The 57,671-nt window shown below is 62.5% G+C and carries 52 protein-coding genes and 1 tRNA gene (2 of these 53 cut by a window edge); 29 read left to right on the top strand and 24 right to left on the bottom strand.

The window, feature by feature from the left end; genetic code table 11:
* The 5 genes in view from urtA to urtE are tightly spaced (at most 32 nt apart) and all read left to right on the top strand, a layout consistent with a single transcriptional unit that may run on beyond the window.
* Positions 1–1,128 carry the 3' portion of an urea ABC transporter substrate-binding protein gene (gene urtA / locus BW11_RS10250; protein WP_140445626.1) on the top strand. The gene continues 189 nt to the left of window position 1, outside the view, so only the last 1,128 of its 1,317 coding nucleotides appear in the window; its start codon lies off the left edge, out of view; its stop codon occupies positions 1,126–1,128.
* Between the two features lie 22 nt (positions 1,129–1,150).
* Complete coding sequence (gene urtB, locus BW11_RS10245; protein WP_043165994.1) at positions 1,151–2,035, top strand: urea ABC transporter permease subunit UrtB; 885 nt, start codon at positions 1,151–1,153, stop codon at positions 2,033–2,035.
* Positions 2,036–2,067: 32 nt separating this feature from the next.
* Positions 2,068–3,210, top strand: coding sequence for an urea ABC transporter permease subunit UrtC (gene urtC, locus BW11_RS10240; protein WP_140445625.1), 1,143 nt, complete (start codon positions 2,068–2,070; stop codon positions 3,208–3,210).
* Between the two features lie 14 nt (positions 3,211–3,224).
* Positions 3,225–4,145, top strand: coding sequence for an urea ABC transporter ATP-binding protein UrtD (gene urtD, locus BW11_RS10235; protein WP_258184664.1), 921 nt, complete (start codon positions 3,225–3,227; stop codon positions 4,143–4,145).
* Positions 4,145–4,846 carry an urea ABC transporter ATP-binding subunit UrtE gene (gene urtE / locus BW11_RS10230; RefSeq protein ID WP_258184663.1) on the top strand — a complete coding sequence of 234 codons (702 nt, stop codon included), beginning with the start codon at positions 4,145–4,147 and terminating at the stop codon, positions 4,844–4,846. The genes urtD and urtE overlap by 1 nt, the downstream gene beginning before the upstream one ends.
* Here urtE and BW11_RS10225 read toward each other — a convergent pair.
* The 4 genes from BW11_RS10225 to BW11_RS11915 all read right to left on the bottom strand — a co-directional run bounded on the left by BW11_RS10225 (position 4,810) and on the right by BW11_RS11915 (position 7,556).
* A complete protein-coding gene (locus BW11_RS10225; RefSeq protein WP_052119152.1) occupies positions 4,810–5,649 on the bottom strand; it encodes a YoaK family protein in 840 nt (279 codons plus the stop codon). The genes urtE and BW11_RS10225 overlap by 37 nt on opposite strands.
* Before the next feature lie 320 nt (positions 5,650–5,969).
* Entirely contained in the window at positions 5,970–6,413 is a 444-nt protein-coding gene (locus BW11_RS10220) for a cupin domain-containing protein (protein ID WP_258184662.1), read from the bottom strand.
* A gap of 41 nt (positions 6,414–6,454) precedes the next feature.
* Positions 6,455–7,282 (bottom strand): class I SAM-dependent methyltransferase, encoded by an 828-nt coding sequence (locus tag BW11_RS10215; RefSeq protein WP_140445624.1) that lies wholly within the window; start codon positions 7,280–7,282, stop codon positions 6,455–6,457.
* 130 nt (positions 7,283–7,412) lie between these two features.
* Complete coding sequence (locus BW11_RS11915; protein ID WP_258184661.1) at positions 7,413–7,556, bottom strand: hypothetical protein; 144 nt, start codon at positions 7,554–7,556, stop codon at positions 7,413–7,415.
* Positions 7,557–7,580: 24 nt separating this feature from the next.
* Between BW11_RS11915 and BW11_RS10210 the strand changes: the two genes are divergently transcribed.
* From BW11_RS10210 to BW11_RS10190, 4 genes are all read left to right on the top strand, one after another.
* The gene (locus tag BW11_RS10210) at positions 7,581–7,970 is read left to right on the top strand and encodes an NAD(P)-dependent oxidoreductase (RefSeq protein ID WP_258184660.1); all 390 of its coding nucleotides are present in this window, start codon (positions 7,581–7,583) and stop codon (positions 7,968–7,970) included.
* 256 nt (positions 7,971–8,226) lie between these two features.
* A complete protein-coding gene (locus BW11_RS10205) occupies positions 8,227–8,676 on the top strand; it encodes a MarR family winged helix-turn-helix transcriptional regulator (RefSeq protein WP_140445623.1) in 450 nt (149 codons plus the stop codon).
* A gap of 32 nt (positions 8,677–8,708) precedes the next feature.
* Positions 8,709–9,359: a hypothetical protein gene (locus BW11_RS10200; protein WP_219846758.1), complete on the top strand. Its 651-nt coding sequence runs from the start codon at positions 8,709–8,711 to the stop codon at positions 9,357–9,359.
* Between the two features lie 484 nt (positions 9,360–9,843).
* Positions 9,844–11,493 (top strand): RNA-binding domain-containing protein, encoded by a 1,650-nt coding sequence (locus BW11_RS10190; RefSeq protein WP_140445621.1) that lies wholly within the window; start codon positions 9,844–9,846, stop codon positions 11,491–11,493.
* Positions 11,494–12,191: 698 nt separating this feature from the next.
* Here the strand turns inward: BW11_RS10190 and BW11_RS10185 are convergent.
* Complete coding sequence (locus tag BW11_RS10185; protein ID WP_140445620.1) at positions 12,192–12,464, bottom strand: hypothetical protein; 273 nt, start codon at positions 12,462–12,464, stop codon at positions 12,192–12,194.
* 42 nt (positions 12,465–12,506) lie between these two features.
* Between BW11_RS10185 and BW11_RS10180 the strand changes: the two genes are divergently transcribed.
* From BW11_RS10180 to BW11_RS10170, 3 genes are all read left to right on the top strand, one after another.
* Positions 12,507–13,910, top strand: a complete 1,404-nt coding sequence (locus BW11_RS10180; protein WP_140445619.1) for an Eco57I restriction-modification methylase domain-containing protein — start codon at positions 12,507–12,509, stop codon at positions 13,908–13,910.
* Entirely contained in the window at positions 13,892–14,839 is a 948-nt protein-coding gene (locus BW11_RS10175) for a BsuBI/PstI family type II restriction endonuclease (RefSeq protein WP_140445618.1), read from the top strand. Before BW11_RS10180 ends, BW11_RS10175 begins: the two co-directional genes overlap by 19 nt.
* Before the next feature lie 120 nt (positions 14,840–14,959).
* The gene (locus BW11_RS10170; RefSeq protein ID WP_219846757.1) at positions 14,960–16,216 is read left to right on the top strand and encodes an ISL3 family transposase; all 1,257 of its coding nucleotides are present in this window, start codon (positions 14,960–14,962) and stop codon (positions 16,214–16,216) included.
* A 202-nt stretch (positions 16,217–16,418) separates the two neighbouring features.
* Here BW11_RS10170 and BW11_RS10165 read toward each other — a convergent pair whose 3' ends face one another.
* The 4 genes from BW11_RS10165 to BW11_RS10150 form a co-directional block, all read right to left on the bottom strand.
* Entirely contained in the window at positions 16,419–16,928 is a 510-nt protein-coding gene (locus BW11_RS10165; RefSeq protein WP_140445617.1) for a GNAT family N-acetyltransferase, read from the bottom strand.
* 566 nt (positions 16,929–17,494) lie between these two features.
* Positions 17,495–17,875, bottom strand: coding sequence for a hypothetical protein (locus BW11_RS10160; protein ID WP_140445616.1), 381 nt, complete (start codon positions 17,873–17,875; stop codon positions 17,495–17,497).
* A gap of 3 nt (positions 17,876–17,878) precedes the next feature.
* On the bottom strand, positions 17,879–18,193 hold the full coding sequence (locus BW11_RS10155) for a type II toxin-antitoxin system RelB/DinJ family antitoxin (RefSeq protein ID WP_140445615.1): 315 nt from the start codon (positions 18,191–18,193) through the stop codon (positions 17,879–17,881).
* Positions 18,194–18,561: 368 nt separating this feature from the next.
* Positions 18,562–18,649: transfer RNA gene (locus BW11_RS10150), tRNA-Ser, on the bottom strand.
* Between the two features lie 181 nt (positions 18,650–18,830).
* Here BW11_RS10150 and BW11_RS10145 point away from each other — a divergent pair.
* From BW11_RS10145 to ureC, 5 genes are all read left to right on the top strand, one after another.
* The gene (locus BW11_RS10145) at positions 18,831–19,868 is read left to right on the top strand and encodes a glycosyltransferase family 2 protein (RefSeq protein WP_107044388.1); all 1,038 of its coding nucleotides are present in this window, start codon (positions 18,831–18,833) and stop codon (positions 19,866–19,868) included.
* Between the two features lie 27 nt (positions 19,869–19,895).
* Positions 19,896–21,803, top strand: a complete 1,908-nt coding sequence (locus BW11_RS10140; RefSeq protein WP_258184659.1) for a DUF6541 family protein — start codon at positions 19,896–19,898, stop codon at positions 21,801–21,803.
* A 14-nt stretch (positions 21,804–21,817) separates the two neighbouring features.
* The gene (locus tag BW11_RS10135; protein ID WP_140445614.1) at positions 21,818–22,747 is read left to right on the top strand and encodes an AEC family transporter; all 930 of its coding nucleotides are present in this window, start codon (positions 21,818–21,820) and stop codon (positions 22,745–22,747) included.
* 120 nt (positions 22,748–22,867) lie between these two features.
* Entirely contained in the window at positions 22,868–23,548 is a 681-nt protein-coding gene (gene ureA / locus BW11_RS10130; RefSeq protein WP_140445613.1) for an urease subunit gamma, read from the top strand.
* Between the two features lie 47 nt (positions 23,549–23,595).
* Complete coding sequence (ureC, locus tag BW11_RS10125; RefSeq protein WP_140445612.1) at positions 23,596–25,320, top strand: urease subunit alpha; 1,725 nt, start codon at positions 23,596–23,598, stop codon at positions 25,318–25,320.
* Between the two features lie 15 nt (positions 25,321–25,335).
* Here ureC and BW11_RS10120 read toward each other — a convergent pair whose 3' ends face one another.
* From BW11_RS10120 to BW11_RS10090, 7 genes are all read right to left on the bottom strand, one after another.
* Positions 25,336–26,730 (bottom strand): hypothetical protein, encoded by a 1,395-nt coding sequence (locus BW11_RS10120; protein ID WP_140445611.1) that lies wholly within the window; start codon positions 26,728–26,730, stop codon positions 25,336–25,338.
* The gene (locus BW11_RS10115) at positions 26,727–27,647 is read right to left on the bottom strand and encodes an FAD:protein FMN transferase (RefSeq protein ID WP_140445610.1); all 921 of its coding nucleotides are present in this window, start codon (positions 27,645–27,647) and stop codon (positions 26,727–26,729) included. Before BW11_RS10115 ends, BW11_RS10120 begins: the two co-directional genes overlap by 4 nt.
* 63 nt (positions 27,648–27,710) lie before the next feature.
* The gene (locus BW11_RS10110) at positions 27,711–28,223 is read right to left on the bottom strand and encodes an FMN-binding protein (protein WP_140445609.1); all 513 of its coding nucleotides are present in this window, start codon (positions 28,221–28,223) and stop codon (positions 27,711–27,713) included.
* Positions 28,224–28,452: 229 nt separating this feature from the next.
* Positions 28,453–29,256, bottom strand: coding sequence for an urease accessory protein UreD (locus tag BW11_RS10105; RefSeq protein WP_258184658.1), 804 nt, complete (start codon positions 29,254–29,256; stop codon positions 28,453–28,455).
* Positions 29,257–29,290: 34 nt separating this feature from the next.
* Complete coding sequence (ureG, locus tag BW11_RS10100; protein ID WP_107042125.1) at positions 29,291–29,899, bottom strand: urease accessory protein UreG; 609 nt, start codon at positions 29,897–29,899, stop codon at positions 29,291–29,293.
* A 20-nt stretch (positions 29,900–29,919) separates the two neighbouring features.
* Positions 29,920–30,762, bottom strand: coding sequence for an urease accessory protein UreF (locus BW11_RS10095; RefSeq protein WP_258184657.1), 843 nt, complete (start codon positions 30,760–30,762; stop codon positions 29,920–29,922).
* A gap of 49 nt (positions 30,763–30,811) precedes the next feature.
* The gene (locus tag BW11_RS10090; protein ID WP_140445607.1) at positions 30,812–31,408 is read right to left on the bottom strand and encodes an urease accessory protein UreE; all 597 of its coding nucleotides are present in this window, start codon (positions 31,406–31,408) and stop codon (positions 30,812–30,814) included.
* 393 nt (positions 31,409–31,801) lie between these two features.
* Here BW11_RS10090 and cbiM point away from each other — a divergent pair, with 393 nt between their 5' ends.
* The 3 genes from cbiM to BW11_RS10075 all read left to right on the top strand — a co-directional run bounded on the left by cbiM (position 31,802) and on the right by BW11_RS10075 (position 34,501).
* The gene (cbiM, locus tag BW11_RS10085) at positions 31,802–32,866 is read left to right on the top strand and encodes a cobalt transporter CbiM (protein ID WP_219846756.1); all 1,065 of its coding nucleotides are present in this window, start codon (positions 31,802–31,804) and stop codon (positions 32,864–32,866) included.
* Positions 32,867–32,873: 7 nt separating this feature from the next.
* Positions 32,874–33,686, top strand: a complete 813-nt coding sequence (locus BW11_RS10080) for an energy-coupling factor transporter transmembrane component T (protein ID WP_140445606.1) — start codon at positions 32,874–32,876, stop codon at positions 33,684–33,686.
* Between the two features lie 113 nt (positions 33,687–33,799).
* Positions 33,800–34,501: an energy-coupling factor ABC transporter ATP-binding protein gene (locus tag BW11_RS10075; RefSeq protein WP_219846755.1), complete on the top strand. Its 702-nt coding sequence runs from the start codon at positions 33,800–33,802 to the stop codon at positions 34,499–34,501.
* Between the two features lie 57 nt (positions 34,502–34,558).
* Here BW11_RS10075 and BW11_RS10070 read toward each other — a convergent pair whose 3' ends face one another.
* The gene (locus BW11_RS10070) at positions 34,559–35,035 is read right to left on the bottom strand and encodes a hypothetical protein (RefSeq protein ID WP_140445605.1); all 477 of its coding nucleotides are present in this window, start codon (positions 35,033–35,035) and stop codon (positions 34,559–34,561) included.
* Between the two features lie 1,637 nt (positions 35,036–36,672).
* Here BW11_RS10070 and BW11_RS10065 point away from each other — a divergent pair.
* Positions 36,673–36,864: an ABC transporter ATP-binding protein gene (locus BW11_RS10065; RefSeq protein WP_043166029.1), complete on the top strand. Its 192-nt coding sequence runs from the start codon at positions 36,673–36,675 to the stop codon at positions 36,862–36,864.
* A 43-nt stretch (positions 36,865–36,907) separates the two neighbouring features.
* Here BW11_RS10065 and BW11_RS10060 read toward each other — a convergent pair whose 3' ends face one another.
* The 3 genes from BW11_RS10060 to BW11_RS10050 are packed head-to-tail and all read right to left on the bottom strand — an operon-like array spanning position 36,908 to position 39,708.
* Complete coding sequence (locus tag BW11_RS10060) at positions 36,908–37,606, bottom strand: sirohydrochlorin chelatase (RefSeq protein WP_140445604.1); 699 nt, start codon at positions 37,604–37,606, stop codon at positions 36,908–36,910.
* Between the two features lie 39 nt (positions 37,607–37,645).
* Positions 37,646–38,086, bottom strand: coding sequence for a flavodoxin domain-containing protein (locus BW11_RS10055; RefSeq protein ID WP_043166032.1), 441 nt, complete (start codon positions 38,084–38,086; stop codon positions 37,646–37,648).
* Positions 38,083–39,708 (bottom strand): nitrite/sulfite reductase, encoded by a 1,626-nt coding sequence (locus tag BW11_RS10050; RefSeq protein WP_140445603.1) that lies wholly within the window; start codon positions 39,706–39,708, stop codon positions 38,083–38,085. The genes BW11_RS10055 and BW11_RS10050 overlap by 4 nt, the downstream gene beginning before the upstream one ends.
* Before the next feature lie 448 nt (positions 39,709–40,156).
* Here BW11_RS10050 and BW11_RS10045 point away from each other — a divergent pair, with 448 nt between their 5' ends.
* The 4 genes from BW11_RS10045 to BW11_RS10030 all read left to right on the top strand — a co-directional run bounded on the left by BW11_RS10045 (position 40,157) and on the right by BW11_RS10030 (position 46,119).
* Complete coding sequence (locus BW11_RS10045) at positions 40,157–41,185, top strand: NAD(P)/FAD-dependent oxidoreductase (protein WP_052119156.1); 1,029 nt, start codon at positions 40,157–40,159, stop codon at positions 41,183–41,185.
* Between the two features lie 196 nt (positions 41,186–41,381).
* Positions 41,382–43,544, top strand: coding sequence for an ABC transporter permease subunit (locus BW11_RS10040; protein WP_181166142.1), 2,163 nt, complete (start codon positions 41,382–41,384; stop codon positions 43,542–43,544).
* Positions 43,541–44,305: an ABC transporter ATP-binding protein gene (locus tag BW11_RS10035; RefSeq protein ID WP_107044373.1), complete on the top strand. Its 765-nt coding sequence runs from the start codon at positions 43,541–43,543 to the stop codon at positions 44,303–44,305. The genes BW11_RS10040 and BW11_RS10035 overlap by 4 nt, the downstream gene beginning before the upstream one ends.
* Before the next feature lie 152 nt (positions 44,306–44,457).
* Positions 44,458–46,119 carry an aryl-sulfate sulfotransferase gene (locus BW11_RS10030; protein ID WP_219846754.1) on the top strand — a complete coding sequence of 554 codons (1,662 nt, stop codon included), beginning with the start codon at positions 44,458–44,460 and terminating at the stop codon, positions 46,117–46,119.
* 314 nt (positions 46,120–46,433) lie between these two features.
* Here BW11_RS10030 and BW11_RS10025 read toward each other — a convergent pair whose 3' ends face one another.
* Positions 46,434–47,795 carry an aminotransferase class III-fold pyridoxal phosphate-dependent enzyme gene (locus tag BW11_RS10025; RefSeq protein WP_043166038.1) on the bottom strand — a complete coding sequence of 454 codons (1,362 nt, stop codon included), beginning with the start codon at positions 47,793–47,795 and terminating at the stop codon, positions 46,434–46,436.
* A gap of 458 nt (positions 47,796–48,253) precedes the next feature.
* Here BW11_RS10025 and BW11_RS10020 point away from each other — a divergent pair, with 458 nt between their 5' ends.
* From BW11_RS10020 to BW11_RS10010, 3 genes are all read left to right on the top strand, one after another.
* A complete protein-coding gene (locus BW11_RS10020) occupies positions 48,254–49,159 on the top strand; it encodes an ABC transporter permease (protein ID WP_140445601.1) in 906 nt (301 codons plus the stop codon).
* Positions 49,160–49,272: 113 nt separating this feature from the next.
* A complete protein-coding gene (locus tag BW11_RS10015; protein ID WP_140445600.1) occupies positions 49,273–50,364 on the top strand; it encodes an ABC transporter substrate-binding protein in 1,092 nt (363 codons plus the stop codon).
* Positions 50,365–50,368: 4 nt separating this feature from the next.
* Positions 50,369–51,181 (top strand): ABC transporter ATP-binding protein, encoded by an 813-nt coding sequence (locus BW11_RS10010; protein WP_140445599.1) that lies wholly within the window; start codon positions 50,369–50,371, stop codon positions 51,179–51,181.
* A gap of 322 nt (positions 51,182–51,503) precedes the next feature.
* Here the strand turns inward: BW11_RS10010 and BW11_RS10005 are convergent, their stop codons facing one another.
* The 3 genes from BW11_RS10005 to BW11_RS09995 all read right to left on the bottom strand — a co-directional run bounded on the left by BW11_RS10005 (position 51,504) and on the right by BW11_RS09995 (position 56,627).
* Positions 51,504–52,673, bottom strand: coding sequence for an ATP-binding protein (locus tag BW11_RS10005; RefSeq protein WP_140445598.1), 1,170 nt, complete (start codon positions 52,671–52,673; stop codon positions 51,504–51,506).
* A 256-nt stretch (positions 52,674–52,929) separates the two neighbouring features.
* Complete coding sequence (locus BW11_RS10000) at positions 52,930–53,988, bottom strand: glycyl-radical enzyme activating protein (protein WP_219846753.1); 1,059 nt, start codon at positions 53,986–53,988, stop codon at positions 52,930–52,932.
* Positions 53,989–54,146: 158 nt separating this feature from the next.
* Positions 54,147–56,627: a pyruvate formate lyase family protein gene (locus tag BW11_RS09995; protein ID WP_043166045.1), complete on the bottom strand. Its 2,481-nt coding sequence runs from the start codon at positions 56,625–56,627 to the stop codon at positions 54,147–54,149.
* 313 nt (positions 56,628–56,940) lie between these two features.
* On the opposite strand from BW11_RS09995, the gene BW11_RS09990 reads away from it, so the two are divergent.
* Positions 56,941–57,671: the 5' portion of an LLM class flavin-dependent oxidoreductase gene (locus BW11_RS09990; protein WP_219846752.1), read on the top strand. The gene runs 673 nt beyond the window's last position; only the first 731 of its 1,404 coding nucleotides appear in the window; the start codon lies at positions 56,941–56,943; its stop codon lies off the right edge, out of view.

Below are 57,671 nucleotides of genomic sequence, written 5' to 3'. Positions count from 1 at the left end.
AAGGTAGGATTCGTCAACTCGCTGTCCGGCACGATGGCGATCTCCGAACAGACCGTCTCCGACTCGCTGCACATGGCGGTCGACGAGATCAACGCCAAGGGCGGAGTGCTCGGCAAGAAGATCGAGGTCGTCCAGCAGGACGGCAAGTCGGAGCCGGCCGTGTTCGCCGAGAAGGCGAGGACCCTGATCGAGAAGGAGTGCGTGGCCGCGGTGTTCGGCGGCTGGACCTCCTCCTCGCGTAAGGCCATGCTGCCGGTGTTCGAGGCCGATAACGCGCTCCTGTTCTACCCGCTGCAGTACGAGGGCATGGAGGCGAGCCCGAACATCTTCTACTCCGGAGCCGCTCCGAACCAGCAGATCGTGCCCGCCCTCGACTACCTCAAGGAGAAGGGCTACAAGAAGCTGTTCCTCGTCGGATCCGACTACGTGTTCCCGCAGACCGCGAACCGCGTGGTCAAGGCGTACGCGGAGGGCAACGGCATGCAGGTCGTCGGCGAGGAGTACACCCCGATGGGCTCCACCGACTTCACCACCATCGTCAACAAGCTCAAGTTCTCCGGTGCGGACGCGGTCGTGAACACTTTGAACGGCGACTCCAACGTCGCGTTCTTCAAGGAGTACAAGGCGTCCGGCCTCAAGGCGGACACCGTACCGGTCATCTCGATGTCCATCGCCGAGGAGGAGGTCTCCGCCATCGGCGTCGACAACGTCAAGGACCAGCTGACCGCCTGGAACTACTACCAGACGCTCGACAACGCGCAGAACAAGACGTTCGTGAAGAACTTCAAGGCCAGGTACGGGCAGAACCGCCCGACCTCCGACCCGATGGAATCCGCATACACCTCCGTCTACCTGTGGAAGGGCATGGTCGAGAAGGCCAAGTCGTTCGATGTGGACAAGGTCAAGGCGGCTGCCGACGGCGTCACCTTCAACGCGCCGGAGGGCAAGGTCAAGGTCGACGGCGAGAACCACCACATCTACAAGACCTCGTACATCGGCAAGATCGGCACCGACAAGCTCATCCACACCGTGTGGAAGTCCGACGGCCCGATCCAGCCGGATCCGTATCTGAAGACCTACGACTGGGCGAAGAGTCTGAGCGTCGAAGACTCCGGTACGAGCAACTGACGAGAGAGAAGGACACGAAACAATGGATATGCTATTTCCTCAGATCGTAGCGGGTCTGTCCAACGGATCGATCCTGCTGCTCGCCGCACTCGGCCTGTCGCTGACCTTCGGCCAGATGGGCGTCATCAACAACGCCCACGGCGAGTTCATGATGGCCGGCGCGTACACCGCGTACGTGATGAGCACGGTCATCGGCAACAAGACCGTTTCGTTGGGCGTCGCCCTCGTCGTCGGATTCGTCGTTGCCGGCCTGCTGGGCCTGCTGCTCGACGTGCTGCTGCTCGAACGCATGCGCAATCGCCCGCTCGACACGCTGCTCGTCACCTTCGGCGTATCGCTGGTACTCCAGCAGCTGGCGCGTGACATCTTCGGCGCGACCCCGGTCTACGCCTCCGCGCCCGACGCGCTGACCAACCCGGTCACGGTGTTCGGCTACAGCTTCTCCGCCGGCCGACTGTTCATCTTCATCCTGTCGATCGTGTGCGTGGCCGCGCTGTACGCGGTCCTGAAGCTCACACCGCTCGGCCGCCAGATCCGCGCGACCTCCGAGAACCGCGATCTCGCCGAGGTGTCCGGCATCTCCACGAAGACCGTCGACCACGTGACGTTCTTCCTCGGCTCCGGCATCGCCGGCATCGCGGGCGTGGCGCTGAGCCTGCTCAACTCGATCAGCTTCAACTTCGGCACCACGTTCATCGTGCAGGCCTTCCTCGTGGTCGTCGCCGGCGGCGTCGGCCAGCTGAAGGGCGCGGTCATCGCCTCCTTCGTGCTGGGCCTGTGCCAGTCCTCGATCGAGCTGCCGACCTCCGCATCGATCGGACAGGTGGCCGTCTTCCTGATCGTCGTGATCTTCCTGCAGTTCCGTCCGCAGGGACTGGTCGCCATCCGTTCGAGGAACCTCGCGTGAACCGCGTGAACGTCGAAGAGAGGGAATAACAAATGAACGCTACTGGTATTGGTGCTTTCTACCTCAAATACAAGCCGTGGATCGGCGCGGTCATCGCCATCGTGCTGATCTTCCTCGCGCCCGCGGTGCTGAACGTGTACAACCTCGGCCTCCTGTCGAAGTACCTGTGCTACGCGATGGTCGCCATCGGCATCGGACTGGCCTGGGGGCAGGGCGGCATGCTGACGCTCGGCCAGGGACTGTTCTTCGGTCTCGGCGCGTACGTGATGGCCATCCACATGAAGCTCGAGGACATCGGCCCCGGTCAGGTGCCCGATTTCATGGCCCAGTACGGCATCACGCAGGTGCCGGGCTTCTGGGAGCTGTTCCGCAACCCGGTGATCGCCGTGATCGGCGTGGCCGCGGTGCCGGGAGCGATCGCCGCGATTCTGGGCCTTGCGGTGTTCGGCCGCGGCGTCAGGGGCGCGTACTTCGCGATCCTGTCGCAGGCGCTCGTCGCCGCTTTCGCGGTGCTGCTCATCGGCCAGTCCAAGACGACCGGCGGCACCAACGGCCTCAACGACTTCAAGGGCTTCTTCGGCTACGATCTGACCGACCCGGCCAACAAGCGCATGATCTACTACATCTGCGCGTTCCTGACCTTGGCCATGGTGCTCATCGTCTACTGGATCCGCCGCTCGTTCATGGGCAACCTGATCATCGGCGTGCGCGATCAGGAGAACCGCATGAAGTTCCTCGGCTACAACCCCGCATCCATCAAGGTGTTCGCCTTCTCGATGGCGGCCATGTTCGCCGGCATCGGCGGCGCGATGTTCGTGCCGGTCGTCGGCATCATCTCGCCCTCCGACATCAGCGTGACGCCGTCCATCCTGATGCTCGCCGGCGTGGTCATCGGCGGACGCACCACGCTGCTCGGCCCGCTGGTCGGCACGCTGATCATCCGCTTCGCCGAAACGCAGCTGTCCGAGGCGTATCCGTCCGCATGGACGTACCTGGAGGGCCTGATCTTCATCCTGGTCATCGCGTTCGTGCCGATGGGCTTGGGACAGTTCAAGGGCGTATGGCCGTGGATCAAGGACAAGCTGGGACTCGGCGGTGCCGGGGCCATCGGTGCGGCTGCCGGGGCCGCTGATACGACGACCGGCGTTGCGAAGACCGCAACGGTGAACGCATGAGTGAGGAGAGGAACATGAGCTCGAACCCTACGACTCCCGCCTCGAAGGAGGATCTGGAACAGCTGCGCGCCGAAATGGTGCAGATGCGTGACGAAGCCAAGCGCATGCGCGACGAGGCCGCGGCCATGAAGGCCGAGATCGTCGAGGAACGCACCAAGCTGCATGACCAGCTTGCGGTGCTCGACGATCGCGGCGGCCAATGGAACGACTATCTGGAGGTCAAGGGCCTCCACGTCGAATTCGACGGATTCGTCGCGGTGAAGAGCCTCGACCTGACCGTCGAACACGGCGACCTGCGCTTCCTCATCGGCCCGAACGGCGCCGGCAAGACCACGATCATCGATGCGATCACCGGCCTCGTGCCGGCCACCGGATCGGCGAAGTTCCGCGGCGAGGAGCTGCTGGGCAGGAAGCCGAACGACATCGTCAAACTCGGCGTCGGACGCACGTTCCAGACGGCGTCCGTCGTCGAGGAGCTGTCCGTGCTGGAGAACCTCCAGCTCGCCGAGGGATTCCGCAAGAAGGGCCGCGACCTGTTCCGCACGGTCAGCGGCGTCTCGCAGAACATCGAGTACATGCTCGACGTGTGCAACCTGACCGACGACATGAACACGCCCGCCGGCATCCTGCCGCACGGCAAGAAGCAGTGGCTGGAGATCGGCATGCTGCTCGTGCAGGACGCACACCTGCTCCTGCTCGACGAGCCGGTCGCCGGCATGACGCCCGCCGAACGCGTGCAGACCGGCGAACTGCTCAAGCGATGCAGCAAGAACCGCACGGTCATCATCGTCGAACACGATATGGAGTTCATGCGCCAGTTCGCCGACTCCGTCACCGTGCTCAATCAGGGTGAGATCCTCGCCGAAGGCTCGGTCGAGGAGATCCAGAACAACGAGGAAGTCGTGAACATCTACCTCGGAGGAGGCGATCAGTGATGGCAATGCTGGAAGTGAAGGACCTCAACACCGGCTACGGCAAGGTGACGGTCGTCAACGACATCAGCTTCGACGTGGCGGCTGGCCAGTGGGTCAGCATCGTCGGCAACAACGGTGCCGGCAAGACCACGCTGCTCAAGGCGTTGCTGGGATTGCTGCCGGTCACGTCCGGATCGATCACGTTCGACGGCGAAGACATCACCAAGATCGCGCCGAACCAGCGCATCCGACGCGGCATGGCGTTCGTGCCGCAGGGGCAGCAGTCGTTCGGCACGATGACCGTCGACGAGAACCTGCATGTGGTCGCCGACCGGTACGGTGCCGAGGCGAAGGCGCGCTATGACGAGGCCGTGGAGATGTTCCCGATTCTCAAGGAGTTCGCCGGACGCCGGGCCGGACTGCTCTCCGGCGGCCAGCGCCAGCAGCTGTCGATCGCCCGCGCATTGATCACCCGTCCGAAGCTTATGATCCTCGACGAGCCGACCGAAGGCATCCAGCCGAACATCGTCGCGGAGATCCAGAAGGCGATCCGCACGATGGCCGAGCAGAAGGGCATCGGCGTGGTGCTGGTCGAGCAGAAGGTGCAGTTCGCGGTCGAACGCGCGGACCGCTACTACGTGCTCGCCTCCGGGCGATTCATCGCCAGCGGCGAGGGCGGCGCCGATCAGGTCGAGGCCGCAAAGGAGGCCATGCGCGTGTGATGTTGTGAGTGGTGGGTTTGACCGGTGGCCCACGGTGCCGTCGAGGTGAGATGCGGGAACATCATCGCCATGACCGCCAGCAGACAGCCGATCATCACCATCAGAATCACATCCTCATGACCGTGCGTCTGCAGCAGCGCGCCGGTCAGCGCGCCAAGCGCCAACGCGACCATCACCACTGCGCGACGGCCCAGCTTCGACTTTTCGTGGCCGTGCGCGGAGGTGTCCGCGACGACGCCGGTCAGCGTCATCGTCAGAACCGTGGTGGGCAGATCCGGAACCGACAATTTGCGGGCGGTCGAGTTCTGGATGCCCATCGCGGGGGCGAGCAGCACGATCAGCAGGATGATGTGCAGATCGATATGGTTCGCGGTCGGGAAGTTGAGACTCGGGCCGGATGAGGTGGCGGCCGCCGGCATGAACTGGTTGAGCAGACGGATGCCGACCAGCGCGGCGATCACGAACAACGCCTGCACGCCGGTCGAAACCAGCAGATGGCGGGCGCGATGATGGCCGAAATAGTGGATGATGCGCCCGCCGATCAACGCGCCGACCATGAACGCGACCAACGTCAATGCCGACGTCCACCAGACGAACCCCTGCGCATGGGCGATCGAGAAGCCAAGGAAGACGATGTTGCCGGTCACGTTCGCCACGAACACATGTCCCAACGCCAGGTAGCTCAACGCATCCACCAGTCCCGCGACGTACGTCAGGATCACCAGCGCGGGGGAGAGCAGGCCGTACCTGTCATCCTTGCGCGGGATCAGCGTGCGACCGGCTTCGGCGAGATGCGATGTCATGGTTGGGGAGGAATCCTTCGTACGGTATGTGAAAAGGCCACATACAACGTACGCTGAGCCGTGGGCAGGAAGGTGCCGGATGGTGTTCGGTGATCGAGTGGTGTCCGGACGAGAGGCGGCGTACGTTCCCGGGGGTTATCCGGGGAGGAGCCACAGCCAACGTACGCTGAATGGCGATGAGCGTACGAAAACGGGTGATCGAGTGGTTATCCTCCCGACGGACGTACGCTGAGCGGGAGTCAGCGTACGTTCATCGGGATTACGTACGTTCCTTGGGGGATTAGGCCGGCGCGGGACTCATGGTCGGACCCGACTGGTGCTCAGCCCCGGTTGTCGAACATCTGCAGCAGCATCTTGCTGGGTTCAAGTGCGTAGACGGTGTGCGGCAGACGGGCGCTCAGATAGACGATGCCGCCGGGGGTGAGCTCGACCTCGCGCTCGCCACCGCCGATGCGCAGTCGGCCTTCGAGCACCTGGATCGTCACGGGCATGGCCGCGGTGTGCTCGCTCAGCGCCTGATCCTTGTCGAAGGCGAAGAGCACGGCGCGCAGTCCATCCTCCCTCAGCACCGTTCGTGAGACGGTGGCCTCCTCCTGGATGTCGATCAGCGAGGCGAGTTCGGCGACATAACCCAGATGCGGGTCGACGGCGATGGCGTGGCCCTCGGCATCGTGCCTGCACTTGCAGTGATGGCCATGCTGGCCACTGTGCCCGTCGCCCTGCTTGCAGCAACCCTGCTTGATTTGCTGGTTGTCATCGGTCATGATGTGCTCCTTTGTACTTGGTGTGATCTTACGCCACGATGTCATGCCTCGGGCTTGCGTACCACGAATGCGATGCCCGTGAGCTCGTCGCGATACTTGTCGAACGTGGACTTCATATCGAGCACGCGGGCACGAATGTCCTTGTTCCCCAGCACATTGCGCATGATGCGCAGTACGCCGCCGATGCCCTCGTCGGCGATATTGCGCCGCATATCCAGCAGGGCCATCGGCTCCCTGCCGCTCCACAGCACCTCGAATCCCGCGGATTCCAACAGCTCTCGCCATTCGGCCTCGGTGAGCGGTCGCGCGTTCACCTTGATGCTGCGGGCCAGCGCCTTGCGGATCTCGTCCTTGACGGAGTCGTCCAGATCATCCGGCTGCAGTCCGAGCTCGTGGATCGAGTAGGTGCCGCCTGCGCGCAGCAGTCGGAGCGCCTCGTCGATGATCGCCCGCTTGCCGCGATCGCTCTGCATCGTGAGCATCGCCTCGCCGATCACCACGTCGGCACTGTCCGTGTCAAGTCCGGTGTCGGCGGCGTCGCGCAGGACGCAGCTCGCGGGGATGGGACGCTGTCCGGACTGTCCCGCCGTCAGCCGGGTGATGATGTCCACGACCTGCGGATCGCGATCCACGCCGCGATAGCTCTTCGGCCCCTGAGCCAGAATCGCCCTTGTGGTCAGGCCGAGTCCCGGCGCGAACTCGACGACGTCCTTGCCTTCGATTTCGGTGTGGGCGAGCATGCGTTCGGTGAGCTTCTTGCCGCCGGGGCGCAGTACGCGCTTGCCGATGCGGGCCAGCAGCCAGTGCCCCTGCAGGTGCGCGGGGTCGCGATCGGACTGGGGAAGCGGGAGGGCATTGTTGTCGGTCATGAGTCGCGATGCTATCGGTCTCGGCCACGCGGCACAAGAGTTTCGCGGGAAAAGACGATGAAAGATCGCACCAAGCAAAGCGGAAGCGGCGGAGGCAGCGGGTGCCAAGTCGCGCGAGAGGAAGCGGTCGTCAGACCGCGAGTCTGGTTTTGTAGTCCTCAGCGAGAACAGGACCGCCGCCCAGCACGTCCTGTCCAAGGATCTGTTCGACCTGACTGCGGCCGATCTGGCCGGCTTCGACGCGGTCGGCACATGGGCGCCGGACACGCTGCATCAGCATTCCACGTCGCTCCAGCACATGGCTGACATCCTCTCCGGAACCGACACCCGTCTGATCGTGGTCGGCGGCGCCGGCAGCCTGTACCTCGACGCCGCGCATACGCTGCAGCTGAGCCAGTCCGAGGGATTCCCGCCCGAGTTCAAGCCGCTCGCCACCGCGATGGGCGAATCGCTCGCCGAACTGCGCAAGCGTTCCGATGTGAAGTGGACGTACGTCTCGCCGGCCGCCGACTTCCAGGCTGATGGCCCGCGCACCGGCGAATATGTGCTGGCGGGTGAGGAGTTCACTACGAACGCGGACGGCGAAAGAGCGATCAGCTACGCCGACTACGCCATCGCCATCGTCGACGAGCTGTCCAAGACGCCCGCCGACGCGCATGTTGGCGAACGCATCTCCGTGCGCTGGTAGCGCCGTCGCGGAGAGGGGCGTCGCCCGCGGAGGCGCTTCCCCATCCATGTCGTGAGTCGGTGTGTGCTCCTGCGGGTCGGCGTCCGATTGGCGGAAAATGCAGCTGGGTGGCAGGATGCCTTGCTGAGCTGGTGCGGATGCGATTTGGGTGAGTTTGGACGTGGTCTGGCTCGTGCGTGGATGTTGACGCGAGTATGAAATCATACTATTCTATGAGTATGATTTCATACTCGAAATACGAGCGGAAGGCGTGATCATGGAATTCAGGCAGAACGAGACCCTGCGGGAGTTCGATCGGCTGAACCGGCAGATCGAGGGGCTCTACCATGAGATAGCCGTCGCCCGCGGTCTGTCCGACAGCGCATACGGCATCCTGCAGGCGATGCTGGTTCTGGGGGAGGGATGCACCCAGACCGCCGTGTGCCGGTATGCGTGCCTGAACAAGCAGACGGTGAACTCGTCCGTCAGAAGGATGGTGCAGGACGGGCTGATCGAGCTGCGTCAAGGCGAAGGTCGGGAGATGCGCATGCATCTGACCGTGCAGGGGGAGCGTGTGATGCGCGAGCGGGTGCTGCCGGTCGAACGCGCCGAAAGCGAGGTGTTCGACGAGATGCCGGTCGAGGACCAGCAGGCGATACTGCGACTGGTGAACCGCTATCTTGATTCCTTCCGCCGCAAGCTCGACGAGCTGGAGGCCACGCGTTGACTCACCGGATGCTGAATACGATCGGGCTGGGAGTGCTCGGCATCGACCCCATCACCGCGGCGTACATGATGTCGATGAGGCTGCGAGGAGAGAGGAAGTCCCGAATCACATTGTTCTTCCTGTCGTTCGCAATCTCCACGATTCTTGTCGGCACGGTGCTTGCGGCGTCGATGGGAGCCGCGGCGGCCGGTTTCCTGCAAAGCGTCCTGCCTGATGACGGCAGTCGGTTCTGGGCGATCGCGGAACTTGCCGTATCCGTCGTCATCCTGCTTTGGGTGGCGAGACGGGTCTTTGCCGGTCCCAAGCGCGAGAAGAAGCAGCCACATGAAGCCGTCCGCGGCGGTGCGTTGGGACATATAGCCGTGGGCTTCGTGTTCGCGGTCACCTCGTTTACCGATCCCACGTTCTATGCGGTGATGCTCATCGGAGGGGAATCGCATAGTGTCGTCATGGCCGCGCTGCTGCTGGCCCTGTGGTTCGTGGTCAGTCAATGTCTGGCGATGGTCGTGTATGCAGCCATCCGATGCAATCGCCTCGACGCGCTCGCCGCCAGACTGGACGAGTGGAAGGCGCGGAACCTGACGATGTTCAACTGCGTGCTGCATGGCGCGCTGATCGTTGTCGCCATCCTGCTGACTGCCGACGCGACGGCCTATTGGCTTACCGGTGGGTATCTCCTGTAATCGCCGCCGTGCGTCCGACATTGCGTTAGTTCCCGGTTCCGCAATCCTATCCGGGCGATGAAACTCTGAAAATAAAAATGCCGGGGTTCCCGGCTCTTGGAGGTCTCACATTGCTGCGGACCTGTGTATGAGACATGGTCAGGTCTTTACTGTTGATTGGGTTCGCCTGCGTAGTTGATCATTTCCAGTTCCGCCGCGTCGGGCCGGTTGATCGGCGGTCGTGGGGTGTGCAGCAGTTCTGCAAATCCGATTACCTGATTGTCGTCCAACGCCACCCTCGGATTCGTGGGACTCAGGGCCGGAAATCGATTTTGTCGTGTTGAGTCCCACGGAGGATGCGAGACACGTTCGTCATGTCGGCTGTGTCGTCGCAACATTGCTTTTCGCTGAATTCTGCACTGAATACACTGAATTCAGTTATTCTACACTTAATTCAGTGTAGAGTTCAGTGTATCAATAACAATGCGGCGGATTGGAGCGTGCTATGGCGCATGAATACGGCAAAGAAACGCTGTCGCTGGAATTCAAGAGCGATCTGAAGCGATTGCCTGATGATGACCTGCTCGACGCAGTTGTGGCGCTGGCGAACTCGGATGGCGGCACGGTGTACTTGGGCGTCGAGGATGATGGCACTCCGACTGGCCTCGATAAGGTGCATCAGGATGCGGTCGGATTGGCGGCGATGATTGCCAATCGCACAGTTCCGCCGGTCTCCGCACGTACTCAAATCGTCGGGACTCCGGAAGTGCCGGTGATGCAGATCGATGTGCCGAAATCACGTAGTGTGGTCTCCACCAAATCGGGCAAGGTGCTGCGTCGCCGCATGAAGGTGGACGGTACGCCGGAAAGCGTGCCGATGTATCCGTATGAGATCGCCACGCGCTTGTCCGATTTAGGCCGTTTGGATTTCTCGGCGCAACCGGTGCCGGACGCGACCCGTGACGATTTCGATCCTCTCGAGCGTGAACGTTTGCGCCGAATCATCGGTACCTACCAGTCCAGTGACCGCAATCTGCTGGAGCTCACCGACGAGGAGTTGGAGAAATCCCTGCAGTTGACGGTGACCGTCGACGGCAAGGCGATGCCGACGTTGACCGGATTGCTGTTGTTGGGCAAGGTGGAATCGTTGAAACGTTTCGTGCCGACCCATCGGGCTTCCTTCCAGGTCATGTCCGGTACGGACGTCAAGGTCAATCAGGACTATGGTGGGCCGCTGCTGAGAACCATCGAGCAGATCAACGATATGTTCTCCCCTTGGAACCCGAGCGTCGAGATATCCGTCGGCCTGTTCTCTACGATGGTGCCGGAGTTCGACCATAGAGCGTTCCGTGAGGCGTTGGTGAATGCGTTCGGCCATCGTGACTACACCTTGCTCGGGCGTGTGCGTGTGCAATTGGACGATGCCGGATTGACTATCGCCAATCCCGGCGGATTCGTGGAAGGCATCAACATCCACAACCTACTTACCGCTGAACCTCATGGACGTAATCCTTGTCTGATGGATGCGCTTAAGCGTACCGGACTGGCCGAGCGTACGGGACGTGGTATCGACCGTATCTACGAGGGATCGCTGCACTATGGCCGTCCGTTGCCCGATTACACGGCATCGAATGAGCGGAACGTATCCGTGTATCTGCAACGTAGTGCGCCCGACGTCGAATTTGTGCGGATGCTGGCCGAAGAACAGGAGCGCACAGGCAAGACGATGCCGGTCAACGGTTTGCTGATCCTGAACATGCTCAAGAACGAGCGTCGTTGCACCCTCGAGACCATGCACAAGGAGCTCGATATGAGCGAGCAGCGTCTGCGTGTCATGCTCGGGCAGCTTACGGAGTCGGGACTGATTGAGGGTTCCGGCAATGGCTTCAGCCGTGCCTACACCTTGGGTTCCAAGGTGTACAGGCGCACGGGCAAGACCATCGAATACGTGCGTCAGACGGACATCGACCGTGTACGGTGGCCGGAACTCATCATGAAATTGGTTGCGGAGCAGGGTGATGCCACGCGGGCGGATGTCATGGAGCTACTGCATATCGATGCCAATCAGGCGTACTACCAGTTGTCCAAGCTTGTTAAGGGCGGGAGGCTGAAAGTCATCGGCCGTGGCCGGTGGGTACGCTACACAGGCATGTAGCAGTGTGCGACATGGGCTGCAGCGTCGGGCGGTCGCCCACTGGTCAGTCCTTCCGGGACTGCAGGAGCACAGGGGTGCCGTCCTGATCGCGCTTCGGATCGACGACCATGCTGTCGGGGGCATCGATTACCGGATACCCTCTATCGTCCAATCCCCTGTATGTGATTCCGTTGGGTGCGACGTAGCCGGTTTCTGGCAACACCGGTTCCAGACTGGGCTGGAACGGCCAACGGCTTCCGTGCCCGTGCTGTATGTACATATGCGTAATTCTGGGCCCCTAACTTAATGATTTTGTGGAATTCCGCCGTTCGGCAATGAAAAAGCCCTTTTCCTTTGGGTGGGAAAAGGGCGATGGCGGAGGATACGAGATTCACAACTTCAAGCCGAAGAACTGGCGGTATTCCAACGGAAAACGTCGTACCGACCAACTGCCTTACCGCTCAAATTACCGCTCTTCTCGGCGTGTCGCGTGAAAGATTGTGGGCTGGCACTGCCGGTTTCCGGCTCATGTACCCCACAACCCACAGTCGCGTTGATACATGGGTGTGGGTTGTGCCCAGGGGTTATGCGGGAACGGAGGTGTCCGCTCTCTCCGTAATCCACACTGGTTCCTGAAAGCACTCGGCCCGCCTCCAATGCAGGACACGGGCCGGTGAAAGCAACCGATAGGTCAGGCCTATCGAACAGCTCACAGTATATCATTGATTGACATGGGTATGAAGTCGAACGGGGGCGAAAATCAAATACAATTCCGCCGTTTCGGCAATGGAAAAGCCCGTTTCCTTTGGGTGGGAAAGGGCGATGGCGGAGGATGCGAGACCCCAACCTTCATCAGGGATCAGCGTTACTGCCGCTTGGTATTTGCGGACCTTACGCTTTAGCCATAACACCTCCATCACCACGTTCGCGGCGTGTCGCGTGATGGTTGGCAGGCGGCATTGCCGGTAAGACTGACGCTGATAACTATCCATCTTAGCGTTGCGCTTTCGTGGCTACAGTTTATCGTGGTATGTATGACCAAGACCATCGCGCAGATTCGCAACGAGGCTGCTGCATCGCTTTCGCCGGAGCGTCAGCAGCAGTGGGAGCAGTTCCTGACGCCCATGCCGGTTGCGCAGCAGGCGGTGGGTTTGTTCACACCAACCGACAAACCGGTGAGGATTCTCGATCTTGGCTCCGGTTCGGGTATCCTGAGCGCGGTGACGGCCAATCGGTCTGCGTGGGGGAGCAGTGTCGTCGCCATCGAACAGGATGCTGATCTTGCTCAGGCTTCCGAGTCGTCACTGCGTCAGGCGTGCGACGATGTTGAGGTCATCAATAAGTCGATCTTCGATGTGCTGCTGGACGCCCGGTTCGATCGTGTGATCTTGAATCCTCCGTATAAGAAAATCAGCCCGACCGTGATTGCCACGAGTGGCGGGGGCGTGAAGGTCACGAACCTGTATACGGCGTTCATGGTGACCGCCATTCAGGCGCTGGACGAAGGCGGCGAATGCGTCGCCATCATCCCGCGTTCCTGGATGAACGGCGACTATTTCAAGGATTTCCGCAAGTGGATGCTGGACGAGTGCAGCCTCGACGCGCTGGCCGTGTATGGGTCGCGTCAGGAGCATTTCAAGGACATGAACATCCTGCAGGAGATCATGCTGGTGAAGGTGTCTAAGCGGCCGCAAGTCAAGAAGGTCACGGTGTATGCCGACGCCACGCCCGCACGGCCGTTGGAACAGCAGCCGCATGAATCGGTGATACTCAAGGCGCTGCTGATGGGCCGCGATCGTATCGTGCGCATCCAGCGGCAGGATCCGCGCTTGTCAGAGTTCAAGACGATGGCCGAACAGGGGCTATGGGTGTCCACGGGCAAGCTGGTGTGGTTCCGCAATCGTGACGTGCTCTCGAACGTGGAGGAGCCGGACGGGCACCCGCTGTACTGGTCGGACAATCAGAACGGCATGATGACGGTTCATCCGGTCGAGTGCGATCGCGAGCAGTGGGTGACGGGTAAGGCCGATGCCCGCAATGTCGTGCTGCCCGCCGGCAGCTATTGCTTGGTGAATCGGTTCTCGTCCAAGGAGCAGCGTCATCGTATCTATGCGTCGTACTTGCGTAGTGACGTGGAATTCGTGGCCGACAACAAGCTGAACTACGTGCATCAGGGTACGTCGCGGCAGACGGTGCCGTTGGATGACAAGGCCGCGCGTGGGTTGACGCTGTGGCTGTCGTCTTCGATCGTCGATGAGTGGTATCGGCAGGTATCCGGCAGCACGCAGGTCAATGCGACCGATCTGCGGCAGATGCCCTGTCCGTCGAAGGCCCAGTTGGCGGCCTTGTCCGATCGTCTGACGATTGGGAACGATGTGAGTCAGAACCGCATCGACGCGGTGATTGGAGGATTGTTTTCATGGGCGCAGGCAAGCTGATTGACGAAGCGCTGGAAGCGCTGCGTGATTTCGAGGTCGGCAAGGACCAGTTGAACGAGCGCAGCGCCATGACTTTGCTGGCATTACTGCAGCTCAAGGAGGGAGATTCCTGGAGTAAGGCCACGAATCCCATGCTGGGCACGCGCGCGATCATGGACTGGATTCGTGACCAATTCGGTGTGGACTATAAGCCGAATACCCGTGAAACGATTCGACGCTTCACATTGCACCAATTCGTCATGGCCGGAATCGTCGAAGAGAACGCGGACAGGCCCGACCGTCCGATTAATTCCCCGAAGTGGAATTATCGTGTGACCGATGCGGCGCTTGAGGTATTCCGCAATCGTGGTGAATCGGGCTTCGAGTCCGAGCTGGAACGATTCCTGCTCGAACATGTCTCGTACGCGTCATTGACTGAGGAACGGCGCAACATGCCGAAAACTCCGGTCACATTGCCATCCGGCACGTCTCTCGAATTGTCTCCCAGTGGCCAGTCGGTACTGATTAAGGCGATGATCGAGGAGATGCTGCCGAGATTCGCCCCCGGCTGCAAGATTGCTTATATCGATGACACCGACCATAAGCACGGCGTTGTCGATGGCGAACTCATGGACGAACTCGGTATCACGCTCAAGGCCCGCGAGAAGGCCCCTGATGTGATTGCATGGGATGCCCAACGCGGCTGGCTGTTTCTTATGGAAGCCGCCAGCACACATGGCCCTGTCGATGTGACGCGAAAAGCTGAACTGCACGAGCTGTTCGCCGATCAGTGGGATAAGGTCGTGCTCGTTTCGTGTTTCCCGAGCCGCAAAATTATGCAGAAGTACCTCGCCATGCTCGCATGGGAGACGGAGGCATGGTGTGCCGATACGCCTGATCACATGATGCACTTCAACGGCTCCCGATTCATGGGACCATATGGCGAATAGGGGCGCTATTGCTGTTTTCGTGGGTGGTTGTTTGCCGGTGAGGCGTTGAACCGGTAAGAGAAGAGCGCTTTTTGGTTAGGATGTTCATCGACCAAGAAAAACACAACCGAAAAGCGCCTGATGAACAGCATATTCAAACAGCTCCTCAACGTCAAAGGCATGGTCGTCGAGAACGTCCGCATCGTCGACGGTCCCATGCGCCCCGAACCCGTGCTCGAGGTGCGGGTCCGCCCGCGCGCGGGCAAGCTCAGATGCTCGAGATGTGGCAAGCGCCGGCATGGCTACGACCGCGGCGGCGGCGTGCGCCGCTGGCGCCACCAGGACTTCGGATGCTGGCGGGTCGAACTGGTCGCCATGATGCCCAGGGTGGACTGCCCGAAGTGCGGCGTGGTCGTCGCCCAAGTGCCGTGGGCCGAGCCCGGCAGCAGGTTCACCCGGGACTTCGAGGCGGAGTGCGCGTGGCTGATGACCGTCGCCAACCAGAAGACCGTCAGCGGGTTCCTGCACGTGGCGTGGAGGACCGCCGGCGACATCGCCCGCAGGGTCGCCGGCCGACTCAGGGCGTCGGCGCCCTCGCCGTTCGACGGGCTGCACGCCATCGGCGTGGACGAGACCAGCTACAGGAAGGGCCACACGTACTTGACCGTCGTCGTCGACCACGAGCGCGGGCGCGTGATCTGGGCGCACGACGGGTACGGCAGGGACGTGTTCGACCTGTTCTTCCGGCGGCTGACCCCGGAGCAGCGCGCCTCCATCCGGGTCGTCACGGGCGACGGCGCGAAGTGGATCGACTCGTGCGTCGGCGAGTGGTGCCCCGCCGCGGAGCGCGTGCTCGACGGGTTCCACATCGTCTCCTGGATGACCGGCGCGCTCGACGACGTCCGCAAGCGCCTGTGGAACGACGCGAGGCGCGACGGCGACGACGAGGGGACGAAGCGCATGCGCGGCGCCAAGTACGCCGTGTTGAAGAACCCCGACGGCCTGACCGAACGGCAGGACGAATCCCTCGCGGCCTTGAGGAACACGGACCCCAGGGGCCAGCTCTACCGGGCCTGGCAACTCAAGGAGCTCCTGCGGACCCTGCTCAAGCACCCCATCGAACAGGCCACCGCGGAACTCAGACACTGGGTGTTCTGGGCGTCCCACAGCCGAATCCCCGAGATCGTCGAGCTCTCCAGAAAGATCCGCAGGCGGCGTCCCGACATCCTCAGGACCATCGAGCTGGGGTACTCGAACGCGAGGCTCGAGGCGTTCAACAACCGCATCAAGGTCACCATCCGCATGGCCTACGGTTTCCACCACGTCGACAACCTCATCGCCCTGGTCATGCTTCGATGCGGCGGACTCGACATCCGACTACCGAAACCCAACCCCTAACCCACGAAAACAGCAGAAGCCTCCGAATAGGCCATAGCGCCAGATATTTCGAGTTGTTCGGGCATTGATTCCGGCGGGGCACGGTCCCGTCATGTTTCTACCGCTTTGGCGCATTGTTCTGAAACGAAAAATGCCGGGGGATTACCGTCTCTTGGAGGTCTCGCATTGCTGTGGACCTGTGTATGAGACATGGTGTCAGGTTTTACTGTTGATTGGGTTCGTCCGTGTAGTTGATCATTTCCAGTTCTGGTCCCATGTCTTCGGTTTGTGTGTGGCCGGTTTCGTGGAATCCGATGTGTCGGTAGAATCCTTGCGCGTTCGCGTTGAATGCCATCACCCATAAGGCAAGTCGATCGTTGCCGATCGCGTGTTTGCCGGCTTCGACCAGCATCCGTCCGACGCCCTTGCGGTGATGGGCGGTCAGCACGTAGAGCGAGGCCAGTTCCGCCGCGTCGGGCCGGTTGATCGGCGGTCGTGGGGTGCGCAGCAGTTCTGCAAATCCGATTATCTGATTGTCGTCCAACGCCACCAATGTCGCTTGATTGCTGTTGTTTGCAGCGTTGCGCGTCAGTCTCAGTGCGAAATCAGGGGTGATCGCGTCCACGATTTCCTGCGGGATGTGGCCTTGATTCAGCTCACGCCATGTACGTGACTGGACTTGTGCTTTCTGCTCAAACCACTGCGGTTCAATCGGAGCAATGCGAAGCGTCATGAGTTTCATTGTAGGACCGGTGTTCGCTTGTTTCGGGGGATTCAGCGTGAGAAACCGGGGTGTCTGCGTTGAGTCCCCCGGTTTGGGCGCCTGCCCCGCGGTCGCCTGTTGGTCGTGGATTGGTGGATCGTTGGAGTTCCGCGGTTTTGTGGTGGTGTTGGTTGGTTGTTTCGGGCCCGGTGTCGGTGTGGGCGGGTGTTGTTGTGGGACTCAGTGTGAAAATCGCGGAGGCTGGTGTTGAGTCCCTCGGTTTCGTGGGATTCAGGGCCGGAAATCGATTTTGTCGTGTTGAGTCCCACGGGGGATGCCGAGACGAACCATAGGGGAGTGTGCAAATCGGCGGAACAATTCAGAATCGTTGAAATACCGCCGTTTTGGCAGTGAAAAAAGCCCTTTTCCTTTGGGTGGGAAAAGGCGATGGCGGAGGATACGAGACCCCAACCTTCACCGGAGTTCAGTGCTACTGCCGCTTGGTGTCCACGGGCTTCACGCCTCCGCCATACCACCTCCGTTACCACGTCCACGGCGTGTCGTGACGGGTTGTGGCGGCATTGTGTTGATGACGACTATAGCCATATTTTCCGGTTGAGTGGGACCGAGTTGAGGGCCGTCACCAAGCGTATGGCGTCCTGTTTGCTTAGTGTGCCCGTGTAACCCTGCAGATCGTCGCGCCTGAACCTGACCAGCTGCGAGCATCGGACCGTGGTCTCGTGCGAGAGGCCGGCCTGCTCCCAGTCCAGCAGTCGGATATCGCCGTCGCCGCGCCATGTGGGGTTGCTGGTCAGTTTCACCGCGACGCCACCGTCATTGTCAGCGTCCACGATGATGCATGCTACGTAATGGTTGCGGGATCTGGTCTTGTCCTCCTCGAACCTGACCGGCATCCTGTACACGTCGAATGTCTGCAGCGTGTGCGGTACGGGCTGCAGCGTTGGACGGTCATCCACTGGTCAGTCCTTCCAGGACTGCGGGAGCACAGGGGTGCCGTCCTGATCGCGTTTCGGCTCGACGACCATGCTTTCGGGGACATCGATTACCGGATACCCTCTATCGTCCAATCCCTTGTACGTGATTCCGTTGGGTGCGACGTAGCCGGTTTCTGGCAACACCGGTTCCAGACTGGGCTGGAACGGCATGCGATGCTCCCGCACCGATTGACGCAGAAACACGTTGATGGCCGTGTTCAGACTCATCCCCATCGACTCATACAGTTCCGCGGCCTGACGTTTGAGCTCGGCGTCCACGCGGTATGTTGATGTGACCATGCTGCACCTCCATCAAAAGTATATCAGATGTATTGCATATGATATATGTTTGCGTGGTGGGACTTGAACCTAGGAAGTTACTTGGGAAGTTACCTGGGAACCTAGGAAGTGGGTGTGGGTAAGATTCCTAGGTTCGGGTGTGGGTTCGGGGCGGTGCTCGCGAGGGGCCCTCCATGGCTTCTTGTGCGTACATGCTGGTGGATGACCTGTGTCTTCCAGTGTTCCGGTTCTCCGTAGGCAGTGCGCCGCAGGATACTAAGACGGGTCAAAACGGAAGGCGGACAAATCGTCGGAACAATTCAGAATCGTTGAAATACTGCTGCTTCGGCAATGAAAAAGCCCTTTTCCTTTGGGTGGGAAAAGGGCGATGGCGGAGGATACGAGATTCGAACTCGTGAGGCTGTTCCACCAACACGCTTTCCAAGCGTGCGCCATAGACCACTAGGCGAATCCTCCGTGTTGTCTCTCCGCCCCTAGACAAGCAGGCTTCGAACGCAACTCGTCATACAATACCAGCTTCTGCAAAATCTGCCACCATACGGCGTGTTGTGTTGCGCCGCAACGGTTTTGGGGATTACGGATTCATTGCTGATTGGGCGCGAGGGCCGTGGCGGGGCGTAGTGAGAGAATAAAGCACATGACTGATGTGAAGAAGACGCCCAAGTCCATCGACCACCTTGCGATGGTCATCACCACGTACAAGCGCCAGAACCTGCTCGCCACTCTGTTCGAGTCGATTCTCGCGCTCGAACAGGCCCCGTGGCGCGTCATCGTCGTGGACAACGAGCAGTCCGACGAGACGAAGTCCATGGTCGCCGATCTCGAGGCCAAGGCGAACGCGCAGTGGGGTAGGACCGTCGCCGACCGGTCCGGCAACCAGTCGCGCGTCGTCTACGCGCCGCAGACCGAGAATCTCGGCGGCGCGGGCGGCTTCTCCGCGGGCGTCAAGAAGGCGTACCAGTTGGGCGCCGAATGGTTCTGGGTGATGGACGACGACGTCGCCGTCCTGCCCGACGCGATCGCCAAACTCGCCCCGTGGACCCTGCGCCACGAGGTCATCCAGGGCTCCCGCTTCGACTACGACGGCGGCCCGTTCTACTGGCAGTACGACTTCCGCATCGGCTTGGGCATCCCGAACCCGATCGCCCCGGCCGCCTTCGGCCGCGCCGGATACCGCACGATGAACACGCTGTGCTTCGAAGGCGGCCTGTTCAACCGCCGCGTCGTCAAGGCGATCGGCCTGCCCGACCCGCGCTTCTTCATCTACTGGGACGACACGATCTACGGCTATCGCGCGAGCAAGGTCACCGCCCCGATCGTCGTGCCCGACGTGGTGCTGCGCCGCACGCGCGAGATCGGCAACTGGGACATCGCCGGCGTGCGCCAGCTCAACTCCACGTCCGATATGAACCGCTACCACATCATGCGCAATCGCGGCTACATGGCCCGCTACTTCATGGTCTACGGCGATTATCGCCCGTTCCTCTTCGCGCTTGGCACCGCCGCGACCGCCGCCAAGGAGCTCATCCGGCTCGTCATGGTCGATCGCGAGCACTTGAGGACCGGCATCGTGCAGATCGCCAAGGGCTGGTGGGATTCGCGCAAGCTCCTGCACGACCGCTCGTGGCGCCCGATGCCGGCCCCGCTGCCGGACACGCTCGATCTCGACGACTGATCCGGGCGATTCGGAGCCGCCCGTCACATGTCGATCAAGTCGATGAACACCGTTTCCGACACGTCCACGTCCGGTACGTCCACGTCCGGCGCGTCTGTCATGCCGCGCCGTCTCGCCCAGCTCGTCGCCCTGCCCACGTGCATGACGATCGGCGTGCTGCTCGCATTCGCCGTGGTCGTCGCGTGGTTCCCCAAGGGATCCGCGGCGTGGCAGTATCCGCTGCATCAGATCGACGCGCCCGCCCACTACTATTTCATCCGACGCATTCTCGACGAGGGAATCGGCGCGGCCACGCACCTGTGGCCCAACGACGCGTACTATCCGCCGCTGTTCCACCTGCTCGCCGCCGGACTGATCGCGATCGCGCGGCTTGTCGGCGTTGAGATGACCATCTACACCGCGTTCAACGTCGTGTGGATCGCCGGCGCGGGACTCGTCTGGCCGGCCGGCATGCAGCTGCTCGCCTCGTACTGGACCTGCCGCGGCCTGCGCGACGCCCGTGCGCCGTCCCGCCTTTTCCCCTGTGCGATGGCGCTGATCGTGCCGCTGCTATCGGTTGCCTCGGCCAGCCATCCGTTCCAGATGCTCGCCTCCGGCCCGCTCGTCGCCTACGGCCTCGCCTTCTCGCTGCTGCCGTTCTGGCTGTACGCGACGCTGCGACTGTTCGACGCGATCGTCGCGCGATCCGCGATCATCCGCTGGAGCGCGATCACCGTGCTGACCGGCGGTATCACCGTGTTCGCGCACCCGCGCATGACGTTCACCTGGCTGCTGTTCATCGGCCCGTTCCTGCTCATGCGACTGCCGTGGCGATTCATTCTCGCCGCGCTCGCCGCTTGCGTGCTCGGCGCGGGCGCGTTCCTCGCGTACATGATCACGCACTACAAGTCGAGCCGCTACTTCAATCCGGGCGACTGGTTCCACACGTTCGTGCCGAATCGCACGGTTCCCGACGCGTTGCGCGTGTTCGTCACCGACAACATCGACGGGCCCGCGGGCATCGTGATGGCGGTGGCGGTGGTCGCGGCCGTAGTCGTGACGATTGCTGCGGTTGTGACCGAGAAGACGGGTTTCCTGCGCAAGGATGCGATTTCGGTGCTGCTGGTCGTGGTGCTGTTCGGGCTGCTCTACGTGTGCTCGACCGCGCTCACCGGGTGGTTTCCGAACATCGTGGCGGCCGCGTGGTATCGCGCCGAGACCAGACCTCTCACGATGATCCCGCTCGCGATCGTCGCCCTGCTCGTCTTCGCCGCGAGTGCGCTGCATGAGACGACGATCCCATCCCCGCATCCGTTCCGCGCCCGCCGCACCATCTCGACGATCATGGTCGCCGCCCTTGCCGCGTTCGCCGTCGGCGCGCAGTTCGGCGGCGTGACGAGCGGGCCCGACGGGTCGATCACCGGCTGGGGCAACGCGAATCGCGCCAGACTCGCGCACGACATCTACGCGAACATGACCCTGACCGACGCCCAGCCCGACGAGCAGCTCACGGACACGAAGTACGGCATTCTCGCCGACGTGGCACGTACGGTCGAACCGGGAGCGGCGGTCATCTCCGATCCGCTCAACGGGTCGATGTATGGCAAGACCGTGTTCGACGTGAACATGCTCTACCCGATCTACAATCCGATGGCCGAGAAGAACGGCGCGATCTTCGGCGCGGTCGAGCGTGCGTTCGACTCCGGCGACAAGACGACCCTGCTCAACACGGTCTGCCCGATCGAACAGGACAAGCCCGAATACTTCCTCGTGATGGGCGGTCAGGCGCCAAGCCTCCAGATGTTCACGTTCCGCCAGCAGTACGATCCGTTCCATCGCGAGGATCTCATCGCCAAGTACACGGTCGACGGCACGCTCGTCAAGGTGCGCGACTACTCGGATCGCGCCGACTATGCCAAGGGGTGGGCGCTCTACCGCTTCGGCTGCACACGGTGAGGTAGAACGGGAGCATGCTCTTCCAAGCCTGCTCCCTGCTGCTGGTCATCGTCGGCACCTACGCGCTCAAGCATCTGCATGTGTTCGGCGAACGCGACTACAAGGTCGCGCAGGGACTTGTGTTCAATCTGACCCTGCCCTGCGCGATCATCCTGTCGTTCGCGACGAACAAGCATGACATGCGCATGCTGTGGATCGTGCTGTTCGGCTTCTTCGCCTGCCTGATCCCGCTGTTCGTCGTCTACTTCGGCTCGCGCGGCGACGAACGCAACTACCGCGCCTTCCAGATGCTCAACGCGTCCGGCCTCAACCTTGGCGCGTTCTGCCTGCCGGTCGTGCAGACGTTCATGGGCGCGTCCGCCGGCCTGCCGATCATCATGCTCGATATCGGCAACGCGACCGTCGCCACCGCCGGGTCGCTGACGATCACGCGCACGCTGCTCAAGATGGACGACAACTTCAAGGCCCTGCCGTGGCGGCTTCGGCTGCGCAACATCGCCCGCGACTTCCTCGGGTCGATCTCGTTCGACATCTACATGCTGATGCTCGTGTTCATGTTCCTGCACGTCACGATCCCGCAGCCGATCGTCACCCTGATCACGCCGTTCGCCAACGCGAACGCGTTCTGCGCGATGGCGATGATCGGCCTCATGATGGAGGTGCCCGACAATCGCAAGGACAAGGTGGAGCTCGCGAAGGTGATCGCGTGGCGTGCGGTGTTCGGCGTGATCATCGCGCTCGCCGCGTGGTTCCTGCTGCCGTTCGACGCGCGCATCCGCGAGATCATCGTGCTGGGCGCGTTCGCCCCGGTCACGATCTTCTCGACCAAGTTCACCGATTCGCTGACCGGCAATGCGAAGCTTGCCGGATTCTCGCTGACCGTCACCGCGATCATCGGCCTGGTGGTGATGACCGTACTGCACGCCCTGCTGCCCACGGCGTGACGCACCCGTTCGCGCGTTCCACGGGAACGAGACGGCGAAACATATCGTTCTTGTAGCGGCCGTAGAATGTGCCCGATTCGTGAGACGCACGCAACGACCATACGGACGATGGGGGCCTTGATGAGACTGACACCACGGGAGACCGACAAGCTCATGCTGTATTTGGCGGGACAGCTCGCCAAGGACCGCAAGTCGCGGGGGGTGAAGCTCAACTACGTCGAGGCGATCGCGCTGATCTCCTCCGAATGCGTCGAACGCGCACGCGAGGGCGCGACCGTCGCTGAACTCATGTCCTACGGGCGCACGCTGTTGAAGCCCGAGGACGTGATGGACGGCGTCGCCGAAATGCTCGAGGTCGTCGAAGTGGAGGCCACGTTCCCCGACGGCACGAAGCTCGTGTCGATCCACAACCCGATCGAATCGACCGAGAAGCTCGTTCCCGGCGAATATCTGCTCGCGGACGACGACCTGACCCTGAACGACGGCAAGGACGCCATCGAACTCGACGTCGTCAACACCGCCGACCGCCCGATCCAGATCGGCTCCCACTTCCACTTCTTCGAAGTCAACAAGTACCTGAAGTTCGACCGCAAGGCCGCCTACGGCAAGCGACTCGACATCGCCGCCGGCACCGCCGTGCGATTCGAGCCGGGCGAGGCCCATCGCGTGCGCCTGATCGACATCGGCGGCACGCGCGAGATCCACGGCTTCAGCGCGCTCGTCGAAGGCCGGCTCGACGACCCGCAGGTGCGCGAGGCCGCGTTCAGGAAGGCCCACGAACTGGGCTTCCTCGGCATCTGAGACTTGATTCGATCGGCAGGAACATCGGCAGGAACGGGACACACATCATGAGCAAGACCATCACACGCAAGGACTACGCGGGCATGTTCGGCCCGACCACCGGAGACCGCGTCCGCCTCGGCGACACCAGCCTCGTCATCGAAGTCGAGAAGGACTACACGCACTACGGCGACGAACTGAAGTTCGGCGGCGGCAAATCGTTCCGCGACGGCATGGGCCAGTCCAGCGTCCAACTCGACGCCGAATCGCCCGACACCGTCATCACCAACGCGCTGATCGTCGACTGGACCGGCATCTACAAGGCCGACATCGGCCTGAAAAACGGCAGGATCAGCGCGATCGGCAAGGCCGGCAACCCGCAGACGATGAGCGGCGTCACCCCCGGCCTCGAAGTCGGCTCGGGCACCGAGGCGATCGCCGGCGAGGGCCTGATCGTCACGGCGGGCGGCCTCGACACGCACATCCACTTCATCTCCCCGCAGCAGATCCGCACCGCGCTCGCGGGCGGCGTCACCACGATGGTCGGCGGCGGCACCGGCCCGGCCGACGGCACCAACGCGACCACCTGCAACCCGGGTGCGTTCCACCTGGCCCGCATGATCGAGGCGGCCGAGGCGCTGCCGGTCAACATCGCCTACCTCGGCAAGGGCAACGACTCCAGCCCCGAACCGCTGCGCGAGCAGATCCGCGCCGGCGCCGCGGGATTGAAGATCCACGAGGACTGGGGTTCCACGCCGGCAGTCATCGACACCTGCCTCGGCGTCGCCGACGATATGGACGTGCAGGTCGCGATCCACACCGATACGCTCAATGAGGGCGGCTGCGTGGAGGACACGATCGCCGCGTTCAAGGGCCGTGCGATCCACACCTATCACACCGAGGGCGCCGGCGGCGGCCACGCCCCGGACATCATCCGCGTGGCCGGCTTCCCGAACGTGCTGCCGAGCTCCACGAACCCGACGATGCCGTACACGCGCAACACGATCGACGAGCATCTCGACATGATGATGGTCTGCCACCATCTCGATCGCAACGTGCCGGAGGACATCTCCTTCGCCGACTCGCGCATCCGCCCCGAGACGATCGGCGCGGAGGACGTGCTCCACGATCTTGGCATCATCTCGATGATGAGCTCCGACTCGCAGGCCATGGGCCGCGTCGGCGAGGTCATCACCCGCACGATCCAGACCGCCGACAAGATGAAGAAGCAGCGCGGACCTCTGCCGGAGGACGAGCACGACAACAACCGCAACGACAACTTCCGCGTCAAGCGCTACGTGTCGAAGTTCACGATCAACCCGGCCATCACGCACGGCATCGCCGACTACGTGGGATCGATCGAGGTCGGCAAGATGGCCGATCTCGTGCTCTGGCAGCCGTCGATGTTCGGCGCGAAGCCGGAGATGGTCATCAAGGGCGGTACGATCGCCTACTCGCGTATGGGTGACGCGAACGCCTCGATCCCGACCCCGGAGCCGGTCTACTACCGCGACATGTTCGGCGCGCTGGGCCGTGCGCTGTCGAGCTCGTGCGCGACGTTCGTCTCGCAGGCCGCGGTCGACGACGACATCAAGGGCAAGCTCGGCCTGGCGCGTCAGGTGCTGCCGGTGCGCGGATGCCGCACGATCGGCAAGAAGGACCTGAAGTTCAACGACACACTCGCCGACATCCAGGTCAACCCGGAGACGTTCCAGGTGACGGTCGACGGCGAGCTCGTCCACTCCGATCCGGCGTACGAGCTGCCGCTCACCCAGCGCTACTTCCTGTTCTGAAAGTTGCGCCGGGGCTCACATCGCGAAGGGTTCGTAGTAGATGTCGGTGGATGCGACGCCGTGCTTGGCGAGGATCTCGCGCACCGCGTCCATCATCGGCATCGGGCCGGCGATCAGGTAGATCGCGCCCGGGCGGATCATCGGCGCGATCAACGCCTCATCCGCGTGGCCGGTCTTCAGCCGCACGCGCGTGTTCGGCGACGAGGCGCCGAACCGTTCCAGTTCGTCGCGGTAGATGAAGTCGCGATCCGATCGCGCGGTGTACAGAAAGTCGACGATGCGCGGGGTGGAGGCGGTCGGGGCCGTGTTCGCGCCGGTTCCCGCCGCACCCGCGTACGCGGTGAGCACGCCGATCAGTGGGGTGACGCCGATGCCGCCGGCGATCAGCACCAGCGGAGTGGGGGAGTGTGCGGACGACTGCGCGTCATGCTCCCTGATGAACTCGGCGTAACGGCCGTACGGCGGCACGATGCGCACGCGTTCGCCCTGCTTGAGCGAGGCGATCTTCGAGGTGAAATCGCCGTCGGCGCGGATCGCGAACGACATGACCGGGGCCTGGCGGGACGTTTCCCGTCCATCGCCCGCATATGAGTTGGTCAGCGAGAACGGGTGCAGCTCGTGCATGCCGCGTACGCCCGGGAACGAGATGAACGCGAAATCGCCCGGATTCCAACGGATCGAGGAACTCGTCCCGGACGCTGTCGCACGCCCGGAATCGTCGATTGCGATACGCAGTTCGGTCACGCGCGGCGCGATCGGACGGACCGACGCGACGCGACCGCGCAATGTGAACGCGCGACGGCTCGCCGAACTCCACACGTAGTAGGCGAACACCGCGATCGTCGCCGCGTCGAAGAGGAACAGGAACGGGCGGTTCGACGCGATGTAGTCGATCACATGCACATGGATGACGATCAGCGCGATCGCCACCAAGTTGAGCCGGTGCAGCCACACGCTCATCTCGTGACGGAACAGCCGTTCCAACGCGCGCTTGACCTTGGCGAGCCAGGCCACGCGTGACGTCAGCCACCCGGCCATGAACACCAGCGACCACACCGCCACTGCGATGAACAGATACAGTCCCGTGTGCCCGGTCAGGCTGATCAGCGCGCCCGCGCCCGGCAGCAGCGACTGGTGCACGAACGCGAGGGCGATCGCCAGAATCGCCAGCACGCCATGAATCATGTACATGTGCGGCAGGCCGACCGTGCGGTCCACCCAGCGCGGACGGCACGCGAGATACACGGCCGCCAGCATCCACGTGTACGCGACGACGCCGATCTCCGCGCCGAACAGCGTATCGGCGTACAGCGCCGGATAGCCCGCGGCCAGCGTCGCGAGGAACGGCAGCGGCACGATGAACAGCACCGTGGCCCATGCGAGGGCGATATGCGAGGTGAGGAATTTCATGATCGGTCCTTGATGTCTCTCTTCGTTGTTTGTGATGTTTCCGGCGTGATCTCGGCGATCGTTCCGTCCGCGCGCACGAGCACCGCTTTGAGCGTCGCTCGGGCGACGTCGTTGCGGGCGATCATCGCGCGGAAGTCGCGCTCGCCGGCGCTGATCGCGGCCGTCGCCCACATGTCCGCGAACGTGAGGTGATCGTCGACGACGGTGACCTGTGTGAGATCGTGCGCACGTCGGGTGATGTGTTCGCCGCGTGCGGACGTGCCCGACGTGGCGATGCCGCCGTTGCGCAGGGTGATCGTGCGCAGGGTCGCGTCGTGTGTGGGTGAGAAGGGGTCTGCGACGCCGATGTTCCACGTGAAACAACTGTCGTTATTCACGCCGGTCTGGATATCGCCGCCGCCTCCGATCGCCGCGGCCTCGCACCGTCCGGCATCGAGCAGCGGCTTGAGGAATCGGCGATGCGCCTCCTCCACGGCCCAGCCCTTGACGATGCCGGTCGGGTCATAGACACCTGCGTGCATCGGGTCGAAATGCCCGTCGGTCAGGGCCTTGGCCTGCTGCGCGAGTGCGTAGATCTCGGCGAACGCGGTGACGGGCCGGCTGTCGAGCGGACCGGGATGCAGCAGCGCCGACCAATCGCCGCGTCTTGCCGCCGTGACCTGGGAGTCATCGCGGAACGGGGAGAACGTCGAGTCGACATCGGCGAGGAATGCGGCGATGCGCGGCGTGACCTCGTCGAGCAGGGCGTCGAGATGGGACGCGGGGGAGTCCTTGGTGATCGGGGAGATCCGGTCGTTGTCGGGGTCGGTATCGTGCGAGCCGGCATCGGCCGTGTGGGCCAGCTGAATGGTGAACGGGATGGTCATCGCATGGATGACGCGCGCTCTAATGGTCGGGAGAGATGATGTGGGTGCCATATCTTGAGTGTCCGGAGTCAGTGTGATGTCATGTCCGGTATCCCTCAGGGGGCTTTGTCGACGTCATTTGCCGGCGTTGAGCGACTGGTTGATGGCGTCCTGCAGCGAGTTGACGAACGCCGTGGAGGTTTCGGTCGCTCCCGAGACGAACTGGATCTCGGCGCTCTGTGCGCTGATCGCCCGGTCCGTCAGCTCGGGGATCGCCTGTGCATTCACCGACTGCGAGCGGCCGTGGGTCGGCATTTTGACGGTAGCGATGTCGGTGATCTTGCCGCCCTTGACGGTGACCTGCAGCTGGATCTCGCCGTACGCGTTCGGCGACGCGACGGACGTGTACGTGCCGTCCTTGAGTTCGCCGGACGACGCGGAAGATGAGGAATCCCCGGACGAGGTGCCCGAGTCGTTGGCACCGCCCGACGATCCGGATCCCGAGGTGCCGGACTGGGGCGACTGGGCCAGAGTGCTGGATGCTCCCTGCTGGGCCAGATGCGGCTTGACGAACAGCAGGAACGCATCGGCCACGATGGCCAGTCCCGCGATCGCGGCGATGGCCGCTTTCGTGATGGTTGCCTTCATGATGAATCCCCTTCATACATGTGATACAAACGCCTAGTCGGGCATGCCGGATACATCATGGCGAAGCCCTGTGGAACGCGTGCTGCATGGTACTGCGTGAGCCGTTGACGCGTTCTGACGACGTCACGATACCTATCGCGATCTGGAAGGGAAATAGGGGAAATCTGAAAGTGAGCTGAAAAACGCTATGATTGTGACATATCTCTCATCGAGGTATTGTCGGTGGCCGTCACCCCTCAACCACCAGGTCGGCGACGTCCTTGATGAAATCGAAGGCGTCGTCGCCGCGCGTGGTGAGCAGGCGCACGCACACGCCGTTCACTGCGCGGCTCACGCCCAGCTCGCCGGTGAGGCCGACCGCGTCCGCGTGCGAGCGGATGCGGTCGATCAGCGCGTCCTCGGCCGCGATCCGCGTTGCCTCGTCGTCCGCTCTGTTGCCATCCTCGCCATCCGTCTCCGGCAGGTGCGCGTACAGCACGCCGCAGTGGGTGAACTCGCGCCACATGCCGATGCCCGTGTAGTCGAACGCGTCCGGTTCAAGCAGCATGCGATCGGCGAACGCCAGACGGTCGCCCACATACACGCGCATGCGGTTCGTGAACCGGCGCATCGCCCACCGCTCGTCCATGCCGACGCGACCGCACGTCACCACATCCGCGTATACGAACGTCGACTCGGGGGCGATATGCGCGGTTGTCAGGTTCGAGAACGTGCTGCCGCGGAACGGGATCACCGGGAACGGCAGGAACACGGCCTTCGCGTCGCCTCGCGCGGTCAGTTCGATCGTGCGCGACGCCGACCCGTCGGCCGTGTCCAGCACCTTCTCGTAGCTTTGCGTTCGGATCGTCGAATCGGTGCCGGGGCCGAAATCGATCTCGATATGCGCCTCATCGCCCTTCAGGAAACCGGGGGAGGCGAGCATCACGATGAAATCGGAGTGACGGCCGTTCGTGAACGGCGTCATCAGCTTGAACGGCGCCTCGAAATACACGTCGTCGATCTTCGTGCGCCCATGCCGGAACGCGGTTGCCAAACGAAAAGTGCTACTGCCCATGGAAACTCCCGGATCACACGCCTTCGAACAGAACGTTCTTCTTGATCCACGCGATCACGTCGTCGACGCCTGCGCCGCCCATCAGGTCGGTGAAGATGTACGGGCGGCCGTTGCGCATCTTTTCCGAATCGCGGGCCATCACGTCCAGATCGGCGTGCACCAGCGGCGCCAGATCCGCCTTGTTGATCACCAGCAGGTCGGAACGGGTGACGCCCGGGCCGCCCTTGCGCGGGATCTTGTCTCCCTCGTCGGTCGCGATCACATAGATCGTCGCGTCGGCCAGATCGGGGCTGAACGTCGCGGACAGGTTGTCACCGCCCGACTCGACGAACATGATCTGCACGTCCGGATGCGTGCGCGCCATCTCCTCGCACGCCTCGAGGTTCATCGAGCAGTCCTCGCGGATCGCGGTGTGCGGGCATCCGCCGGTCTCGACGCCGACGATGCGATCGGGGGCGAGGCGACTGTGCTCGATGAGGAACTCGGCATCCTCCTTCGTGTAGATGTCGTTCGTGACGACGCAGATGCTGTATTCGTCGGCCATCTTGCGGGTGAGGCGCTCGATGAGGGCGGTCTTACCGGAGCCGACGGGGCCGGCGATGCCGATACGTACGTAGGACATTGGTTTCTCCTTTGGTGATTTCAGCTCATGTAGAGGCGGGAGTAGAGGGTTTCGTGTTGCATGGCGGCTATGTCGAGGTAGGCGCCGGAGATGCCGAGATCCTCGGGTTTCAGGGTCAGGGCGATGTCCACGGCGCGGATGAGGCGCGGGAACGAGTCGTGCAGGGCCACCTGACCGACGTACTGGCTTAAGGGGATCGCCTTCGCGGCGCACATCGTCAGGGCGCTCAGCAGCGAATAGCCGTAGGTGACGGCGGCCTCGCGCACGCTGGCCGCATGGTCGGCCGCGTACAGACCCATCGCGATCGCATGGACGCCGCGGCACCGTCCGGACGCGATGAGTCGCGCGTACAGGTCAAGCTTCGGCGACCCGTACAGCGCGTCGGTCGCGCCCTCCAGACGGTGGCGTTCGGTGACGTGCTCATGCACGGCGATGATCACGCCGTCGCGCGCATCCCGTGTCTCGTGGGCGGCGTCCATCTGGCGGACGAGCTTGAGCAGACGGGTGCACATGCGCTCGCTGCCCTCGCGGATCTCGCGCGCCGACTGCAGGGCCGACGCGAGCTCGTCCAGCGCGATCACCTTGCGCTCCAGCCCGGCCGCCGACATGCGTTTATCGGTGCCGTACTTGCCGGCGAGGACCATCTGCCCGATCTCCTTGTACGGGGCGACGGCCAGATAATCGCGCACGTACTGCTCGAAGTCGGCGCCGCGACGCAGGAAATCGCGTTGCACGAACGTCTCCATGCCGTTGGACAGCGCGAACGCGCCCACCGGAAACACGCTGTCGCACACCTGCAGCATGGCGAGGTGTCGCGCCTGCGCGTCGTTGAGCGCCTCGATGTCGGCGTTTTTCATGGTCATCGATGGTGCCTCGGATCGGGAGATCGGAATGGAAGGTGCCGGACGTGGCTCAGTGCGTGTGCCAGGTGTGGCCGCCGTCGTGGCTGTGCGAGCCGTCCGGGCGATGCAGTACGCCGTTGAGCTCGTATTCGGCGTCGGCCTCGGCCTCCTGCTCCTCCTCGGCCACGTCGCCCGTGGTCTTGTTGGTGCCGGGGATGATCGTGCCGGTGCCCGCGTGCGCCTTGACGATGAGGAATCCGTCGAAGCCGCCCTCGATGATGTGCGGTTCGTAGCCGATCTTCTTCGTGTACTCCATCGTCGGGTGGTCGTACGGCACGAGCACGCGGTCATCCTCCACCTTGAGGCTCAGGTGACGGTTGCCCAGCTCGAAGCACAGGCGACCCATCTCCTTCATCGAGTCGACCGGGATCTCGATGAGCTGCGCGGTGCGGATGCGCGCGAAATAGCGCTTGTCGGCGGTCTCGGCGAGCACGTCGCCGTCCTTGATAGTCTGGCCGACCATCACGCCGAGTTCGGTGCCGTCCTCGGCGATCTTCATCATGCGCTTCTTGTCCGTTTCGAACCAGTCGAAGGCGACCGGCACCTCGAGTTTGCCGTCGTCGTAGTGCTGGCTGATGATGTTGCCGGTGATCTCCTTGGCGATCATCCGCCCTCCTTATCGTGAGTGTCATGCGGTTCATGCGGCGTGACGAGATACTTCGTGTGCGTGGGCTCACGTTGCCGTGATCGTCATGCCGGATGTCCGCTGTACGGACACTCAGTCTAGGGTCCTCGATGCGTCGTTATGTAACGAGCGCATGATGGAAAATCCGGAAAATACTTTGGAAGAAGTCCTCTGAATCGCGATTTTGGCGTGACGGTGAAACGCTTGTAATCGGCGTGTTGCCAATGTTTGCAACCTGTGTGGGGTCGTCGTTTACATGGTGCAACGCGCATGTGATATTACGTTCCCAGCAACGCAAGGTCGAATGGTCTTTTCGACTGCGCTGCAACGTTCTTCATCAGCAATGTCCACGATGTGGACGAGAGAGAGGCTGCCATGTTGTACGACCCGCAATCCGTGACGTTGGCGATGCATATTCCCGACAACTTCATCTCACCGTCCACCGGCGCGGTGTTCTGGGTGATCATGATCCCGATCTGGGTGCTGTGCTTCCGCTCCGTGATCCGCAACAGCACCCCGGAGAAGATGGCGTACCTCGGCGCGGGCGCCGCGTTCTCGTTCCTCATCATGATGTTCAATGTGCCGACCCCCGGTGGCACCACCGCGCATGGCGTCGGTGGCGCGCTGATCGCCCTGCTGCTCGGCCCCCAGTACGCGACGGTCGCCGTGTCGGTCGCGCTGCTGCTGCAGGCGCTCCTCTTCGGCGACGGCGGACTCATCACGCTCGGCGCCAACTGCTTCAACATGGCGTTCGTCCTGCCGTTCGTCGCCTACGGCCTGTACGTCGGACTGCGCAAGATTCTTCCCGACGGCTGGAAGGAACGCGTGGCCGAGTTCATCGCCGGCTACATCGGCATCACGCTCGCCGCGTTCTGCGTCGCGCTCGAGCTTGGCGTGCAGCCGCTGCTGTTCCGTGACGCCGCCGGCCAGGCGCTCTACTTCCCGTTCTCCTTCACCGTGACGATCCCCGCCATGCTCATCCCGCACCTCGCGGTCGCGGGCGTGGTCGAAGGCCTGGTGACGGTGGTCGTCGTCGAATTCGTGCGCCGCACCGCTCCGGAGATCATCGAGGCCAACGCGCGTGTGACGACGTCCGACGGACCCGCGTCCTCCGCCCATTCCGGTCTGCGCACCTCCGCATGGATCGCGCTCGGCGTCGTTGCGTTGCTTTCTCCGCTGGGACTGATCGCCACCGGCGACGCGTGGGGCGAGTGGGGTGCCGAGGACTTCATGGCAGCCACCGGACTTGACTATGTTCCGCAGTACATCGCGCATGGTTTCACGTGGAACGCTCTGCTGCCCGACTACTCGCTCGCGGGACTGCCGGACATCGTCGGCTACATCCTGTCCGCCGTGATCGGCATCGCCGTCATGACCATCGTCTTCCGCCTGCTCGCCCTCGCCGTGCGTGATCGCAAGGCGGTCGGGGCGAAGGCGTGATCGCCTGATGGCGTCCCTTCCCGCGTGGCTGGGGGAGCCGGAACGGTACGAGCCGGTCGATGACCGCTCGTCGTTCATCGAGCACAATCTCGCCCACCTCGGCGGGATGCTCGAACAGGTCGGCGCCCCGCTGCCGGTCACGCACAGTCCGGTCGACCGCGCGTTGTGCGCGGTATCGCCGTCCCTGCGCATCATCGGCGTGCCGGCCGCGATCGTGTGCGTCAACGCAACGCGCAACATGCTGTTCGCATACGTGATGCTCGCCGTCGTGCTCGTCATGCTGGCGATGCGCCCGGCGCGCATGATCGTCGCGATCGTCAAACCCGCGCTCGCGGTGTGCGTGCTGAGTTTCATCCTCTCTGCGCCGAGCGTGTTCATCGGCCAGTACAGTGCGCCCGTGCGACTCGTCGTCAAGGCGTTCGTCGCCGTGTCGCTGGTGATCGCACTCGCCCGCACGGTGCCGTGGAACCGCCTGATCGCCGGGCTCAAGGGCGTCGGCTGCCCCGATTCGGTGATCTACGTGTGCGATGTGACCGTGCAGTTCATCGACATCCTCGGTCGGTCGATGGTCTCCCTGCTCGACGCGCTGAGACTGCGCAGCGTCGGCCGCGACTCGCACAAGCTCATGTCCGCGGGCCGCGTGATGGGCGCGCTGTTCCTGCGTGCCAATACACAGGCGAAGCAGATGGCTGAGGCGATGGTCTGCCGCGGCTTCGACGGCCACTACCATGTGCGCCGCGATCCGCTCGTCACCGTACCCAACGCGATCTACGCGCTCGTCATCGCGGCGATGATCGCGTTCGCCGTCTACTGCGGATAAAGGGCATTCCGCACCGGCAATCCATCGATGAACGGACTACCCCTCAGACCTGCTTCGCAGGCCAGCTCCCCTGACAAGGGGAGCCAGAGGTGGTGGGATCTTAGACTGGAGGAATGATGTTTGACGGGGATCCGTTAGTCGAGTTGTCGCATGTCTGCTTCGCGTACCGCGACGTCGCAGGTGATGCCGGTGCGAGCGGCCGTCGCGCCGTCCTCAACGACTTCAATTTGACGGTCAATCGCGGCGAGTGCGTCGCACTGCTGGGGCCCAACGGTATCGGCAAGACCACGGTGATGCGCATCATCAACGCGCTTGAATTCCCGACCGCCGGCGAATACCGCTTCGGCGGCACGCCCGTCACGCGAGTCGAGGTCGAAAAGCGCAACAGCCGATTCGCCAAGGCGCTGCACCAGTGCATCGGTTTCGTGTTCCAGAACTCCGATACGCAGCTGTTCTGCCCATCGGTGGGGGAGGAGATCGCGTTCGGTCCGACGCAGATGGGTCTACCGGATGCGGAGGTCGAACGTCGCGTGAATGACATCATCCGGCTGTTCGACCTGGAACGATTCGTCGATCGCGCGCCCTACCGCCTCTCCGGCGGGGAGAAGAAGCGCGTCGCCGTCGCCTGTGTGATGTCGCTGAACCCTGATCTCATGGTGCTCGACGAGCCGACCGACGGCCTCGACGTGGAGAACACCGCGCTGGTCGTGCGTGTCCTCAAGGCCTACGTCGAGGCCGGCAAGACGGTCCTCATCTCCACCCACCACCACGACATCGTCGAAGCGCTCGGCGCGCACATCGTACGGATGGGCTGAGCGCGCCGAAGTGCAGGCGAAAGCGTGTCGGATTACAGCATGTGCGCGGACGAAAACCTATTTCGTATTGTTGTCAGTGCCATATTTTAGGAAAAGACCTTCTTGGGTTACCAACTGATTGCATACGTTGAATAGGTCCATTTCTTTCTTGAGGCCGTAAAAAGTTACGGAGAAACCGCCACAAACACTGATGAGTACTCGTGGTGAATCGAGTAACACTTGAAGTGATGTGAAGTCATCAATGATGACTTTCTTGATGGCTGAATCCATTTTTTCTGGTGGATAAGATCTTATGTTTCTATCGTATTCGTAATCTGCTGAAGGATTTTCGGGTCTTGCCAAATAGACTTGACAAGGTGTATAGTACATTATTTTAAGCAGTATACTAGAAATCTTTTCTGCAAATAAGCCAATATATGTATTTTCAAAATATTCTTCCAATTCTAGGAAGGATGGATCATTGGTATCGTATGGTATGTAATCAATGAAATAATATTGACTTGATTGTTGTAGAAAGTCAACGTCTTCGTACATATTCGACTACTTCCCTAATACTTCGCCATTGCTGCCTAGTGAGGCAATTCTATTGCCGTTTTTGTTCTTTAGCTTCCACTTTCTTCCGCCATGCCCTGCTGTGTCTTTGTCTATGGTCCATCCGCCCTTCTCTCTATAGGCGTTTTTACCTTTGACCTTATCTTTAAACTTACTTAAATCTACATTGCCGTCGCTGTTGCGTAACCTTGAAGGAATCGCTCCTTATTGAGTAAGGATTCAAACTCTTTAATTGTGTAAAATCTTCCGCTAATGCTAATTCCATCGGTTTTTATTATGATATCATGTGGATTTGATGAATATGAATATTTTATAGAGTGTGTGCTGGTTCTGTTTTCTTGTGAGTATGCAAGTGGTGATATGTTTGCCGAGAGAATAATTGTCAAAATGATAGCGGCAGTTTTTCTAAATGTCATTTAGATCGATCTCCTTGTCGGTCCGTTTATTTAAGTTTGATGCTTAACAATATTATCACATGTACTATTGTGCTAGTGTTCTGCGCCGTAAATTCGTTGATGAATTTACGGCGCAGAACATAGGTCGCGTCAACTATCCACTTGGTAAACAAGTCCGGCCTGAGTGCCTAGTCCGGTCTGAGCTCATTACGCCCGACCCCATAGGATCACCACGATAACCCACATTTCCCGCCTCATCGTGTCCGATCCCGTAGGATCCGACGTTATGGTGGCTTGCGGGGTTGTGAAAACGTCCGATCCTATAGGGGCCGGCGTTGAGAGGTGGGGGAAGCGGAGAAAACGTTCGATCCCGTAGGATCCGATCGGCGAACGAGGTGGATCGGGGATGGATGCGTGACGAGTCTGCCGCTCAACGCAGGTCAATCGGTTGATGTTCGTCGGGTGGCAGAAAACCGTGCCACTCAACGCGATTCCGGCGATTTTCAGCGTTGAGTGGCAGACGCATCGGCGGCAGGGACAGTCCTTGCGATACCGGTTGTTGTGGAATCGTTGGAAAATGGCCGTTTTGACAACACGTCAAAAAGACGGTGAGGCGGCAATGACGCATCGTCGTGCCACTCAACGCCAAAACCGCCGAAAAATGCGTTGAGTGGCACCGCAGGAGGCGCAGCCGGGAGGCATGGCTGAGGGGATGCGGGCGGGCGACATGGCCGAGGCGGCACGGCCGGACGACGCAATTGAGTCGGTCTGTGGTGGCGCGGCCGAGTGTCTAGCGGTCTGTCTTGCAATTGTTTGAGTGGTATCGGCCCCCCCTCTGACGGGACGTTGCCGTGAAGCAAACAGCGGAGCTGTGTGTAGGCAACGCGCGCAGCCGACAGACAAGTCAGTCGGCTGCGCGCGTAGTGCGTCCATAGCTGCAGGACGAGCTAGCCCGCGAAGCGGGTCTGAGGGGTGGTCAATTCATCAACGAATTTACGGCGCGAGATACTAGTAGTGTTTACACTAGTTTGCTTGCTGCGCTCGATGTGAAAGTGTATTCCCCGTCTGTCGACAGAGGAATACCGGATCGACGATCTGCATTACATCGGAGGTCTCGGCATCAACGCAAATCGCACGTAGGAAAACGAGATGTTGGGCATCGATGAAGAATGGACCGCGGTCCGAAGTTGGCGTTGAGCGAAGCGCGTCGCCGTCGCCTGTGTGATGTCGCTGAACCCTGATCTCATGGTGCTCGACGAGCCGACCGACAGCCTCGACTCGGAGAACACCGCGCTGGTCGTGCGCGTCCTCAAGGCCTACGTCGAGGCCGGCAAGACGGTCCTCATCTCCACCCACCATCACGACATCGTCGAAGCGCTCGGCGCGCACATCGTACGGATGCCCGGAACCGCATAGCTTGGCTCCTCTCTGACGAGGGGAGCTGTCAGCGACGCAACAATCACACGCCGGCTTGCGTGAGGCGCTCGCGAATCGCGTTGATGATGACCGGGTCGTCCTCCAGCGTGGGCAGGAAGATGTCCCCGGATTCGATCGCCTGGACGCGCGCCTTCATCTTGGCGGCGAGTCGCCCGTCCGTCAGGAACAGGCGCTCGACGATGAACGGGCCGTGCTCGTCCACCAGCGTCTCCTCGATCTTCGGGTGGCCCACATGGTTCGTGGGCACGATCTCGACGCCGATCGCCTTCCCCACCCGCGCGGCGAGCGCCTGCAGCTGCTCGAACGGCTCGGGGAAGTGGGGCGTGCCGTGTGCGATGAGCAGCACGCGACGGTTCGGGAACGCCTGTACGGCCGCGCCGAGCGTACGCTCCAGATAGCGTTCGACCGCCTCCGTCTCGGCCAGCGGTTCGGTCACCGTGACCTTGATCGCGGGGTCGAGCACCTTGGCCGAGCGCTCCGGAATGTCCCAGCGCATGTGCGTGGCCGAATAGAGGAGCACCGGCACGATGACCAGATGGTCGACTCCGGGCTGCGACTGCAGGTCGGTGATGCCGTCCTCCAGGGTCTGCTCGTCGCCCTCGAGGAACGAGATGCGGCCGAGCTGGCCCTCGTCGGCGATGAATCCGGCGAGCAGTTCGAGATTCGACTCGGGGATCTTGCCGCGGCGGCCATGCAGTACGTAGAGATAACCGGTGGTCATGGTGTCGGTGCTTCCTTTGGGGTGGTTCGGTGTGATTGCTCAGGCGGCGAGGGTCTTCGCCAGATCCTTCAGACGCTTGATCGCGTCGTCGTCGGGAGCGAGCTCGATCTTGACGCTCGGTGCGGCCAGTTCCGCGCCGTCGTCGGTGACGAGCTTCTCGAAGAAGTCGACCGCCGCGCAGAAGTGCGGGTAGCTGGTGTCACCGGTGCCGATGACCGCGACCTTCTTGCCGGACAGGTCGGCGCCGTCCAGATCGTCGTAGAAGTCGACGATGCCGCCGGGGACCTCGCCGTTCGCGCCGTCGGACCAGCTGGCGATGACGTAGTTGTCGGCGCCGTCGAAGAACTCGTCGACCTCCACGCCGTCCTCCGCGTCGATGACCTCGACGTCCTGGCCCAGATCCTCCAGCGCCTCCTGCAGGATCTCGACGGCTTCCTTGGTGTTGCCAGTCGCGCTGGTGTAGATGATCTTGGTGCTCACTTCAGTACCTCCGGTAGGGTTTCGATGAATTGGTTGAGGGTTTCCTGGAAATGATCGGTTCCCTGACGGTTGTAGTAGTCATAGAACGTTTCGGTTCCCACGTGGTTGTCCTGATAGTCGGTCAGGATCGACGCGACCGCGTCGGCGAGCTGCTCCTTGGAGAACACTCCCTTGAGCGGCTCGTTGAAGTGGCCCTCGCCAAGGAGGCTGCCACCTACGGAGAGCTTGTAGCCCTCCACATGCTGACGGTCGGGGGTGCGCGCGTGCACGCCCTCGATACCGATGTCGGCGATGGAACGGTGGGCGCAGTTGCTGCCGCAGCCGGTCATCGTCACGTTGATGGGGGTGTCGAACGCGAAGCGCTTGTCGAGGTTCTCGATCAGCGGCTTGAACACGGTCTTCGTGTGCGCGTTCGCGAGGTTGCAGTACTCGGCGCCCGTGCAGGTGTTGCCGTAGTCGGCCAAGAGATGCGGGTGGATCGAGAAGCGCTCGAAGATCGGCAGAGCCTCGACCTCGGCGAGCTTGTCCTCCGGGATCCACGGGATGATCATGTTCTGGCAGTGATCGAAGCGGATCTCGTCGCGTCCGTAGTTGCGGGCCACGTCGGTCAGTGCGCGGAAGTCGTCCGCGGTGATACGGCCGGACGGCACGGAGACGCCCACGTAGTAGTAGCCGTCCTGCTTCTGGCGATGCACGCCGAGCGCGTTGCCGCTGTTCCAGCCCTTGACCTTGCTGCGACCCTTGGTCTGCAGGTCGGGCAGGGATTCGCGCACCTTGTCCTCGAACTGCTCGGCGCCCCAGTCGGCCACGAGGAACTTCAGTCGCGCCTTGGAGCGGCTGCGGCGGTAGCCGTAGTCGCGGTAGACCTGGCAGATCACCTCGGCCACGTCGGCCACGCGATCGGGGGTGACGAAGATGTTGAGCTGCTGCGCGAGGTACGGCTTCATGCTGAGACCGCCGCCGACGAACACGTTGAAGCCCTTGACGGTGTGGCGTCCGATGCGCTTGGTGGCGGGCGTGAACGCCACGTCGTTGATCTGCGCGTCAGCCGAGTTGTACACGTTGCTGCTGATCGAGATCTTGAATTTGCGCGGCAGGTTCGAGTAGTCGTAGTTGCCCTGGAAGCGGTGGTAGACGTCCATCACGGTCTGGCGCGTGTCGAACAGCTCGTCCGGGTCGATGCCGGAGAGCGTGTTGTCGACGATGTTGCGGGTGATATCGCCCTCGGCGCCCACCGTCGTCAGTCCCACGTTCGTGATGCCGGCGAAGATGTCGACGAGCTCCGCGAACGGGATCCAGTGGTACTGCACCGCCTGACGCGTGGTCAGGTCGATGATGCCGTGACCGTACTTCTCGCCGATCCAGGCGATGTGGTCGGCCTGCTTGACCGTGACGCGGCCGCCCGGGATCTTGATGCGCATCATGAAGTATCCGTCGGTCTGCGGCTTCTGGACCGTCAGACCCGCGTACTTGAAGTACATGAAATAGCTCGGGTCGATTTCCGAGAACGGCTTCTTCACCAGCTCGGGGAGGTCCTTGAACACGTCAAGGCCGTCCTCCTTGAGCTTGGCGATCTCGTTGCCGTTGAGCTTCTGGTCCGCCCATGTGGCGATGTAGCTCATGCTGCCCCCAATTCGAGTGGTTGAACCCCTGTTGAGTCGGGAGCCTACAAACGCCGGATTGCGGTGTCAAAACGGGGATTCGTGGGTTTTACAGGGTCGGGGTGGCGTGAAACCGTTGCGATTTCGCCGTTTCTCGCATGTTTCACGTGAAACATGCGGGTCCGAGGTTGGTTGATGGTTCTAGTTGTCATCCGTTATCAATCGTTGGAATTCCGCCGTTTTGCGGATTGTGGCCGCACTTCGTGTCACCGGCGTCGATCCGTATACTGACGCCTATATGATCCGACGGCCGGTCATCGGGGCCACGGGAGACCGGCATCGTATTGACTACCCCTCAGTCCCGCTTCGCGGGCCAGCTTCCCTGACAAGGGGAGCCGAGGTGGTGGCGGTGCGGGGAGACCGGCATGGGGTCATGAACATCAATACGGATACATTGGGGGGAAACCACATGAGCGAAGCAACCACTATCGAGCAGACCGAGGCAGAGAACGCCGGGGCGCCCGCCATCACGGACGTGACCGTGATCGGCGGTGGGCCGGTCGGCATGTTCGCCGCGTTCTACTCGGCCATGCGCAATCTCGACGTCACGCTCGTCGACAGCCTGCCCGAGCTCGGCGGTCAGGTCGCGGCCCTCTACCCGGAGAAGCCGATCCACGATATCGCCGGATTCGTCTCCGGCACCGGCGCCGAACTCGTCAGCAACCTGAAGAAGCAGATCGACACGTTCCCCGAACGCATCACCGTATATACCAACGAGGAGGTGCGTGGCCTCGAGCAGCTCGCCGACGGCACGTTCACGCTGACCACGCCCGCGCGCGAGATCCGCACGCGCTCGGTGATCGTGGCGATCGGCTCCGGCGCGTTCACGCCGCGCCCGCTCGCCATCGACTACGATCGCGAGCGACTCGACGGCCATGGGGTCTTCTACTTCGTCAAGCATCTGGCCGATTTCGCCGGCAAGACCGTCGCCGTGGCGGGCGGCGGCGACGCGGCCATCGACTGGGCGCTCGAACTGGAGCGCATCGCCGGCAAGGTCGTGCTCATCCACCGTCGCGACAACTTCCGCGCGCTCGAATCGAGCGTCGCGCGACTGAAGGAATCGACCGTCGCGATCCTCACGCCGTACAAGTTCACGTCCGTGACCGGCGTGCCCGACGGCGACGGCCTGCACATCGAACTCGCCAAGATCAAGAGCGACGAGACGCTTGATCTCGACGTGGACGCGCTGCTCGTCAACTACGGCTTCACCTCCGACAACCATCTGCTCAAGGAATGGGGATTGCCGGTCAAGCGCGGCGATCTGGAGGTCAACGAGTATCTGGAGACCGAGGTGCCACGCATCTACGGCGTCGGCGACGCGGTCAACTATCCGGGCAAGGTCAAGCTCATTTCCGCCGGCTTCGGCGAGGTGCCGCGCGCCGTCAACCACCTGGCCGAGCAGCTCTACCCTGATCGCAAGCAGCCGTTGCACGAGTGATGTGCGAGTGACGTGCGAATGACGTGCGTATAGCCCGTCATAAGCAACGTCTTCAATGAAGCCGCCTCGGCGCGCCGATGATTGCGGTAACGTCGCCGGTATCCGCGAAAGCGCCTCCATCGCCCGGGGGAAACGACAGGGCGATGGCAGGGGAAGAAAGCGACGCCGCGGAGCACACGTGAATGGGGGCTTCAACTTGCGTACTCGTACATCATCCATATCCGATTCGTCAGCGACGGCCGGCCGCATCCGGGCGATCGTCGCCGCGATGCTCACCGTCCTGACGATCCTCGTCTCCGGCGCGTTCGGAGTGCAGCCGGCCCACGCCGACGAATCGACCGGTCTCAAGACCCTGCGATTCGGCTACCCGTCGTCCGGCACCAACTGGAACAACGGCGTGCTCGGCGTCGCCCTGGAGAAGGGCTATCTCGACGAGTACCTGAAGCCCCTCGGCTACAAGGCCACCGGCACCGGCTTCGTCGGTGCCGCGCCCGCGCTGCACGAGGCGCTGACCGGCGGCGACCTCGACTACGTCGACTACGCCGGATTCGCCGGCATCCTCGGCAAGTCCAAGGGCATCGACACGACGCTCCTGGCCGTGACCGAATACAACTCCGGCTGGCGACTCGTCGCCTCCACCAAGTCCGGGATCAAGTCGATCAAGGACTTGAAGGGCAAGAAGGTCGCCTATATGCGCGGCGCCACCCCGCAGATGTACCTGATCAAGGTGCTGCAGCAGGGCGGCCTGAAGTTCTCCGACATCGAAGCGGTCAACACCGATCTGCCGAGCGGCCTGTCGACGCTCGCCACCAACGGCATCGACGCGGCCGTCGTCTCCGCCGGACAGGAGCAGCAGCTGGTCGATGAGGGCAAGGCAAGGGTCATCCACAGCGGCATCAAGGCCGATCGCAAGATCTTCTACGAGCCGACCGTGCTCATCGGACGCACCGACTTCGCCAAGCAGCATCCGGACGTGTCCGCAGCGGTCATCAAGGCGCTGCTCAAGGCCAAGGACGACATCGTCAAGGATCCGGACGCGTTCAACAAGCTGTCCGCGCAGCGATCCGGCAATCCGCTCAACGTCGTCGAGGCCACCGCCGTCGACGATCCGAAGGTCGGCCACCCGGTGACGCTCACGCCCGCGCTCATCGACTCGATGAAGCAGGTGCAGCAGTTCGAACTCGACAACAAGCTCATCGCCAATCCGATCGACGTGCAGGCGTGGGCTGATCCGGCTCCGCTCAAGCAGGCCATCGAGGAATACGAGCAGGACAAGGGCGTGGCCGACGCGAAGAAGGATGCCGCGTCCGCCGTCGCCGGCGTCGTCGACGAACAGGCAGCCGGGGCGACCGGTGCCTCCGCCGATGCGGCCGCACGGAACCGCGCGAACACGGCTTTCGCGGCGATCGCGCTGCTCGTCGGCTACGTGCTGTTCGCCGTCGCCGTGACCGTCGGCCGCAACCGCCTACGCGCCTGGCTGAACGTGCTGAATCGCAAGGAGATCGCGTCCGTCGCCGATGACTCGGCCGACGAATCGTCCGCTTCGACCGCCGCCTCCCTCACCTCGCGCATCCAGTCGCTGGGCGTCGCCAAGCGTGTCCTCGACGTGGTCTTCCTCGTGTTGCTGCCGATCGGCGTGTTCGTCGTCTGGCATGTGGCGACCGCCTCCGGGCTGATCTCCACGCTCGTGCTGCCGACGATCTCCTCGGTGGCCGACACGATCGTCGGTCAGCTCACCTCCGGCACGTTCAAGGGCGACCTTGCGATCAGCATCAGCCGCATCCTCAAGGGCTACGGACTGGCCGCCGTGTTCGGCATCTTCTTCGGCGTGATCATGGGCATGAGCCTGTCCGCGAACCGCTTCTTCATGCTCGCGTTCAAGGCGATCCGCCAGATTCCGATGATGGCCTGGGTGCCGCTGCTGGTCATGTGGTTCGGCATCGGCGAAGGCTCCAAGGTGGCCGTCATCTTCCTCGCCGCGTTCTTCCCGATCCTCATGAACACGATCGACGGCATCACGCGCGTCGACCGCAAGCTCGTCGAGGTCGGCAACATGTACCAGCTCTCGCGGTGGCGTCTCTTCCGCGAGATCTACCTGCCGGGCGCCCTGCCGTCGATCTTCGTCGGACTCAAACTGGCCCTCGGCATCTCCTGGATGGCCGTCGTCGGTTCCGAGATGATCGCGGCCAGCTCCGGCATCGGCTTCCGCATCAACGATGCGCGCAGCCTCATGGATTACTCGATCGTATTCGCCGGCATGATCGTCATCGCCGTGGCCGGCGTGCTGATGGACGTGGTGCTCTCCGCGATCTCGCGGGCCGTCACCCCGTGGGAAACGATTAGAAAGGCAACAGCATGACCGTGGACTTGGATATCGAAGGACTGGGCAAGAGCTTCGTCGTCAAGGGCAAGCCGATCACCGTGCTCGACGGCATCAACCTGGAGGTGCGCGACGGCGAACTGCTCGTCATCGTCGGCCACTCCGGCTGCGGCAAATCGACCCTGCTCAAGATCATCGCCGGCCTCGAACAGCCGACCGCCGGCCGCTGTGAATTGAACGGCCACGAGATCACCAAGCCGGGCACCGACCGGTGCATGATCTTTCAGGAGCATCGCCTCTTCCCGTGGATGAGCATCGAGAACAACGTGCAGTTCGGTCTGAAGGGGCGACCCAAGGCCGAACGGCAGCGCATCTCCGACCATCTGCTGAACCTCGTCAAACTCGGCGACTTCAAGGACGCCTACCCGAGCCAGCTGTCCGGCGGCATGTCCCAGCGCGCGGCCATCGCCAGGGCGCTCGCCACCGATCCGGAGATCCTGCTGCTCGACGAGCCGTTCGGCGCGCTCGACGCTCTGACCAAGATCGAACTGCAGGACGAGCTTCTGCACATTCGCAAGCAGCAGCACAACACGATGATCATGGTCACGCACGATATCGAGGAGGCCGTGTATCTGGCCGACCGCATCGTCGTCATGTCGACCCGCCCCGGGCGCATCGAGGAGATCATCGACGTCGATCTCGGCGAGCATCGCGACCGCGGCAGCAACGAGTTCGCCGCATACAAGAGCCGCGTCTACGACCACTTCCTGCGCACGCGCGAAGTCGTCAAGGCATCCTGAAACCTCAGAATTCCGCCTCGTGTTTCGGCTCCCCTTGTCAGGGGAGCTGGCCCGCGAAGCGGGTCTGAGGGGTAGTCAATTCGTCAGCATTACGAACCATCTCCGCCCTTTCACTCACCAGCCACCCCATCAACTAGGAGGACACATCACCCATGGGCTATCCCACCATCTACCCGACCGGCGTCACCATCTACGACAAGGACGCGGCATGGAACGGCTACACGCTGTTCCCGACCCCCAAGGGCGCGCTCCTTATCGACATGAACGGACGGGAGGTGAACCGCTGGGCAGGACTCGCCGGATTCCCGAACAAGCTGCTGCCCGGCGGTTCCGTGTTCGGCTCGTCGGGCGCTCGCGGCGGATCGGCGGCCTATCAGGACCAGCTCGACCTGCTGCAGGTCTCGTGGGACGGCAAGGTCGAATGGAAGTGGGATCACACCGAACTCGTCCACGACGAAGGCCGCGAACCGCGCTACATGGCCCGTCAGCACCACGACTTCGAACGTGAGGGATCGCCCACCGGCTACTACGCGCCCGGACTCGACCCGAAGACCGACTCCGGCAACACGCTGATCCTCACGCACGAGAACTCGTACCACCCGGAAATCACCAACCAGCTGCTCATCGACGACAAGATCATCGAGGTCACCTGGGAGGGCGAGGTCGTCTGGGAGTGGCGCGCGGCCGACCACTTCGAGGAGTTCGGATTCTCCGAGGCGGCGCGCAAGTCCCTGTACGCCAACCCCGCGATGCGCGGCGAGGCGGGCGGCGACTGGCTGCACGTCAACTGCATCTCCACGCTCGGCCCCAACAAGTGGTTCGACCGCGGTGACTTGCGATTCGCCCCGGAGAACATCCTCTTCGACGCACGCAACGCGAACATCCTCGCCATCATCGACAAGCAGACCGGCAAGATCGTGTGGAAGCTCGGTCCGGACTTCGCCGAGAACGAGGCCGTGAAGAAGATCGGCCCGATCATCGGCCAGCATCACCTCCACCTGATTCCGCGCGGACTGCCGGGCGCGGGCGATCTGCTCGTCTTCGACAACGGCGGCGCGGCCGGCTACGACGCGCCCAACGCCATCGCCCCGGACGGCGTGAGCGCCGTGCACCGCGATTACTCGCGCGTGCTCGAGATCAACCCGGTCACGTTGGAGATCGTCTGGCAGTACACGCCGGTCGAGGCCGGATTCATGCCGTTCTCCGACGGATCCAAGTTCTACTCGTCGTTCATCTCGTCGGCTCAAAGGCTCGAGAACGGCAACACGCTGATCACCGAGGGCTCCGACGGCCGCCTGATCGAGGTGACGCCCGACCATCGGATCGTGTGGGAGTACATCAGCCCGTATTTCAAGGAGTTCGCGCCCGGATTCGCCACCAACATGGTCTACCGCGCCTATAGGGCGCCCTACTCGTGGGTGCCGCAGGTGCCGAAGCCGGAAGAGGAGTCGATCGTGCCGATCGACGTGACCACGTTCCGTGTGCCCGGTGCGCATGACGACGTGCTCAAGGTGACCACCGTCGACGGCGTCGACCCGAACAAGCAGTCGCTCACCGGCACGGATGACGACGAGTTCGGCGGGGATGGGAAGGCCGGTGGGAAGGGTGATTCCGGCAAAGACGGTGGTGACGGATCCAACGGTTCCGCCGACGGATCCGACGGTTCCGACCGGACCGATGCCGCCCCCGACCACGCCGATTTCTGCATGGTCCGCCTCGACAAGGACGACATCAAGAACCTGAGCGCCGCCCGCAAGTCCGACGGCGGCCTCTTCGGCAAGTCCGGCGGCCCCAAGATCACCTACACCCTGTAGATGAGCCTGTAGGAACCTGCCGGGGCCTTGTCTGTAGGTTCCTGCCTGTGGGTTCCGGCCGGGGTTCCTGCCGGTATCCGGTCCTTGGAGGTCTCGGCCCTTGGAGTTCCGGTCCCCGGACCCCCAAACCCCGTTCCCCGTACGCTGAGTGTCGGTCAGTGTACGGGGAATGGGAGTATCAACGGATAATCACCCGTATTCGTACGCTGCCGCGTCGTAGGCGTACGAATACGGGTGATTCAGTCGGAATAGCCACCGTCACCGTACGCCTGCGTCATCTCAGCGTACGGTGATGGTGGCTAGTGGATTTGACCCTACTTGCAGAACTCTTCGTCGGCCCAGGTGAGCACGTTGTCGAGGATGTCGAGCTGTTCGCGCAGCTCCTCCTCGGTGATGATCAGCGGCGGGCAGACGTTGAGGTTCGATTCGCGGCCGAACGTATAGAATCCCCGTTCCCGCAACTTGGCGAAGATGGCCGGCATGCGTCCGTTGGACGTATGGTACGGGGCCATCAGCTCGCGGGTCTCCTTGTTCACGACCAATGTGAGTGCGGCGAACAGGCCGATGCATCGCGCCTCGCCTACGCAGGCGTGACGGCGTGCGAAGCCCTCCAACGTCGGCTTGAGCACGCTCTCCAACTGCCTGACATGGGCGCATACGTCGTGATCCAGATAGTACTGGGTGGCGGCCAGACCGGCCGCGCAGGCCAATGGATGACCGGAGTAGGTCAGACCGCACGGCAGCGGGTGGGTTTCGAAGAACTCGGAGATCGCCTTGCTCGCGATCACACCGCCCAACGGCACCGTGGCGCCGGTGACGCCCTTGGCGAAGGTGACGAGGTCCGGCACCAGATCGAAGTTCTGCCAGGTGAACATCTTGCCCGAACGCGCGAACCCGGCCATCACCTCGTCACAGATGAGCAGAATTCCGTTCCTGTGGCACAGTTCCGCCACGCCCTCCATATAGCCCTTCGGCGGCACGAGCACACCGTTGGCGCCCACGATCGACTCCATGAGGATCGCGGCGATGGTCTCCGGCCCCTCGTAGGCGATCTGCTCCTCCAGCTGGTGCAGATACTGACGGGTGCATCGCGCCTCATCCTCGGGCGTGCGATCGAACCCGTCCTCGTAGACGGACGGGTTGAGGAAGTGAACGAAGCTCGGAGCCGCACCGCCCACCTCATAGGCGAACCTGCGCCAGTCGCCGCTGGCGAACGCCGATCCCAACGTGGATCCGTGGTAGGAGCGATAGCAGGAGAGGATCTTCGGCCGGCCGGTATAGAAGCGGGCGATCTCAATCGCGTTCTCATTGGAATCGGAGCCGCCCAGCGTGAAGAACACGCGCTGGAAGTGATCCTCGCCGGCGATCCTCACCAGCAGGCGGGCCAGTTCGCCGCGCGGCTTGACCGCGAAGCTCGGGGCGATGTAGCACAGCTCCTCCGCCTGCTTCCTGATCGCCTCCACCACCACCTGATTCTGATGGCCCAGATTCGAACAGACCATCTGCGAACTCATGTCCGCGTAGCGCTTACCGTCGTAATCCCAGAAGTAGATGCCCTCGGCGCGCTTGACCGCGATGACCGGCCCGCCTTGCTTCGCCCACGGCTGGAGCACGTACTCCTGATGCAGTCGCGCCACTTCCTGTCCGGTCGGGTCGTTCACGGTCGGATTGCCCATAGTGTTGTATTCCCCCTGATTCACGTCGGCATTCATCGTCGTCGACGAGACGTATGCGGCCCTCCCAACGAGGCCGATGGCCGAAGTATAAGCATGGCGATCCAGTGAGACGAAACGGTGCGGAAAGCCCGGAATGGCGGGGTTATGCGGTTCGTTAAACGGTCATAGGAAGCGTCTATAAGCGATTTTCGTTTTTTGGGGCCTGCGGGCCGATTGCACCGGTTACTGTTGAGCACAGAGGTTCCGTTCAAGAGGTCACGGCGTGCAGACGCCGTCGCATTCAGCACGGAACGTTCGTGTGCCGATCCCGTTGTATGGGCGGCGGCACGCAAATCCACAAGACCGTAGCTACTTGTTGTTCTGGTTGCGGGCCCAATGATTTTCACAGCAATAAGGGTCTCGGCCAGCGTGACGGACAGTCACAGTCGCGACCCGGCCGGACACGGGGGAAAGCAAGCATGACTGCGGCAATAGGCATCGAACGAGTGAAGACGTGGACGCGTCCTGTGACCAGGCGCGTGGCGCCGGGGCCGAATCAGGGCCCCGAAGTCATCCGCAGGCGCATTCCGGTCAACAGGCTGCAGGCGCTGATTTCGCTGGTCGGCTTCGTGGCCGTCTGGTGGGCGGTCACCGCTACCAAGCTCATCAACCCGCTGTACCTGCCGAGCCCGGGTGCTGTGTGGAATGCCTTCATCAAGGCCAACACCTGCAATCCGATCGCCGCCGGATCGACGCGTATCGTCTGCGGCGTGCAGCAGTACTTCCTGTGGCAGCATCTGCTGATGAGCCTCGAACGCATCGGCGTCGGACTCGGCTTCGCCATCGTCGCCGGCGTGCTGGTCGGCTTCCTGCTGTCGAGCGTCACGTGGCTCAGCCGCGTGGTCATGCCGTACATCAACTTCGTGCGCGCCTTGCCTCCGCTCGGCTACATCGGCCTGCTCATCGTATGGTTCGGCATCGGCGACACCACCAAGATCTGGCTGCTGTTCCTCGCCGCCTTCCCGCCGATCGTGCTCGCCACCATCGACGGCATCAAGGGCGTGAGCAAGGACCGCATCAACTCCGCGCTATCGCTGGGCTCCTCGCGACTGCAGCTGCTGTCGCTGGTGGTCCTGCCGAGCGCCCTGCCCAGCGTGCTCAACGGCATCCGTCTCGCTGTCGGCTTCGCGTGGACCACGGTCGTGGCCGCCGAGCTTAACAACGGCATCCCGGGCATCGGCGCGCTCGCCTACCTGTCCGGCACGGAGATGAACACGCCGCTGACCATCGCCTGCATCATCGTGATCGGCATCGCGGCGCTCGTACTCGACGGCATCCTGCAGCTGGTGATCCACGCGCTCACGCCGTGGGTCGGCAAGGAGTGATTCCGGGGGGAGTGGTGACGCGGACGGTGGGGGCCGTCCGCGAATCACAACACGTGGGATGTTTCACGTGAAACAACGACTTATCCGAAAACAATAGAAGGGGAAACCATATCATGTCTATCGATCTCAAGCGTTCCGGTTGGGCGAAGCGCGCACTCGCACTGGTGGCTACCGTCGCGGCCGTCGCATCGGTCGCGGCCTGCGGTCAGATGCAGACCGCCGATCAGGTGGCCGGCAATACTGGCGCGAGCAATGCATCCAGCTCCTGTGTGACCAAGGAGAACACCGACTTCACCGGAACGCTGCGCATCGGCTGGCAGGCCATTCCGAACGCCGATCTGGTGGTCAAGGATCAGAAGCTGCTCGAAGCCTGCCTGCCGAAGGCCAAGGTCGAATGGAGCCAGTTCAACTCCGGCGCGGATACATTGCAGGCGTTCGGCGCCAAGTCGCTCGACATCGCGCTGCTCGGCTCCAGCCCGACGGTCAAGGCCGCCAGCGCGCCGCTGAACCTGCCGGTGCAGGCCGTGTGGATCAACGACGTGATCGGCGAGGCCGAATCGCTCGTCGCCAAGGACGGCATCACGTCCGTCAAGGATCTCAAAGGCAAGACGGTGGCCGTGCCGTTCGGCTCCACCTCGCACTTCTCGCTGCTTTCCGCGCTGCAGAACGAGGGATTGAGCGAATCGGACGTCAAACTCATCAACCTCGATCCGGACAAGATCCCCGCCGCATGGCAGCGCGGCGAGATCGACGCCGCATGGGTGTGGGATCCGGTGCAGAGCGAACTCAAGAAGGCCGGCGCGAAGCCCGTCACCTCCAGCGCCGAAACCGCCAAGCTGGGCGCGCCCACCTATGATCTCGAAGTGGCTGCGACCGACTTCATCAAGACCAACCCGTCCGTGCTGGAGACCTGGACCGCCGTGGAGAATCACGCCATCAAGCAGGTCGCCGCCAAGGATGGCAAGGCCATCGACTCCATCGCCTCCCAGCTGGGCATCGACCCGGATCAGGTCAAGCAGCAGCTCGCCGGATACGAGTACCCGGACGCGAGCGAACAGGCCAAGACCTTCGCGGACGACCTGCCGGCGACCTTCAAGAAGACCGCCGAATTCCTCAAGCAGCAGAACGGCATCGACGCGGTGGGCGACAGCTACGACTCCGCGCTCTACGCCGACGCGATCGAGCAGGTCGCCAAGGAGAACTGAGGCGATGACCGTTACATCGACAACCGGTACGGAGAACACGGGCGATCAGGGCGGCGTGGTCATCCGCCACGTCACCAAGACCTTCGACACCGAACGGGGCGAGAAGGTCACCGCATTGCATGACATCAACCTGACCATCGCCAATCACGATTTCATCTGCGTGGTCGGCCAGTCGGGGTGCGGCAAGACCACATTGCTGAGCATGCTCGCCGGATTCGAGAAGCCCACGGAGGGCGAGCTGCTCATCAACGGTCGGCGCATCGAACGCCCCGACGCCAAGCGCGGCGTGGTGTTCCAGAAGCCGCAGCTGTACCCGTGGCTCAACGTGCGTCGGAACGTGGAGTTCGGCATGAAGGTGCAGGGCGTGGATCGCGCGCGTCGCGAACGCATCGCCGACGAGTACCTCGAGATGGTGGGTCTGTCCGACGCGGCAGATCGCCGCCCGTACGAGCTGTCCGGAGGCATGCAGCAACGTGCGCAGATCGCGCGCGTGCTCGCCACCGATCCCGACCTCATCCTCATGGACGAGCCGTTCGGCGCGCTCGACGCGTTGACCCGCGAGAACCTGCAGGTGGAGCTGCGCCGCATCTGGCAGGAGAAGCGCAAGACCGTGTTCTTCATCACCCACAGCGTCGACGAGGCGATCTTCCTCGGCACGCGCGTGATCGTGATGACCGCCCACCCCGGCACCGTCAAGATGGACGTGCCGGTGACCGTGCCGCGTGACCCCGACCACCCCGAGGATATCGACGCGGTGCGCAACACCCCGCAGTTCATCGCGCTCGAGCACGAGATCTCCGGCGCGATCCACCACTGACCCACTGACCCTCAGTACCAACTAGGTCACCCATCAGGAACCGGGCCCGACGACCTAGTTCCCCTTGTTGTTTCCTCTGGCGGCGGCAACCCCCGTTCCCCGTACGCTGAGTTGCGGTCAGTGTACGGGGAACGGGGCTATCGGCGGTTGATCACCCGCATTCGTACGCTGCCGCGTCGTAGGCGTACGAACACGGGTGATTCAGTCGGGATGGCCACCGTCGCCGTACGCCTGCACTGTCTCAGCGTACGGGGACGGTGGTGTGACGGTGACATGGAAGAACAGGCGTGATCGCGGGCATACCACGTACTCGGACTTGTCGTCAGCTCTCTAGGCCTGCGATGGTGCGTCGCATCTGGTGGAATGCGCCGTGCTCGCGCAGGTAATCGCGCAGGTAGGGCAACTTGAAATCCACATACCCGTAGGAGGATTGATAGATGATGTCCTCCTTGATGAGTTGTGTGCGGTAGACGTTCGCGTAGATCTGGTCACGTTCCAGTCGCTTGGCTATGGCGCTGGTCGCTGACGGGCCGTCATCCTGGGCCATGGCGAGTAGGTAGTCTCGTGCCATGGCGGACAATCCGTCGATGGCCGGGCCATGCACCATGTCACCGAGTTTGAGTTTCGCCTGGGCGACTCCGCGTTCAGCGGCATCGATGGTGATCTCTTCGGCATCGGCCGTGGCCCCGGTTTCCGATGCTCGCCATGCCCAATAGCCAACCAGCTGAATCATGAACGGGTAGCCATTGGTGGCGCGTGCGAGCATCGACAGCACTTCGCCGTTGGCATGCTTGCCATTGGCGTTGATGGTGTCGGCGAATGCCTGCCGGACCGCGTCGAGCGGTACATCGCCCAGATGCTTGCGCTCCGCGCGGCGCAGGAACGTCAGGACGTCATCATTGATGACGTCCTCCACCATTGACGGCAGTCCGGCGAAGATGAAGGCGATATTGCGTTGTTCTCGAATGAGATGCTGTACGGCGGTGGCCAACGACCTGATTTCGGCGATGCTGGAAGCCTGTACCTCATCAAGGGTGATGAGGATGCCGCGGCGTTTTTTCTCCAGCTTGTCGAGCTTTTCCGACATCGCCCTGCGAAAGTCAAGTGCGCGTTCAGCAGGAGCAGTAAACTGCGCGCCGCCCAGATTCAATGACGCCGAAATCGGAGCTCCTGGAATGGATATCGAAGCGGTAGGCATGGTCAGTGAGCTCAGGCGTGATCTGTCCTCTTCATTCAATACGTCGATGAGACGATTGATGAATCCCGCTTCGGCGGTCTCGTCGATGACGATCCAATCGCGCTTTCGGGCGATATCGCCGAGAGCGTTCAGCATCACGGTTTTACCGACTCCTCGCGCGCCGGTCAGATACATAAGGCGGCCGGGAGCGCCAACTCCATCATCCAGCGCGTAGGAGAAATCCTTGATGTCATCGGTCCTGCCGACCAGCACAGGCGGGGTCATTCCCGCAGTGGGCTTGAACGGATTGGGCATGATATATCTCCCGTCACAGGTCACGATCGTAGGCGACTTATAAAAGATATAATACTTATAAAAAGTTATAAAACGGGGCAAGTCCCCGTTTGCGTACGCTGAGTGGTGGTCAGTGTACGGGGAACGGGAGTATCAACGGATAATCACCCGTATTCGTACGCCTGCGTCGCGGCAGCATACGAATGCGGGTGATTCAGTCGGAATGGCCACCAGCAACGTACGCCTGCGTCATCTCAGCGTACGGTGGCGGGGAGTTTCAGTCGGAGTCCTTGTAGAGGGCGTCGGCGGCCAGGCCGGAGGCGAGGACCATGTCGCGGATCTCGTTGAACAGGGCGTCGTCGAGTTTGATGTCGCCCATCGGATAGTCGCGGCCCAAGGCATGGTACTTGCCCTCGCCGAACCGGTGATAGTGCAACGGCTGATAGGTGATGTTCGCCTCACGGCCGCCGAGCCCATGCAGGAAATCGACGATCGCCTCGATATCCTCAAGCGAATCGTTGAACCCCGGGACGACCGGCGTGCGTACCAGCTTCGGCAGCTCGGGGTGATCGGCGCACAGTCGCGTGAAATTGTCGAGGATGCGCTCGTTGCCGTATCCGGTCCATTCGCGATGGACTGCCGAATCCATCGACTTGATGTCGAACAGCACGTAATCGAGGTGTTCGGCCGCGCTCGCGAGCGAGGCGTACGGGGCGTATCCGCAGGTTTCGATGGCGGTGGTGATGCCGCGTTCGTGAGCGCCCGCGAGCAGGTTCGTCAGGAACGTCCGATGCGCGAGCGGCTCGCCGCCGGAGACCGTGAGCCCGCCGCCGGAACGGTCGAAGAAGACCTCGTCGCGTTCGACGATGTCAAGGATCTCATCGACCTGCATCGGTTTGCCCTCAAGCGTGATCGCCTTCGACGGGCACGCCTTGGCGAAGCGGGTGATCGCATTGAGATCGAGTTGGTCGAGTACGTCCCGATCAAGGGAGATAGTCGCCGAATCGTTGACACCGGCATCGCCGTCGACCCGGTGTACCGCCGACGGGCACGTCAATGCACACCGATCACAGCCCATCGAGGCGATGCATTTGTCGGCCACGTAGCTCACCTCCGGGCCGAATCGCTGCGATTCCGGATTGCTACACCAGGGGCATCGCAATGGGCATCCCTTGAGGAAGACGATCGTGCGGATGCCGGGGCCGTCGTGCAATGAATAGTGCTGGATGTTGAACACCATCGCCGAGTTCTTCGGGGCCAGACGCCGCCATTCGCCGGTGGGGCGGAGCGAGGCCTCGCGGTCTAAGAGGATACGTTCGGTGAGTGCGTGCTGCATGGTGGGACCAGACTTGTGTATGTGACGGTATGTGTGCCTGTGGTTGGGCTGAACATGGCAGGTGCTCGAGGGGCTCGAGGGGTCATGTGAAAGGGGTGGTCATGGCAATCGCGTCATGACCACCCCATTGGCGTGACAATCACACGAGCATCGGCGGACTAGAACGCTTCCTGCTCGTTGCGGGAGATCAGCTCGTCCTGCAGGTCCTTGGACAGCTCGGTGAAGAACGCCGAGTAGCCCGCGATGCGCACGATCAGGTTGCGATACAGCTCGGGGTGCTTCTGCGCCTCGCGCAATGTCTCGTTGTTCATCACGTTGAACTGCACGTGCCACAGCTTCAGGTCACGCCACGTCTCGATGAACTCGACCAGCTTCTCGGTGCCCTCGCGGCCGGCCACGCAGCCCGGGGAGAGCTTGATGTTGAGCAGTCGGCCGGCGTGCTCGTTGTGATCGAAGTTCTTGGTCAGGTAGTTCGACAGCAGGATCGCGGTCGGACCTTCGTGGTCGGCGCCCTGCGCGGCGGACGATCCGTCGGACAGCGGCGTGAACGCGCGACGGCCGTCAGGCGTGGCGGACACCACCTTGCCGAAGGGCACGTGGCTGGTGAACGGCACCAGACGGATGTCCATGTGCACGCCGATCTGCTCGGAGTACTTGGCGGTGAACTCCTGAGCGGTGCGATCGAGGATCTTGCCGATCTCGTCGGCGTACGGGTCGTCGTTGCCGTAGGCCGGCGCGTTCCTGAGCAGCTGACGAATCACCTCGTAGCCCTCGAAGTCGTGCTCGCACGCCTCCTTGAGCTCGTGCAGGCTGATCACGTGCTCCTCGAACACGAGCTTCTTGATGGCGGCGAGCGAGTCGATCACCGTGGCGAAGCCCATGTATTCCAAGTATCCCAGATCGATGCCGCCTGGGATCTTCGGCTGATGCAGGTCGATGCACGATTCGCGGCACAGCTTCTGCAGCATCGACCCCAGCGGGGTGGCGAAGTGCTCGGCGCGCAGGCGGATGATCTCGTGCTGCTGGATGAACGCGTGCTTGAGCAGGTTGTTCTGCTGCCTGAGGAACGCGGCGAACAGGTCGTCGAAGCTCTGGAAGTCCTCGAACTCGCCGGTCTCCAGACCGAGCACCTCATCGCCGTACTTGAGCATGCGGCCGTTGTACATCACCATCTCCAGCGCGGCCGCGAAGTTGATGTACGCGTTCGGGCTGGTGTAGGTGTCGCGGTTCGGCATGCGGCATTCGGCGCAGCCGGACACGGAGTAGTCGAGCGCCTCGTCGAACTTCGCGCCCTTGCTCAGCAGCAGCGGCACCACGTCCTCGTCGTTGAGCAGCTTCGGGAAGCCCTCGCCGCTCTTGATGGTCAGGGCCACCTCGCGCAGGTAGCGCTTCGGCGAGCGCGTGTGGATGCGCGCCGCGAGATCCGGGTAGTTGAGCGGGAACTCTCGCTTCGACTTGAGCAGGATGTACGTCAGCTCGTTGGTCGCGTCGTAGCCTTCGGGGGTCTGGCCTCCGATGGTGACGGCCTCCCAGTGGGCGTAGCCCTCGTTGAACGCGCCGCCCGCGTCGGACAGGTACAGGTCGATGTACTGGGCCATGTCGACCCACATGCATTCGAACAGCTCCTGCGCCTCGTCGGCGGTGATGCGTCCCGCCTCCTTGTCGGCCTTGTAGAACGGGTAAAGGTACTGATCCATGCGGCCGTTGGAGATGATCGTGCCGGTCTTCTGCTCGATGCGGCTGAACAGCTGTGTGAACCACTGGCTCTGCATCGCCTCGTAGAAGGTGCGTGCCGGGTGTTCGGGCACCCAACGGCAGGTTTCGGCGATGCGCTGCAGTTCGGCGGCGCGCTTCGGATCGCCCTCCTCGGCGGCCTGACGTTCGGCCTCGTCGGCGTGACGGTTGGCCCACAGGATGATCGCGTCGGCCGTGAGGATCTCCGCCTCGAGGAACGGTCGCTTCTCGCAGTTGTCGATCGGCGAGAATTCGTCGAGCTGCGCCAGACGCTCCTGCGCCTCGGCGCGCAAGCCGCCGAATCCCTTCTTCAGCACGATCTCGTAGTCGTGGACCCACTGCAGGCTGGAGCGGAACGATGCGGTCTCGTTGACCACGTAGCGGGAGGTCAGCGCCTCATCCGGATTGTAGGTGAGCTTCATCGTCTCCGGGCCGAGCGCCTTGGCGAGGTCCTCGTGGAAGGTTTTGCCCTTCCAGTACGGGGCGATGTCCTCGATGATGGTCTTCGCGTCTTCCGGCGCGATGTCGAACGGCGAGCTTTCGCGCGTGGGCAGCTTCTTGATGGCGAGGTCGAGCGTATCGCCGTCGAGTTCCGGGTAGAGCAGTCCGTAGCGGCCCTCGCCGCCGCCGCGGCCGACGATCAGCTGGTCCTTGTCGACGTACACGGTGGCCTTCTCGGCGTAGTGGTACAGCGCCTTCGCCCAGCGCAGCACCAGCGGCTCGCCTTCGGTCTGGCGGAAGCTTTCGGTGAACAGCAGTCCTCGTTCGACGTCGACGTGCGGCTTCTGCGCGCGGACTCGCGCCAGAATGTCGTTGGCTCGCGTGTGATGGGCGGGCTGCGCCTGCTTGTTCTCGATCTGCTCCTGGATGCGCGTCTCCTGCGGCGAGAGAACGGTTGTGCTCATAGGTGTGTATTCCCCCTGATGAAAATGTGATGCCTCCACCGCATTGAAACCCCCGATTGCGGTGATTACCGGCCATTGTATGGGCGATTCGAGGGGCGACGGGCGGCATCGGGAAGGAATCGCTATAGCCAAATGCTATGGCGCATCATAAGGTGCGTGGACCTAAAGGACTGGTGATAATCGGCGATAAGCAGCGTCTATAGGCCTCCGCCGTGCCGCGCGATGCCGCTGACGTCATAATGGGATATCGGCCGGCGGATCGGGGAAGACGGCCGGCATCGGCGCAATCCGCGCGCATACGATCACACGAAAGGTGGCAACACAGGTGGGGGACTTCGCTCGTCAGTCTGCACGACAGATTCATTTCAACGGCTTCGTCAAGGACTGCGTGGGGCACCAGTCCTCGGGCATGTGGCGCTATCCGGGCGATCGCTCGGCGGACTACACCAAACTCGATCACTGGATCGAACTGGCCCGACTGTTCGAGCGGGGCAGGTTCGACGCGATGTTCATCGCCGATCTGGTCGGCTATTTCGACGTGTACGGCGGCAACGTGGACTCCGCGCTGCGCACCGCCTCCCAGCTGCCGATCAACGATCCGACCACATTGGTCTCCGCGATGGCGGCCGCCACGCACGATCTGGGATTCGGCGTGACCGCCGGCGTCTTCTACGAGCATCCGTACACGTTCGCCCGGCGTATGAGCTCGCTCGATCACATCACGAACGGCCGCGTCGGCTGGAACGTGGTGACCGGGTACCTGCCCTCCGCCCTGCGCAACATGGGACAGCAGGACATCCCGCACGACAAGCGCTACGACTACGCCGACGAATACATCGAGGTGCTCTACAAGCTCTGGGAGGGCTCGTGGGAGGATGACGCCGTCGTCAGGGACAAGGCCCACGACGTGTACGCCGACCCGGCGAAGGTGCATCCGATCAACCATCACGGCGAGTTCTTCGACGTGCCCGGCATCCACCTGTGCGAGCCGTCGCCGCAGCGCACGCCGGTCATCTTCCAGGCGGGCGGATCGCCGCGCGGCAT

Source organism: Bifidobacterium sp. UTCIF-38 (assembly GCF_006454495.1).
GTDB lineage: Bacteria > Actinomycetota > Actinomycetes > Actinomycetales > Bifidobacteriaceae > Bifidobacterium > Bifidobacterium callitrichos.
This window is presented reverse-complemented; position numbering and strand designations above follow the sequence as displayed.

Bases quoted from the DNA above. Each gene is read 5' to 3' on its own strand.
- BW11_RS10035 (WP_107044373.1), top strand. From the start codon at position 43,541: ATGACCGTGGACTTGGATATCGAAGGACTGGGCAAGAGCTTCGTCGTC.
- cbiM (WP_219846756.1), top strand. From the start codon at position 31,802: ATGTTGTACGACCCGCAATCCGTGACGTTGGCGATGCATATTCCCGAC.
- ureC (WP_140445612.1), top strand. From the start codon at position 23,596: ATGAGCAAGACCATCACACGCAAGGACTACGCGGGCATGTTCGGCCCG.
- BW11_RS10205 (WP_140445623.1), top strand. From the start codon at position 8,227: ATGGAATTCAGGCAGAACGAGACCCTGCGGGAGTTCGATCGGCTGAAC.
- BW11_RS10090 (WP_140445607.1), bottom strand. From the start codon at position 31,408: ATGATCGCCAAGGAGATCACCGGCAACATCATCAGCCAGCACTACGAC.
- BW11_RS10165 (WP_140445617.1), bottom strand. From the start codon at position 16,928: ATGACGCTTCGCATTGCTCCGATTGAACCGCAGTGGTTTGAGCAGAAA.
- BW11_RS10070 (WP_140445605.1), bottom strand. From the start codon at position 35,035: ATGTACGAAGACGTTGACTTTCTACAACAATCAAGTCAATATTATTTC.
- BW11_RS10015 (WP_140445600.1), top strand. From the start codon at position 49,273: ATGTCTATCGATCTCAAGCGTTCCGGTTGGGCGAAGCGCGCACTCGCA.
- BW11_RS10030 (WP_219846754.1), top strand. From the start codon at position 44,458: ATGGGCTATCCCACCATCTACCCGACCGGCGTCACCATCTACGACAAG.
- BW11_RS10210 (WP_258184660.1), top strand. From the start codon at position 7,581: ATGGCTGACATCCTCTCCGGAACCGACACCCGTCTGATCGTGGTCGGC.
- BW11_RS10155 (WP_140445615.1), bottom strand. From the start codon at position 18,193: ATGGTCACATCAACATACCGCGTGGACGCCGAGCTCAAACGTCAGGCC.
- BW11_RS10145 (WP_107044388.1), top strand. From the start codon at position 18,831: ATGACTGATGTGAAGAAGACGCCCAAGTCCATCGACCACCTTGCGATG.
- urtB (WP_043165994.1), top strand. From the start codon at position 1,151: ATGGATATGCTATTTCCTCAGATCGTAGCGGGTCTGTCCAACGGATCG.
- BW11_RS10185 (WP_140445620.1), bottom strand. From the start codon at position 12,464: ATGGATAGTTATCAGCGTCAGTCTTACCGGCAATGCCGCCTGCCAACC.
- BW11_RS10220 (WP_258184662.1), bottom strand. From the start codon at position 6,413: ATGACCGATGACAACCAGCAAATCAAGCAGGGTTGCTGCAAGCAGGGC.
- BW11_RS10025 (WP_043166038.1), bottom strand. From the start codon at position 47,795: ATGGGCAATCCGACCGTGAACGACCCGACCGGACAGGAAGTGGCGCGA.
- BW11_RS10175 (WP_140445618.1), top strand. From the start codon at position 13,892: ATGGGCGCAGGCAAGCTGATTGACGAAGCGCTGGAAGCGCTGCGTGAT.
- BW11_RS10075 (WP_219846755.1), top strand. From the start codon at position 33,800: ATGATGTTTGACGGGGATCCGTTAGTCGAGTTGTCGCATGTCTGCTTC.
- BW11_RS10170 (WP_219846757.1), top strand. From the start codon at position 14,960: ATGAACAGCATATTCAAACAGCTCCTCAACGTCAAAGGCATGGTCGTC.
- BW11_RS10005 (WP_140445598.1), bottom strand. From the start codon at position 52,673: ATGCCCAATCCGTTCAAGCCCACTGCGGGAATGACCCCGCCTGTGCTG.
- BW11_RS10065 (WP_043166029.1), top strand. From the start codon at position 36,673: ATGTCGCTGAACCCTGATCTCATGGTGCTCGACGAGCCGACCGACAGC.
- BW11_RS10050 (WP_140445603.1), bottom strand. From the start codon at position 39,708: ATGAGCTACATCGCCACATGGGCGGACCAGAAGCTCAACGGCAACGAG.
- BW11_RS10060 (WP_140445604.1), bottom strand. From the start codon at position 37,606: ATGACCACCGGTTATCTCTACGTACTGCATGGCCGCCGCGGCAAGATC.
- BW11_RS10180 (WP_140445619.1), top strand. From the start codon at position 12,507: ATGACCAAGACCATCGCGCAGATTCGCAACGAGGCTGCTGCATCGCTT.
- BW11_RS10115 (WP_140445610.1), bottom strand. From the start codon at position 27,647: ATGGCACCCACATCATCTCTCCCGACCATTAGAGCGCGCGTCATCCAT.
- BW11_RS10020 (WP_140445601.1), top strand. From the start codon at position 48,254: ATGACTGCGGCAATAGGCATCGAACGAGTGAAGACGTGGACGCGTCCT.
- ureA (WP_140445613.1), top strand. From the start codon at position 22,868: ATGAGACTGACACCACGGGAGACCGACAAGCTCATGCTGTATTTGGCG.
- BW11_RS10095 (WP_258184657.1), bottom strand. From the start codon at position 30,762: ATGACCATGAAAAACGCCGACATCGAGGCGCTCAACGACGCGCAGGCG.
- ureG (WP_107042125.1), bottom strand. From the start codon at position 29,899: ATGTCCTACGTACGTATCGGCATCGCCGGCCCCGTCGGCTCCGGTAAG.
- BW11_RS10190 (WP_140445621.1), top strand. From the start codon at position 9,844: ATGGCGCATGAATACGGCAAAGAAACGCTGTCGCTGGAATTCAAGAGC.
- BW11_RS10080 (WP_140445606.1), top strand. From the start codon at position 32,874: ATGGCGTCCCTTCCCGCGTGGCTGGGGGAGCCGGAACGGTACGAGCCG.
- BW11_RS10010 (WP_140445599.1), top strand. From the start codon at position 50,369: ATGACCGTTACATCGACAACCGGTACGGAGAACACGGGCGATCAGGGC.
- BW11_RS11915 (WP_258184661.1), bottom strand. From the start codon at position 7,556: ATGCAGCGTGTCCGGCGCCCATGTGCCGACCGCGTCGAAGCCGGCCAG.
- urtE (WP_258184663.1), top strand. From the start codon at position 4,145: ATGGCAATGCTGGAAGTGAAGGACCTCAACACCGGCTACGGCAAGGTG.
- urtC (WP_140445625.1), top strand. From the start codon at position 2,068: ATGAACGCTACTGGTATTGGTGCTTTCTACCTCAAATACAAGCCGTGG.
- urtD (WP_258184664.1), top strand. From the start codon at position 3,225: ATGAGCTCGAACCCTACGACTCCCGCCTCGAAGGAGGATCTGGAACAG.
- BW11_RS10000 (WP_219846753.1), bottom strand. From the start codon at position 53,988: ATGCAGCACGCACTCACCGAACGTATCCTCTTAGACCGCGAGGCCTCG.
- BW11_RS09995 (WP_043166045.1), bottom strand. From the start codon at position 56,627: ATGAGCACAACCGTTCTCTCGCCGCAGGAGACGCGCATCCAGGAGCAG.
- BW11_RS10135 (WP_140445614.1), top strand. From the start codon at position 21,818: ATGCTCTTCCAAGCCTGCTCCCTGCTGCTGGTCATCGTCGGCACCTAC.
- BW11_RS10215 (WP_140445624.1), bottom strand. From the start codon at position 7,282: ATGACCGACAACAATGCCCTCCCGCTTCCCCAGTCCGATCGCGACCCC.
- BW11_RS10120 (WP_140445611.1), bottom strand. From the start codon at position 26,730: ATGAAATTCCTCACCTCGCATATCGCCCTCGCATGGGCCACGGTGCTG.
- BW11_RS10045 (WP_052119156.1), top strand. From the start codon at position 40,157: ATGAGCGAAGCAACCACTATCGAGCAGACCGAGGCAGAGAACGCCGGG.
- BW11_RS10140 (WP_258184659.1), top strand. From the start codon at position 19,896: ATGTCGATCAAGTCGATGAACACCGTTTCCGACACGTCCACGTCCGGT.
- BW11_RS10110 (WP_140445609.1), bottom strand. From the start codon at position 28,223: ATGAAGGCAACCATCACGAAAGCGGCCATCGCCGCGATCGCGGGACTG.
- BW11_RS10225 (WP_052119152.1), bottom strand. From the start codon at position 5,649: ATGACATCGCATCTCGCCGAAGCCGGTCGCACGCTGATCCCGCGCAAG.